Origin of the sequence: Polaromonas sp., from assembly GCF_039930745.1 — a bacterium.
Classification (GTDB): Bacteria; Pseudomonadota; Gammaproteobacteria; order Burkholderiales; family Burkholderiaceae_C; genus Polaromonas.
The window spans coordinates 1-56213 of record NZ_JBDTTH010000022.1 but is presented as its reverse complement, the minus strand read 5'-3'; the positions used below and the strand labels follow the sequence as shown (position 1 = coordinate 56213).

Sequence of the window (56213 nt, the reverse complement as noted above, 5' to 3'; positions counted from 1 at the left end):
CCCTTGAAATGCACACCATTCCCCCGGACGACAAACCGACCTACGACATGATCTGTGCGGCCGACACTGTGGGTGTGTTCCAGATCGAGAGCCGCGCGCAAATGTCCATGTTGCCGCGCCTGCAGCCGCGCAGCTATTACGACCTGGTGGTGGAAGTGGCCATCGTGCGGCCCGGGCCTATCCAGGGCGGCATGGTGCATCCGTACCTGAAAAACCGGGAACACCTCAGGAATGGCGGAGAGATCAAGCCTGAATACCCGGCGCTCAATCCCGCGCTGGAACGCACGCTCGGCATACCGATCTTCCAGGAGCAGGTGATGCAGATTGCCATGATCGCCGCGGACTTCACGCCAGGGGAGGCCGACGACCTGCGCCGTTCCATGGCGGCGTGGAAGCGCAAGGGCGGGGTGGAGCGTTTCCATGGCCGGCTGGTCAACGCCATGGTGAAAAACAAGTACAGCGCCGAATTTTCAGAACGCATCTTCAAGCAGATTCTGGGCTTTGGCGACTACGGTTTTCCCGAAAGCCACGCCGCCAGTTTTGCCAAGCTGGTGTATGTGAGCAGCTGGCTCAAGCGCCACGAGCCGGCCTGTTTCCTGGCGGCCATGGTCAACTCGCAGCCCATGGGTTTTTACACGCCGTCGCAACTGGTGCAGGACGCACGCAAGCACGATGTCGAAGTACGCGCCGTGGACGTGACCTGCAGCGCATGGGATTGCACGCTGGAGCCTGCGAACGAGGAAGCCCGGTTGCCCTCCGGTATTTACAAAGGCCAGCCCGCCGTTCGCCTGGGTTTACGTCTGGTGGGAGGTTTGCCTGAAGCGGCGGCGCTGCGCATCGAAGAAGCCCGCGCAGAAGCGCCTTTTACTTCGACCGAAGACCTGGTCTCGCGCGCCCGGCTGGGTACGCTGGAGATCAATGCGCTGGCCGCCGCCGACGCCTTGTTGCCACTGGCTGGCCACCGGCGCCAGCAGGTGTGGGAAGCATCGGCCATCAAGCCGGCGCCCGAACTGCTCAAGGCCGTGCCCACACACGAGACCGCCTTGCAACTGCCCGATACGCCTGAAGGCGAAAACATCCTGTTCGATTACCGGGCCACCGGCCTGACGTTGCGGCGCCATCCCGTGGCCCTGCTGCGGCCGCGGCTGGCCAGGCGCGGGCTGCTCAGCGCGGGTGAATTGAATGCCTTGCCCAATGGGCGGGAGGTGGCAGCCTGCGGCATCGTCACGGTGCGCCAGCAGCCGCAGACCGCCAAGGGCACCATCTTCATCACGCTGGAAGATGAGACCGGCCCGGTCAATGTGATTGTCTGGAAATCCCTGCGCGAAACCCAGCGCAGCGAGGTGCTGCATGCGCGGCTGCTGGCGGTGTACGGCGTTTGGCAGCGCAGCGAGGAAAGCGGCACCCGCGAAGGTTATGGCGCCGTGCGCAATCTGGTGGCGCAGCGGCTGGAAGACCTCACGCCGCTGCTCGGGCGGCTGGGCACCTCTAGCCGCGATTTCCATTAGAAGGCCTGGAGCCTTCCCTCACATGCCCGACGGGAAAGTCTCGGGCGCCTCGCCGGTGTGCCACACCGGGCCCTTGTCCAGGGGCTCCAGCGCATGGGTTTCGTCGATGTGGATCAGGGCATCAAACTGCGCACTCAGGTGGGTGTGGAAGTAGTGGCTCTGGCGTTCGGTGTCGGGCCGGTAGATCACGCCGATGGCGCGTTGCAGCCGCAGCGTCTGTGCCAGTGCACCGAGTTCGGTGTTGTCGCGCAGGTCCAGCCAGAAGCGGCTGTCTCCGGCGTGGTGCAGCAGATCCTCCCAGCTGCCGGGCAGGCCGGCGCGCACGCGTTTGCGCTGCGGCGGCTCGTCCCAGTTCGAGGCCGCCGTGACCCAGCCGTGGTGAGTGCTGAAGCCCACCAGCACCACGTCCCCGTCATGGCGGTCGCGCATGAGCTGGCCCAGGTTCCATTCGCCCCTGTCGCCCATTTCGGTGGCTGCCGCATCGCCCAGGTGCGAGTTGTGCGCCCACACGGCCATGCGCGGGAGTGTGCCGCCGGCGCCCAGATGGCGGTCCAGCGCCTGCAGGGTTTCTTCCATGTGGCTGTCGCGCAGATTCCAGGACGACACGCGGCCGTGAAACATGGTGCGGTAATACTCCTCGGCGTTGCGCACCAGGCGCGCATTCTGCTGGGCGTAAAACATCTCGTCGCGCTCCAGCCCGGGGGTAGGCGGCATGTCCCCGAAGCGCAGGTTCATGGTGCGCAGCTGCTGCACCACCTCGTCTTCGCAGCTCGGCGCCAGGCCGAAGCTGGCGGCATAACCGTAGGCCTGGCTGTCTTCCGCCGCGTGGTCAAAACAGGCATAACGCTCGCGGGCCCGTTCTGCCGCGGCGGGGTCGGTGCGGTCCAGGTAGGCCAGCACCTCCTGGGTGGAGGTGAACAGGCTGTACAGGTCCATGCCGTAAAAACCCACCTGCTGCGCGGGCGCGCGGCTGCTGTTGTGCTCGCGCAGCCACTCCACAAAATCGCGCACCACCGTGTTGCGCCACATCCAGGCGGGAAAACGTTCAAACCCCGACAGGGCGTCTGCGGCATTGAGGTCGTCGGACAGGCCGCGCACATAACGGTTGACACGCCAGGCATCGGGCCAGTCGGCCTCCACCGCGATGGCGGTGAAGCCTTTTTCGGTGATCAGGCGCTTGGTGATGTTCACGCGCTCCTGGTAGAACTCGCGCGTACCGTGGGAGGCCTCGCCGAGCAGGACAAAACGCGCCGGACCGATCAATTCAAGCAAGCCGTTGTAGTCGTGGGCATTACCGGTCAGCGGCTGCAGGTGCTTCTGCAGGCTCTCCAGCAGCGCTGTATCGATCTGTGAATGTGCGTGCTGCGGGGTCATGGGGAGTCCTCTTGAGCATGCAGGTGAACGGAGCGGGCATGGAGGCGGCGCGAATCTTCCAGCAGCGTGCGCACCTCGTCATCACCGGTCTGCGGAAACTCGCGGTACCACAGGCCGACCGCGCGAAACGGCTCGGGCGTGGCGGGGCAGACCACTTCATCGGCCAAGTCCTGCAGTTCCCGGCAACTCTCTGCGGCACCGACCGGCACGGCGACTACCAGCCGGACGGGTTGCTGCTGCCGGATGGCCAGCAGCGCGGCGCGCATGGTCGCACCAGTGGCCAGCCCGTCGTCAACCACGATCACCGTGCGGCCGCGCACCTCGATGGCCGGGCGCTGGCCACGGTACAGCTGTTCACGCCGCACCAGTTCGGCCTGCTCGCTTGCCACCACCTCTGCCAGCGCGCCGGGCGACACGGTCATGCCGGGCAGGGGGTTCATCACACGCACGCCGCCACTGGCAATTGCGCCTATGGCGTATTCCTTGTGGCCCGGAAAACCCAGCTTGCGCACCACAAGAATGTCCAGCGGCGCTTCCAGCGCCATGGCCACTTCAAAACCCACCGGCACACCACCCCGCGGCAGGGCCAGGACCAGCAGCTTGGGGCGTCCGCGGTAATGGGCCAGCACACCGGCCAGCGCGCGGCCGGCCTGGCGCCGGTTCTCATAGGGAAGGCGTGTGTCTGTCATGCTGGACTCCAGGGGAGCGGGTGGCGGCCAGGTGTGTGTTGAACCAGGTGGCCGCCAGGTCGGCCACCTGCTCCAGGGTGCCGTGTTCCTCGAACAGGTGGGTGGCGCCCGGCACAATCTCGAGCCGCTTTTCGCACTGCAAATGCGCGTAAGCCTGCTCGTTGAGCGAGATGACTTCCTCGTCGGCGCCGCCCACGATCAGCAGCGTGGGTGCGGTCACCGCCGCCAGTGCCACCGGGCCGGCAAGGTCGGGGCGGCCGCCGCGCGAGACCACGGCGGCAATGCGTTTGCCGAGCCGGGCCGCGTCAATCAGCGCCGCCGCGCTGCCCGTGCTGGCGCCGAAGTAGCCGATGGGTGCGTGCTGCAGGCCGGGCTGCGCGAGCGCCCATTCGGTGGCCTGCTGCATGCGGCCCGTCAGCAGGGCAAGGTCGAAGCGGTGTTCACGCGTGTGAATGTCTACCTGCTCTTCCTGCACGGTGAGCAGGTCGAACAGCAGCGTGGCGATGCCCGCATGCTGGAGCCTCTGCGCGACCTGCCGGTTGCGCGCGCTGTGCCGGCCGCTGCCGCTGCCGTGGGCAAACAGCACCACGCCCTGGGCGCCGGCCGGCAGGACCAGATCGCCATACAGCCAGGCTTCGCCGCAGGGAATGCGGGCTTCGCGGCTCTCGGGTGCATGGCTGGAGGCGGGCTGGTTCATGGGCGGATCCATTCAAAGGCCCACGGTAAGTCCGATCAGCAATTCACGCCATCAGACGAGTCCTACTTGGTGGTCAGACAGGCCTATGCCTTGATTCAAAGAAAAAACAGGCATCAGCCCAAGCAGGACGGGCACAAGCAGCTATGAAATCAGGAGCTGTTGGCGCGGCGGTAGAAGGCCAGTGAACCAGCCAGCGCGAGCAGGGCGCCGCCGCACAGGCGGTCCATCCAGCGCGTGGCCGAGGCTTTGAGCAGACGTATGGCCCGTGCGCCTATGAAGGCATAAGCCAGCATCACGCTGAAGTCCAGCCCGGCAAAAACAAGGGCGATCGCGATGTATTGCGGCGTTTGCGCGGCCGCGGGATCAATGAACTGCGGCAGCAGGGCCGAGCAGAACAGGTAGCCTTTGGGGTTGGTTACGGCCACCAGGAAAGACTTCATGAAGATCGCGCGGCTGCCGTGCTGCGTGCCGGCGGCGTCTTCCACCGGAACCTCAAACCCGCCGCGTGAGCGCAGCATGCGAATGCCCAGCCAGGCCAGGTAAATGGCGCCTGCCCATTTCAGCACCGAAAACCAGAACTCCGAAGCCGCGAGCAGGGCGCCCAACCCGAGCGCCACCGCGCCGACCAGCACAAAGTCCGACAGCACGGCGCCGAGCATGCCCGGCACCGAACGGCGTACACCGTAGTGCGAACCATTGGCCAGCGCCAGTAGCACGGTGGGGCCCGGTGTGGCAATGGCCACCAGCGCGACCACGGAAAAAAGCAGCAGGGTGGTGATGTTCATGCCGGGGCCTCACAACCTGCTGGTTTGAATACCCTTTCCGTCGACGCCGGGTACTTGAGAAGTTTTCCAGCGGGCCTGCGTGGCCGGGCCACGAGTTCTCCGCCGCAGTTGGGGCAGATCCCTTTGAGTTTGCCGCTGGCGCAATCGCTGCAGAACGTGCATTCAAAGGTGCAGATGCGAGCCCCTGATGACTCGTTGGGCAAGTCTTTGTTGCAGCATTCGCAGTTGGGGCGGAGTTGGAGCATGGTGTGTCCTGGTGGGTCCGGCTGGTGGCAGGACGCATTCTCGAACATTTCCCGCCCCGGGGGCAAGCTGCCATGGCGCCGCAGGAGGCCCTTATTTCAGCAGCGTGGCCGTCAATTCGATGTCAGGGACGCTGGCCAGCACCTTGGACAGAGGGCAATCGCGCTTGGAAGCCCTGGCGATCTGCTGGAACCTGGCTTCGTCGATGCCGGGGACTTTTGCCTTCAGCGTCAGCATGATGCGGTCGATCAGGAAGCCTTCACCCTGCGGTACCAGGCGCACGCTAGCCTGCGTGTCCATTTCTTCGGTGGCAAAACCGGCTTTCTCGCATGCAAACGAAAAAGCCATGGTGAAACAGGCCGCATGGGCCGCACCGAGCAGCTCTTCGGGGTTGGTCCCCTTGCGGTCGTCTTCAAAGCGGCTGCCGAAACCGTAGGGGTAGGCTTTGAGCGCGTCGGTTTCGGTGCTGATCTGGCCCTGGCCTTTTTTGCCCTGGCCTTCCCAATGGACGCTGGCGGATTTTTCAGTCATGGTGTTCTTTCATGGAGTGAGGGTGAGTGCGCGTTGTGCGTGTTAGCACGGCAAATTCCACTGTTACGCCAGAACTGGACGGGCTGCGTGAGACATTGCCTCAAGCCAGGCGCTACCGGCTCCTACAAACCGTCTTCAGCGGGATTTTTCGATAATCACTAATATCGGTTCATCAGCCCCGTTTAATTTCAGAGGGCTTTGTTTCTGGAAAGACCTATTCAATGAGCACCCCGACCCTCGTTCCCATGAAAATTGATTTCGTCTCTGATGTGTCCTGTCCCTGGTGCGTGATTGGCCTCAAATCGCTGGAAGAAGCGATGGGCCGCGTTGCCGGCGAGGTGCAGGCCGAGCTGCACTTTCAGCCTTTCGAGCTGAACCCGCAGATGCCGGCCGAAGGCCAGGACATAGGCGAACATCTGGCTGAAAAATACGGCTCCACGCCTGAACAACTGCAGCGCAATCGGGAGATGATCCGTGCGCGCGGGCAAGAAGTGGGCTTTACCTTCACCGTGGGTGCGCGTAATCGTGTCTACAACACCTTCGACGCCCACCGCCTGCTGCATTGGGCCGAGGAAGAGGGCCGGCAGCTGGCGCTCAAGGAAGCCCTGTTCAAGGCCTATTTCACCGATGGCGAAAACCCGGGCTCGCACGAAGTGCTGGCGCGAGTGGCTGGCGAGGTCGGGCTGGATGCGGCGCGTGCGGCAGAAATCCTGGCTTCTGGCGAATATGCTGACGCGGTACGGGAGCGCGAACAGTTCTATCTTAGGCAGGGCATTCATTCGGTTCCCGCCATCATCATCAACGACAAGCACTTGATTTCGGGCGGCCAGCCCGCTGAGGTCTTCGAGCAGGCCTTGCGGCAGATCGCTGCGGCAGCTTGAGTTTGCAGGTCTGTTGAGAAGTTGTGATTACCGCCGAAGGTGTTTTTCCACTTCAAGGCGGCTGCGATTGCCGCTTGGTTCGCTATCAGCTGGAATCTGGACCTCTTTTTGTGCACTGCTGCCATTGCCGCTGGTGCCAGCGTGAAAGCGGCGCGTCGTTTGCGCTGAACGCGATGATCGAAGCGGACCGGGTGAGGCTGCTGGGCGGTGAGCCCGAGATGGTGAACACGCCATCGGCCAGCGGCAAGGGCCAGAAAATTGCACGTTGTCCGCAATGCCGGGTGGCGCTGTGGAGCAACTATTCAGGCGCCGGGCCTTCGGTGCGTTTTTTGCGTGTCGGCACGCTGGACGAGCCCGATCACCTGCCGCCCGACATCCATATCTTCACTTCGTCCAAGCAACCCTGGGTGGTATTGCCCGAGGGTACACCGGCCGTGCCGGCGTATTACGACCGCAAGATTTACTGGTCGGCCGCCAGCCTTGCGCGGCGTGAAGCGCTGCTGGCGAAAATGGCTGCACAACAATAGTCCGGAGGTCTTCCATGAAAGAAACCCAAGCTAGCAAGGCGAAAAAGTTTCAGGCACTGCACCAGCGCTCCGGCGCTTTCGTGATTCCCAATCCCTGGGACGTGGGCACGGCGCGCATGCTGGCGGGGCTCGGATTCGAGGCCTTGGCCACAACAAGCGGCGGGCTGGCCATCTCGCTCGGTCTGCGGGATGGCGAAGGCGTTGTGACGCGTGACACGGCCCTGGCGCATGCCCGCGCCCTGGTGGACGCGAGCGACCTGCCGGTCTCGGCTGATCTGGAGAACGGCTACGGCGATGCGCCCGAGACCGTGGCCGAAACCGTCCGGCTGGCTGCCGCGGCCGGCCTTGTCGGCTGTTCGATCGAAGATGCCACCGGCGACCGCGCACGGCCCATCTATGACAAGTCGCTCGCCGTGGAGCGCGTGATTGCTGCCGTTGAAGCCGCCCGCTCGCTGCCATTTCCTTTTGTGCTGACGGCGCGGGCAGAAAATTTCCTGCGCGGCCGCCCTGTTCTCGACGACACGATAGAGCGTCTCCAGGCCTTCGAGGCAGCGGGCGCGGACGTGCTTTATGCGCCGAATCTGCCTGACATCGCCAGCATCCGCTCAGCCTGCGGTGCCGTGGCCAAGCCGGTCAATGTCATGGTCGGGGCGAAGGGCCAATGCTTTTCCGTCGCAGAGCTGACTGCGGTGGGGGTTCGCCGGGTCAGCCTCGGGCCGACATTTTTTCGCGCGGCCATGGGGGCATTCCTGCAGGCCGCGCGTGAAGTCAAGGCGCAGGGGACTTTCACGTTTGCCGAAGGTGCGGTCGGTTTCGGTGAACTGAATGCATTGATGGCTGGCAAGGGTGTGTAGATCACGCCACTGGCAGCGTGAACGCTTAGAGTCATTCACGTTTCGACAGCCTTCACCTTTCCTGTTTGCAAAACCTGCCGTGCAAGAAGAATTCACGATTGACTCCGCGCTCCATGTCCTGCCTTCGACACTGTGGGCATCGACTTCCATGAATTCAGTGAACTGGGAACTGTGGCCACTCGTCAGGATGACCGCCCCCCCCCCGGAGTGGCGGGACTACCCTCCGGAGCGATGGGAGACTGGTCGCCTCCTGTTCAGGAGCTGGGTGCTGCTGCTGGGTGTGCTGCCGGTCGACCTGCATTCGTTTCGCCTGAAACACATCGATGCCGGCGAAGGTTTCCGGGAAAGCTCTTCGTCGTGGCTGAACCGCGAATGGAACCATGAACGAAAGCTGCTTCCCGCAGAGGGAGGTTGCCGGGTGATTGACCGTATCTCGGTGGTGGGGCGCGTTCCGCTGCTGACGGCCTTGCTGATGCCCGTTTACAAATTTGTCTTCCGGCATCGCCATGCACGTTTGCGGAAAAAATACGGGCAGGCATCCACCTGACCGGCGCCCCGGGAAGCCGTAACATGCGATTGAAAACCTGCCCCCTTTAAGGAGAACATTTCCATGTCCCTGGAACTCTGGCTGGCCTTTGTCGCCGCGTCGGTGGTCCTGCTCATCATTCCGGGTCCCACCATACTCACCGTGATCAGCTATTCCATGGCGCATGGCCGGCGTGCCAATGTGCCGCTGGTGGCTGCGGTCGCGCTTGGTGATTCGACGGCCCTGTTGTTGTCTCTGCTGGGCCTGGGCGCGCTGCTGGCCACTTCGGCGCTCTGGTTCACCGTGGTCAAGTGGGCCGGCGGGCTGTACCTGCTTTACCTGGGTATCAAGCTGCTGCGCGCGGGTATCTCGCCCACAGAGCTGACCGCTCCGGCGGCGCCCGGCTCGCGCTGGAAACTGTTTGCACACACCTGGCTGGTCACGGCGCTTAACCCCAAGGGCATTGTTTTCTTCGTGGCCTTTTTGCCGCAGTTCATCACACCGGGCGCCGGGCTGACGCAGCAGCTGTGGGTTCTCGCCGTTACCTTCGTGCTGCTGGCCACACTCAATGCCACGCTGTACGCGGTGTTTGCCGGCTCGGCACGCAGGCTGCTGGCTTCGCCACGTGCGCAACGGCGTTTCAACATAGCAGGGGGCTCGCTGCTCACGGTCGCCGGTGTGTGGGCCTTGCTGGCTCGGCGCCCGGCCTGAGCTTGTTGCCGGTGGGGACCCTGAAACTGCCTTTTGTTGAACACGTGGGCATGCGCATTGAGGCGCAGGTTGAGGGGCGCAGCCGGTGCACGCTGGTGGTTGAGGACTTTCACCGCAACTCGACCGGCCGTGTGCATGGCGGCGTGGCTTTCACACTTGCTGATACCGGCATGGGCGCTGCGCTTTATTCCACGCTGGAGCCGGGTGAGCAGTGCGCGACGATTGAGATCAAGATCAACTACTTCAAACCTGTGCTGGGTGGCCGGATCGTGTGCATCAGCGAGGTCGTGAACAAGGGGCGGCGCGTCGCCAATATGGAGTCGTCGGTGTATGTCGATGACGTTCTGGTGGCCAAAGCCAATGGCAGCTTTGCAATTTTCAGACCGGTAAAAGAAGACGTTGACTGAAAAGCTGGGGTCTCCCGGACTCACCGATCACGTCGTCAACTCAGTTTTTTGACCAGCACCTGGCTTTTGCGGTTGAAGTTGTACTTGCGTTTGCGCGCCTCGGGCAGCCATTCCGGGTCCACCTGCACAAAGCCGCGCTTGATGAACCAGTGCATGGTGCGCGTGGTCAGCACAAAAATGCTTTCCAGGCCCATCAGCCTGGCGCGCTGCTCGATGCGCTTGAGGATACGTTCGCCGTCGCCTTGGCTCTGGCTTTGCGGTGACACGGTAAGTGCAGCCATTTCGGCGGTTTTGGCCTCGGGGTAGGGGTAAAGCGCAGCGCAGCCGAAGATGACGCCGTCATGTTCGATCACGGTGTAGAGATCGGCATCGCGCTCTATTTCGGTGCGGTCGCGCTTGACCAGCGTGCCGTCTTTTTCAAAAGGCTCGATCAGCTGCAGGATGCCGCCCACGTCGTCGGCGGTGGCTTCGCGCAGGCTTTCGAGTTTTTCGTCGATGACCATGGTGCCTATGCCGTCATGCACATAGATTTCGAGCAGCAGCGAACCGTCCACCGCAAACGGCAGGATGTGGCTGCGCTCCACGCCGGCCTTGCAGGCCTTGACGCAATGCTGCAGGTAAAAAGCGGTGTCAGTCGGCTGCGTCGGGTTGGGCAACTGCGCGAGCAGTTTTTCGGCGGCTGCCAGCGGCAGCTCGGTATCGATCGGGTTGTCTTCGCTTTCGGGCTCGCCGGGGTTGATGCGGACACCGGGGATTTCCGTCAGGAAGATCAGCTTGTCGGCCTGCAGCTCGATCGCCACGCTGGTGGCGACTTCTTCCATGGTCAGGTTGAAGGCTTCGCCGGTGGGTGAAAAACCGAAAGGCGAGAGCAGCACCATGGCACCGAAATCCAGCGTGCGCAGGATGCCTTTGGTGTCGACCTTGCGCACCAGGCCTGAATGCTTGAAGTCCACGCCATCCACAATGCCGACCGGCCGTGCAGTGATGAAGTTGCCCGAGATCACACGCACCGTGGAGCCGGCCATGGGGGTATTGGGCAGACCCTGGCTGAAGGCGGCCTCGATCTCGTAGCGCAGCTGGCCGGCGGCTTCCTGCGCGCAGTCGAGCGCCACCGAGTCGGTGATGCGCATGCCATGCGAGTACTTCGCCTCATGGCCCTTGGCGGCGAGCTGTTCGTTGACCTGCGGGCGGAAGCCGTGCACCAGCACGATTTTCACGCCCATGCTCTGGATCAGCGCCAGATCCTGCGCCAGGTGATGCAGCTTGCCGGCGGCAATGGCTTCACCGGCAATGCCGACCACAAAGGTCTTGCCGCGGTGCAGGTGGATATAGGGCGCCACCGAGCGGAACCACGGAACAAAGGTGAAATTGAAGACGGCGGACATGGGCGCGCTTTCGAGGGGATCGGACAGGGTCAACAAGGAGGCGACAGGGTGGACAAGCCGGGCAGAAGCCACCGCTTTCCGGACGATGGCAGTGAGTGTAAGGGACGGCGCTCTGCGGCGCAGGGCGCGGGCAAGATAGCCGGCAGGCGGCGGTTGGTGGTGGCCGTTCCGCCGGATAATGAGCATTCATGGACAAACTGGCGTTTGGCTTCTGGGGGTTTTATTTCGGCATGACGGCCCTGATGCTGGCCGGCGCTGCGCTAGCCTTCGCGCGCTCGCTGCACCGGATCTCCCTGAATGCCGGCTTGTCGGCCACCGCCTCGAGTTTTTTCGTGCTCGCCTTCCTGGGTGGGTTGCCGATTGAGGATAAAGACGCCCTGGCGCGCGTGCTGGCTCACATTGCCATGGCGGTGTCGGGCTTTCTGGCTTACCTGCTGTTTTCAATCCTGGGCCTGCTGGACCGGCGCAAGCTGCGGCATCGCACCCGGCTGGCGCTGGCGGTGCTGGCCCTGGGCGGCATGGCAGCGAGCTGGCTGCTGGCGCCGCAACAGGCGCTGATGCTGGGCCTGGGTAGCGCGTGGTTGCTGGGTGCCCTGGCTTTCGGCATCGCGGTGCGCAGCGCTTACCGTGGAGACCGGCTGGCCTGGACGGCGGTGCTTGGCGTGTTGTTCATGCTGCTTGCCATGCTCGGTCTGGGATGGATCGCACTGGCGCGCGGACAGGCGCCGTGGCAGGTGCACGCGGTCAGTGCACTTGCGGGAACAGCCTACCTGATCACCATGGCGGCGGCGCTGTGGACGCGTTACTCCTATTTGATCGAGTTGCATCAGGTGATGGCACTGGGCCCGAGCTACGACCCGGTGACGCGCATGCGCTCGCACACCGAAACCGGGCAAATGCTGGGGGATGTTTTCCGCAATCGCCGGGGCGAACCAGCGGCCCCCGGCTTTTCGCGGGCGCAGGACGATCCCGGCGCTGATGACGGACGCGAGGCGCCGCAGAGGCCGGGCAGGTTTGTCGGCGTCATGGTGGTGAGCATAGGCAACCTGTACGTGCTGGAGCGCCTGCATGGCGCCGCCGCTGTCAACCATGCACTATTTGTCTGCGCCGGACGCCTGCAGCGCAGCGTGCCGGGTTTTGTCGAGACCGGCCGGTTTTCCGCCGACGGTTTTGTCCTGCTTATCCGCAACTGCAGCGACAGCGGCCAACTGGTGCGGTTGGCGCATCGGCTTGGCGCGCGGCTGTCCAAGTCGGTCACGCTCAACACCAGCCTCGACGCGGCGCGGCGCGAAAGCGAGCAGACCCGCTGGCAGGCCGAAATAGGCATAGGCGTGTTGCTGGTGTCCGACCCGGCGGCCAAGGCCTCGGCTGTGCTGGGCACCTGCAAGGCCATGTCGCGCGCTGCCATGTCCTATGCCAGCCGGGTGGCCTGGTTCGACCAGGCCAGCGGCGAAGCGGTGGAGTTGCCAGTGCCGGAAACCACCTGAGCCTGGCGCCCGACCCTGCTGCCTGCTGATGCGCACGCAGCGTCGATAATGGAGAGTTTTGAAACCTCATCCCTTGTCTTCTTCTCCCTTGTCCGCGCCCCTGCACATCGAGTTTCCCGAATCGCTTCCCGTTTCCGGCAAGCGCGACGAGATCACCGCTGCCATCGAAGCGCATCAGGTTGTCATCGTCTGCGGTGAAACCGGATCGGGCAAAACCACCCAGTTGCCCAAGATTGCACTGGCCATGGGCCGCGGCAAGCTCAACTATCCGCAGGGCCAGGGCCGGCTGATTGGCCATACCCAGCCGCGGCGAATTGCCGCCTCCAGTGTGGCCAAGCGCATCGCCGAAGAACTGAAAACGCCGCTGGGCGATGTGGTCGGCTACAAGGTGCGTTTCCAGGACCGCCTGAGCCGCGACGCTTCGGTCAAGCTGATGACCGATGGCATTTTGCTGGCAGAAACGCAGACCGATCCGCTGCTGAAGGCTTACGACACCATCATCATCGACGAGGCCCATGAGCGCAGCCTGAACATCGACTTCCTGCTCGGCTATCTGCGCCAGCTGCTGCCGCGCCGTCCTGACTTGAAGGTGGTGATCACGTCGGCGACGATTGATGCGCAGCGTTTTGCGGATTACTTCGCTTCCGCCAAAGGGCCCGCGCCAGTAATCATGGTTTCGGGGCGCATGTTTCCTGTGGAGCAGCGTTACCGGCCCTATGAAGAATCGCGCGACTATGACCTGAACGACGCGATCGCCGACGGCGTCGATGAACTCTGGCGCAACCCGCACAGCGCCGGTGACATTCTGATCTTTCTGCCGGGTGAACGCGAAATTCGTGAGGCTGCTGACCACCTGCGCAAACATCTGGCGCACCAACCGTTGTTCCGCAATGCCGAGGTGCTGCCGCTGTTTGCGCGTTTGAGCCAGGCCGAGCAGGACCGCATTTTCGATGGCCACACCGGCCGGCGCATTGTGCTGGCCACCAACGTGGCCGAAACCTCGCTGACGGTGCCCGGCATCCGCTACGTGATCGACGCCGGCACGGCGCGTGTCAAGCGCTACAGTTTTCGCAACAAGGTCGAGCAGCTGATGGTCGAGCCGGTGTCGCAGGCCGCTGCCAACCAGCGCGCCGGGCGTTGCGGGCGCGTGGCCGATGGCATCTGCATACGCCTATACGACGAACAGGACTTTCTTGGCCGGCCCCGCTTCACAGATCCCGAAATCCTGCGCAGCTCGCTGGCCGCGGTGATTCTGCGCATGAAGGCGCTGCACTTGGGCACCATCGAAAGTTTTGCCTTCATTGAGCCGCCGCAGGGGCGAGCCATTGCCGACGGTTACCAGTTGCTGGCCGAACTCGGCGCGGTGGACGATGACAACGAGCTGACGCCGGTAGGACGCAACCTGGCCAGGCTGCCGCTGGACCCGCGCGTGGGCCGCATGATCCTGGAGGCCCGGGACCGGCAGGCGCTCGACGAGGTGCTGGTGATCGCCAGCGCGCTCAGTGTGCAGGACGTGCGTGATCGCCCCATGGACAAGCAGGCGCAGGCCGACCAGCAACATGCCAAGTTCGACGATGAGAAGAGCGAGTTCAGTGGCTACCTCAAGCTCTGGAAATGGCTGGGTGATGTACGTGGTGGACACGACGCGGTGCACAAGCTGACCAACCGGCAGTATGAAAACCTGCTGCGCGAGAACTACATCAACATCCGCCGTGTGCGGGAATGGCGTGACATCCATTCGCAGCTGCACAGCGTGGTGGGCGAACAGAAATGGGTGCTCAACGACAAACCTGCGAGTTACGAACAGCTGCATCTGTCCATGCTGTGCGGCCTGCTAGGCAACATCGGCATCAAGAGCGATGAAGATGACTGGTACCTGGGCGCGCGCGGCATCAAGTTTTACCGCCATCCCGGGGCACGCCTGAGCAAGAAGCCTGGCCGCTGGATTGTGGCCGCGGAACTGGTGGAAACCACGCGCCTGTTCGGCCGCGGCATCGCCAACATCGAGCCGCAATGGATAGAGCAGATTGCCGGCCACCTGCTCAAGAAGCAGTTGCTGGACCCGCACTGGGAAAAGAAAGCGGCGCAGGTCACTGCGCTGGAGCGCGCCACGTTGTATGGGCTGGTGATCTACAACGGCCGGCGCGTCAACTTCGGCCGGGTGGACCCAGTGACGGCGCGCGAAATTTTCATCCGCGAAGCCTTGGTAGCGGGCAATTGGGACACCAAGCTGCCATTTCTGCAAGCCAACCTCAAGCTGATCCAGCAGGTGCAGGACCTGGAGCACAAGGCGCGGCGCCAGGACGTGCTGGTGGATGAAGAGTTGATCTACGCGTTTTACGACCAGCAGTTGCCGGCCGATATCTGCACAGGTGCAGGCTGCGAGCATTGGTACAAGGACGAGGTCAAAAAGCAGCCGAAATTGCTGCTGCTGTCCCGCGAAGAATTGATGCGCCACGAGGCAGCCGGCATCACCACGCAGGCCTTCCCGAAAACGCTGCGTCTCGGCGGCGTTGATTGCCTGGCGACTTACCTGCACGAACCGGGTGACGCCAAGGACGGCGTCACGGTCGATGTGCCGCTGTTTGCCTTGAACCAGGTGAACGAAGAGCGTTGCGAATGGCTGGTGCCCGGCATGCTGAAAGACAAGGTCCAGGCGCTGATCAAGACCCTGCATCAGCGGCCGCGTTCCCGCCTGGTGCCGTTGCCGGATACCGCAGCGCGCATGGCAGCGAACCTGCTGCAACCCGAAAAGTTTGGTGCCGGCTCGCTGACCGATGCCGTGCTCAAGCTGGTGCGCGACGCCACCTCGCTGGACATCAAACGCGGCGACATGAAGCTGGACATGCTGCTGCCGCACCTGTTCATGAACTTCCGTGTGCTTGATGAACACGGCCGCCAGCTGGGCACAGGCCGCAACCTCGGTGCGCTCAAGGGCGAGCTGGGTTCGCAGGCGCGCGGCGCATTCCAGGCACTAGCCGGGCTGAAAACACGGGCGGAGCCTGAAAACACCATTTCGGAGTCAAATCGGCCTCCAGCCCTTTCTGGACGGGCGCAATTAGCTCCTGAAACAATAGCAAACCGGAGCGTCCAGCCGGTGCGCACACCCGAGCGCTACACCAGCTGGAGCTTTGGCGAGCTGCCCGAACTGATGGAAATCAGCAAGGGCAAGCAGACCTTGATCGGATTTCCGGCGTTGATTGACCTGGGAACCGAGGGCGGTGGGGCGGTGACCATTGAAGTGTTCGACGAACCCGAGGTGGCCGCCGCCAAACACCGCGCTGGACTGCGGCGACTCTTTGCGTTGCAAATCAAGGATGCGCTCAAGTACCTCGAAAAGAACCTGCCCGACCTGCAAAAGATGGCGACAGCCTACATGCTGATCGGCCGCGCCGCCGACAACTCGGGCGGCGGAACGCTGGAAGAGCTGCGCGAGCAGATCATCGAGGTGGCGCTGGACCGGGCCTTCCTGCTGGAGCCGTTGCCGACCAACGAAGCCGATTTTTTGAAACGCATCGCCGATGGACGCGGGCGCCTGACCCTGATCGCCAGCGAAGTTGCGCGGCTGGCGGCGGCCATACTGGTCGAGTTTGCCGCAGCCCAGCGCAAGATCAAGGACACGAAAAATGCCGCTGAAGCGGCAGCCGATGCGGCCCAGCAGCTTCAGCGCCTGGTGCCCAAACGTTTCCTGACAGCCACGCCTTACACGCAATTGCAGCACTTCCCGCGTTACCTCAAGGCCATCACCCTGCGGCTGGAGAAATGGCGCGCCGATCCTGCACGTGACGCGGCCCGCCTGGCCGAACTGCGGCCGCAAGAACAGCGTTACTGGCGCCTGGTGGCAGAACGCAAGGGCGCGATGGATACACGTCTGCAGGAGCTGCGCTGGCTGCTCGAAGAATTGCGCGTGAGTTTTTTTGCGCAGGAGCTGCGCACGCCGCAGCCGGTCAGCATCAAGCGGCTGGACAAGCTGTGGGCTCAGCTGAACAGTTGACTACCCGTCAAGGCGTTGGGCACAAAGAAAAAGGACTCAAACCCCAAGGGGCTGAGTCCTTTTTTTCAGACAGGTTGCCTGACGCGTCGGTGTTTTATATCCGGCCCATCAGCAGCAACACGACCAGGATGATGACGATCAGCCCCAAACCGCCGCTGGGACCGTAACCCCAACTCCGGCTGTGTCCCCAAGTGGGCAATGCGCCGACAAGAATGAGGATGAGGACGATGAGCAGGATCATGGATATGGACATGGAAGACTCCTTGTTATGTGTGCATTGATTCTTGGCCCTTGCCTGGCTGGCGCGGGCAGGAAGGCGCGCTGACCTGCCGTCAGGGAGTTCCTACAGTTCAGGTGCCGCGCTGCAAAGCCGCCAGGGTGGTGTTGGCCAGCCGCAGGCGTTCGGCCATGGTGCGCATCACAAAGGCATGTACCTGCATGGCGCTATCGGGCGCGCTGCGCTGCAGCGTGTCGAGCGCCTGGCGCGTCAGCGCCCAGACCACGGCATCGCATTCGGCCAGCACCGTGGCCGAGCGTTCCGCGCTGGAGTAAAGCCCCATTTCACCGGCGGTGGTGCCACCCATCAGGCTGGCCAGCCGCTGGCCGTTGTCCTGGCCGCGCAGGGTGACAGTCAGTCGCCCGCTTTCAATCAGGTACAGCGTGGCATCGGACATTTCCCCCTGGTGCATGAGCACCTGACCCGTTGCGAGTACGCGGCGCTCCAGCAGGGGCTGCAGCGCCGACCAGTGCCGCGCTTCCCCAAGTTCGCGCATCATCCACGTTGCCAGCGTCTCGTCTTCCGAGGCAGTGTCCTGGCCGTGGGCGGTGAGCAGGGTTTGTTCGGCAACCTCCAGGGCCTGGTCCAGTGTGTCGTGAATGCCCAGTGTGGCTGCGGCACTTCCTTGCGCCAGGGCCGCCTGCACGGCGGGCTTGAGGCCGCTGAGCGCCAACTGCACACCGGCTGCCTGGGCCAGCTGCGCGATCTTGGTGAAGGTCATGCCTGCCGATGAGTCGGCGCTGGCCACGTGGCTGAAGTCGAGCACCAGGATGCGCGCAGCCCCAGGGCCGGCCGACGTTGCGGCGAGAAAGCCGCGCACCCGCTCGAGCACGGCGTGGGCGCTGCCGAAAAAAATCATGCCGCGCAGCATCAGCACCCGCAGCTGGCCGCCATGCCGGTTCAGCAGCTGGCGCTGCGCTGCGGGGCGCACCACATTGCTGTGCAGGGTGATGCCGTCCAGGTCGTGCTGGACGACGCCGACACGGCTGTAATTGAGTGCAAAGTTCAGGCAGGCGGCTACCATGCCCACCAGCACGGCAATGGTGAAGCCCACGCTGGCGGTGATGGCCAGGATGGCCAGCACCAGCGCCCAGTCTGCGCGGTTCAGCCTGATCCGCGGATCGAACACCCATTCGCGCAGAATCGCCAGCCCGATGTACAGCAGGAAGGCGGCCGGCACGATTTTCGGGATCCAGCCCAGCACAAAGCCGGCGCCCAGCGCAGCCAGGCCGCAGACTGCGGCAGCCAGCATGCCGGCTGCGCGCGTCCTGGCGCCGCTTTCCAGCATCACCGCGCTGCGGCTGACCGACACCAGGCTGATGCAGCCACCGCTGCAGGCGGCCAGCAGGTTGAGCCAGCCGTGCGTGCGCAGTTCGTGGTCCAGCGAAATGTCGCGCTTCGACATGATCTCCAGCCCGCTGGCGCCCAGCAGCACGGTGATGGCGGCAACAAACGCCACGGCCAGCATGTCGAGCGATTGCCCCGCGAGCCAGGACCCGTCGAAGCCGGCAACGCGGGTGTCCAGCAGCGTCCAGGGCGCCATCCACCGCGCGCCTTCCATGCTGCCCAGCAGCCAGCCTTGCTGGCGGGCCGTTTCCATCGAGCTGCCGGAGAGCAGCAGCGCGATGAAGAATGCGGCGCAGGCGCCGAGCAAGACCAGCGGCAGCAGCACGGGGGACTGCTCCTTGCGGAAGACGAAGAGGAACGCCGCTGCGAGGGCGATGGTGGCAAGCAGCCGCGGATCGGCCAGGTAGCGTGGCCATTGCGTGAGAAGATCCCAGCCCCAGGGAAGGTCCACTGCCACCTTGAGCGCCCCGGCCGCGATCAGCCAGCCGGTGGAGGCAAGGAAACCGCCAATCACCGGAAAGGGCACATAACGTACCCAGGCCCCCAGCCGGCCAAAGCCCAGCAACAGGAACAGCAACGCGCACAGTAGTGTGGTGACGAACAGGAGCAGCAGCACGTGTTCGAGCGGGCCCTTGAGCGCAACCGCATCCACTCCTGCACCCTTGACCGTCACCGTGGCTGCCATGGCCGCGAGGATGGACAAGGTGCTTCCGTCAGGCCCGGCAATCGCGAAGGGAAGTTCACTGCGCCAGGCCAGCCAGAACGCACCCAGCACGGCACTGACCAGGCACAGGCCGATGCCCAGGGGCAGCCACTGTTTCAACGGACCGGAAAACAGCAGCGCTGCATACGAGATGGCATAAACCACGGCGACCATGCCAGTGATCAGCCCGCCTGACAGCTCGCGTAGGCAGTCGGTGTGCGCAGGAAGCACTGCGCTGCGCTGGTTCATGCCGGTTCGGGGGAGCGCGTCATGCGTTGCCGGTGGGAGTGGGAGGTGGGGAGATTATGCAGAACAGTCTGTGCTTCGAAGCCTTCTTGCTTCTGCTGTTTGTTGTTTGCTAGCAAGCCGGGGGTTGCCCGGCCTGCTGGCGCACCACAAACCGGTGATAAAAATCCGCACCAGCCGACGGCTAGAATTAAAAAGTAAAACTGGCCTCTAGCCCTTATACAGCGGGCGCCACCAGCTATCAATGCAATAGCATGCTACAGCTTGGATAGACGCTCCAGCGCCATGTTGAGCGTCTCGTCTTTCTTCGCAAAACAGAAGCGCACCACGCGCTGGTCGAAACCATTGCCGTAAAACGCCGACAGCGGAATGGCGGCGACGCCAATTTCGGTGGTGAGCCACTTGCAGAAGTCGGCTTCGTTCAGCTCGCTCACTTCCGAGATGTCCACACACTGGAAGTAGCTGCCCTCACTGGGCAGGAGCTTGAAGCGGGTTTTTGCCAGGCCGGCGCGGAACAGGTCGCGCTTGCGCTGGTAAAACGCCGGCAGGTCCAGGTAGGGCCGTGCATCAAGCATGTAGCTGGCCAGTCCGTACTGCACCGGTGTGTTGACAGTGAACACATTGAACTGGTGCACCTTGCGGAACTCGGCCGTCAGGGAAGCGGGCGCGGCCACATAACCGACCTTCCAGCCGGTCACATGGTAGGTTTTTCCGAAGCTGCTGACGATGAAGGCACGCGCGGCCAGGCCGGGGAAACGCGCGGCACTTTCGTGCACGCGGCCCTGCGCGGCGTCGAACACCATGTGTTCATACACCTCATCGCTGATCAGCAGCACGTCGGTGGGCGCGAGGATTTCCTGTAGGCGCAGCATGTCTTCGCGGGTCCAGACGGTGGCGCTGGGGTTGTGTGGCGAGTTGATGATGATCGCGCGTGTCCCGGGGGTGATGGCGGCGGAGATCTTGTCGAAGTCGGGGCGGAAGGTACCGGGGGTCAGGGGAACGCGCACCGCGACGCCGCCGGCCAGCTCGATGTTGGGCACGTAGCTGTCGTAACACGGCTCAAGCACGATGACCTCGTCACCGGGGTGCACCACGGCCAGGATGGCGGTGATGATGGCCTGGGTAGCCCCGGCGGTGATGGTGATTTCGGTGTTGGGGTTGTAGCTGCGGCCGTGCAGTTGCTCCAGCTTGGCGGCAATCGCCTCGCGCAGCACCGGCACGCCGGGCATGGGCGGGTATTGGTTCAGGCCACGAGTCATGGCGTCGGTGACGGCGCCGACCAGCTGCGGGTCGCAGTCAAAGTCCGGGAAGCCCTGTCCGAGGTTGACCGCGTTTTTTTCCGCGGCCAGCGCCGACATCACGGTGAAGATGGTGGTGCCCACGGCGGGCAGCTTGGTTTGCAGTTCAGGGGTGCGTACGATGGCGGGGGTCGTGGTCGTCATGGTGTGCGGTGTGAAAAGTGCTTACAGTTCAAAATCGCCGTGGCGGCTGCTCATGGCCCGCACGATCTGGGTGCGGTCGAGTTTGTCGCTCAGCAGTTCGGCAAACTTGTAGACGAAGTTGCGCAGGTAGGCGCTGCGTTTGAAAGCCACACGCGCCACGTTCACACCGAACAGCTGGCCGGCGGGCAGGGCGACCAGGTCGGCGTTGGTGCCATCGTCCTTGAGCGCCATCTCGGCCACAATGCCGACGCCCAGACCCAGGCGCACATAGGTCTTGATCACATCCGAGTCAATGGCTTCGAGGGCGATGCGCGGCTGCAGGCGTTTGGCCGCAAAAGCCTGGTCGATCTTGGTGCGGCCGGTGAACGAGGGGTGGTAGGTGATCAGCGGTTGTTCAGCCAGGTCTTCGAGCGTGATGGTTTCATGTTTGGCGAGCGGGTGATCCAGCGGCAAAACCAGCATGTGTTGCCACTCATAACAAGGCAGCGTGACCAGTTCTTCATAGTGCGTCAGTGATTCGGTGGCAATGCCGATTTCGGCCACCTCGTCGATCAGCATGCGCGCGACCTGGTCGGGCGAACCCTGGTGCAGGCTGACGTTGACCTTGGGAAAGGCTTCGCGCAATTTCGCGACCGGCACCGGCAGCACATAGCGCGCCTGGGTGTGGGTGGTGGCAATCGACAGGGTGCCGCTGTCCTGCGCAGAGAATTGCTCGCCGATGCGCCGCAGGTTGCCGACCTCGCGCATGATGATCTCTATGCTTTTGAGCACATGTTCGCCGGGCTCGGTCACGCGCTTGAGGCGTTTGCCGTGACGCGCAAAAATCTCGACCCCGAGTTCTTCTTCCAGCTCGATGATGGCTTTGGACACCCCGGGCTGCGAGGTATGCAGGATGCGTGCGGTTTCGGTGAGGTTCAGGTTGCGCCGGACGGCTTCCTGGACAAAGCGGAATTGATGAAGGTTCATACCTGATTATCGCTAATTATTCGCTTTATTATGCCTGCTTGGTACTAAGCAAATCAGGCGAAAACCGAAAAAATAAACGACGGAGCCACGATTTCAGGAGAGGGCGATGTCGGCCATCAGTGCGGCCAGCCGCGGGTGTTCACCGGCTGTTGGCAGCAATTCCACCGGCACGCCGGGGTGTTGTGCCCGGACCTGCGCGACCAGCAAAGGCAAGTCTTCCCGGGCATGTTTGCCGACACCCAGAAATAGCGGGAAAACCCTGATCTGCCGGGCGCCAGCAGCTATCGAATCGGTAGCAGCCTGGGTCAGATCCGGGCTGCACAGCTCCAGGTAGGCGCAGCAGACCAGCGCTTCGGGGTCGCGCGCGCGGATGGCATCGGCCACCGCTTCGATGGGCAACCGCCACAGCGGATCGCGCGAGCCATGGGCAAGCAGGACAATGCCACGCCTCACCGTCAACGCCTCAAGACCAGCCAGCCGAAGGCGCCCAGCGAGATGGCCGTGTACAGCAGGCCCGGCGCGGCGGCGGCCAGCCAGGGTTGCCAGTTCTGCAGGTTGCCGATGTAGCCAAACACGTTGTTGAGCAGGAAGAAGCTGATGCCGATCATCACGCCGCCGAACACATAACCGGCAATGCCGCCGCTGCGAAAGTGCAGGTAGGCAAAGGGCAGGGCCAGGACCACCATCACCAGACAGCTCAGCGGATAGAACACCTTTTTCCAGAATTCAATTTCGTAGCGCTGGGCGGTCTGGCCGTTGGCATTCAAATGGCGGATGTAGGTGAACAGGTCGATGGTACTCATGCGCTCCGGCTTGAGCACGGCCACCGAAACCATTTCCGCGCTGATGTCCGTGGGCCAGCGGAACTGTGCGATCTTGTTGATGGTGATTTTCGCGGAATCGCGGCCGGCCACGGTGCCAGAGGCCTGGCCCGGCTGCACGGTGAAGTCGGTGCGGGTGACGTTTTCCAGCCGCCAGGAGTCGTCGGATGCAAAGCGGGCGATGGCTGACTGCGTGATGGACACCAGCAAGCCCTTGTTGTTGAACTCGAAGACTCGCACGCCCTGCATCTCGTTGTCGGCGGACAAGGCCCCGACATTGACCACGTAGCTGTTATAGGCCTGTTTTTCCTTGAGCCAAGCCCCCGTCTGGCCGACGGTGATGCGGCCCTGGTAGCGGGCCTTGAGCAGCCGGGCGCTGCGGTCAGCGGCCGGCGCCACGTAGTCGCCAATGGCAAAACACAGCACGACAAAAACCACGCCCAGCGTCAGGAGCAGCCGCAGGGCGCGCCAGGGCTCCAGGCCGCTGGTACGCAAGATGGTGTATTCCGAACTCTGTGCCAGCCGGGCCATCACAAAGATGGTGCCGATCAACACAGAGATGGGAACCAGCTCATACAGGTGGCTCGGAATCAGCAGTGCTACATAAAGCAGCGCATGGCGGATCTGGTAGATGTTGGCATCGACGCCTGTGCCTCCTGCAGCGTTTTTGCCCAGGTACTGCAGCTCGTCCACCAGGTCAAAAAAGAAGAACAGCGCCAGAAAGCCTGCAGCCACAAAAGCGATGGAGGCCAGGACCTCGCCGTAAATCAGGCGGCGAATGGTTTTCATACGGCCACCTTGCCGGCCTGCCGGTGGGCGTGCAGCTTGCGTTGTCGGCTGACGGCCCCCTTGATGGTCCAGTTCAGGTGGCGCTTGGACAGCCAGCCCAGCGCCACCAGCAGGGCGCCGCCGTGCAGGGCCAGCACAAAACCGGCGAAATTGGCTGCGCCCACGGTGATCCAGCTCTGGCCCAGGTTCAGGAGATTGTGATAGACCACAAAAGTGAAGAGTACAAAGATCAGGTTGCCGCTGCGTCCCGCGCGCGGGTTCACACTGGCCAGCGCGAGCGCAATCACGACAAAGTTGATGGCTGCCAGTGCCATGCCCAGGCGCCAGGCAAGCTCGCCCCGGTTGCCGGGGGTGGGCGAACGCAGGAGTTCGCGGGTGGATTTGGATTTTTCGGGAGTGGTCCCGTTGATCAGCGGGCTGTCGCCGGCCCGGCTGCCGTATTCCGCAAATTCGGTGATCTTCAGCGCCGACCGGCCGATTTCACTTTCAAGCCGCTGGCCATTGTCGAGCAGCAGCATCTGGGCATTGCCCACGGTCTGGATGCGGCCGGAACTCGCGGTGGTGACGGAGTTCTTGCCTTTTTCGGTCGATGCAATAAACACGTTGTTGCTGGCTTTTTCCTGCGTGACGTCGCGGTCGATGAAAAAGACGCGGTTACCGCTGGACGATTCCTGGAATTGCCCGGGCGAGACCCGCTCGAGATCGCCGCGCTGCTCGTAGCGGTCCTTCATGTCCTGGGCCTGCTGGTTGGACCAGGGCCAGACAAAGATCGACATCAGCGTGATGACCAACAGCACCGGCCACGCAAAGCGAAACAGCGGAACCAGGAAAAAAGCCAGGCCGCGGCCGCTGACAAACCACACGACCATCTCGCTGTCCCGGTACATGCGCGACAACGTGCTGACCATGGCAACAAACAGCGAGAGCGTCAGGATGATGGGCAGGCGCCCCAGCGCCGAATAACCCATGACCATCATCACGTCCTGGGGGTTGACACTGCCGCGGGAAGCCTGACCCAGGGTCCGGATCAGGATGATGGTGATCACGATGGTCATCAAAACCACAAGGGTGGCCCCAAAACTGCGCGCCAACTCTTTGCGGATCGAAGATTGGAATAACATTACCTGAAACTTTGCCTCATTTGCTTAACAACACCAACGCCTGACCCCCGCGCTTGCGACGCCCAATCCCCAATTATGGACTTTGAACTCAAAACCCTGACCCCCGCCCGAATTTGCACTGAAAAATGTGATGCCCTGATCGTCCTGCTCGCCGGTGAGACCCCCACCGGAAGCGACGCAGTGTCGAAAATGGCGGCGTTGGCGATCGGGGCTGGCGACTTTGAGAACCGGGCAGGCAAGCTCCTCAGCGCTTATCGCGTCCAGGGCATAGCCGCCACCCGGGTGCTGCTTGCCGGGGCCGGCGATGGCAGCGCCAAAAGCGTGCGGTCTGCCGTGCACGCAGCGATGGTCGCCCTGAAAAATACCAACGCGCGGCGTGTGCTGCTCAGTTTTTGCGCGCTGCCGCAGGCCGGACAGGAGGCGGTAAGGGCCGCCGTGCTGGCCTGCGCCGATGCTGCTTACCTTTACAGCACCACCAAATCGAAGCCAGCCGAACAAAAGCTCAAGCAGGTGGTGGTGGCCGTGTCTTCGCTGGCGGCCAGCCGCGCGGGGTTTGACAAGGGCGTGGGTCTGGCCAAGGGTCTGGCACTGACCAGGGAATGGGCGAACCGGCCGGCCAACCATGCGACGCCGACTCTGCTGGCGCAGGCCGCCAGGGAACTGGGCAAGCTGCGCAAAATCAAGGTCGAGGTGCTCGGGCCACGGGAAGTCGCCAAACTCGGCATGGGTTCGTTCATGGCCGTCGCCCAGGGCTCGGAAGAACCACTGCGCTTCATCGTGCTGCGTTATGACGGCGCCGCCAAGGCAGAAGCACCCGTGGTGCTGATTGGCAAGGGCATCACCTTTGACACCGGCGGCATCTCCATCAAACCCGCCGCTGAGATGGACGAAATGAAATTCGACATGGGCGGCGCAGCCAGTGTGCTGGGCACCTTCCGGGCGCTGGCGGAGCTGCAGCCAGCGCTCAATGTGGTGGGTCTGATCCCGGCATGCGAAAACATGCCCGATGGCCGCGCCATCAAGCCCGGTGATGTGGTGACCAGCATGAGTGGGCAGACCATCGAAATCCTCAACACCGACGCCGAAGGCCGGCTGGTGCTGTGTGACGCGCTGACCTATGCCGAGCGGTTCAAGCCACGCGCCGTGGTGGACATCGCCACCCTGACCGGCGCCTGCGTGATCGCGCTGGGCGGTGTGCGCAGCGGCATGTTTTCCAGTGATGATGCGCTGGCGCAGTCGCTGGCCGCCGCCGGCGACAGCTCGCTGGACCTGTGCTGGCGCATGCCGCTGGATGACGAATATGCCGATGGCCTGAAGACCCATTTTGCCGACGTGGCCAACGTTGCCGGGCGTGCCGGCGGCGCCATCACTGCGGCCAAGTTCCTGCAGCGCTTTGCCGGCAAGTTTGCCTGGGCTCACCTCGATATTGCCGGCACGGCCTGGAAAAGTGGTGCCGCCAAAGGCGCGACCGGACGGCCCGTGCCCTTGCTGGTCGATTTCCTCTTGGGCCAGGTGCAAGCTACCCGGTCGACGGCCAAAGTGCCCGCAAACAAACGACCGGCCAAACCGGCGTCCAGAACCCGCGCATGACCGAAGTCGCCTTCCATTTCAATGTGCCGGACAAGCTGGTCTACAGCTGCCGGCTGCTGCGCAAGGCCTGGAGCAGCGGCGCACGCGTGGTGGTGACCGCTGAGCCGGACACCTTGAGTCGTCTGGACCAGATGCTCTGGACGTTTTCGGCCCTGGAATTCGTGCCGCATTGCCGTCTGACGGCAGCGCCGGTCACCGTTGCGGCCACGCCGGTGGTTCTCGCCGGCTCGCTTCAGGCCTGCCCGCACCACGACGTGCTGGTCAACCTGGGGCCGCAGGTCCCCGAAGGGTTTGAGCGTTTCGAGCGCTTTATTGAACTGGTCACGCTGGACGACGATGATCGTGCGGCGGCACGCAGCCGCTGGAAACATTACACCGACCGCGGCTATGCGATGAAGCGGCATGACTTGGCCAGCGCAGGAACGCCATGAGCCGTCCGCCGCCTCGCTTTGTGCCCACGCTGACGGAGGTGGTTGCGTCTCCGGCTTCGGCTACCAGGAGCCCGCCAGGGCCTTCTACCGTGGACCAGCAGCGCGTGCAGGAGCAAATGGTGCACCGCGTGATGCAGCGTGTCGATTTGACGCTGGACCGGCTGCTCCGCGAGACAGTGGGCCGACTGGTCCTGGAGCACACCCAGGCCCTGGCGCCCAGCCTGCGCGACGAAATCGAGATCGTTGTACGGCAGTCGGTCAACCAGGCCTTTGAGCAGGAGCTGGCCAGCCAGTTGCTGGACAAATCCTGAAGTGGGCTGCCCGGTGGCGGCCGCATCATCCTGAGGAGTGGCCGTCTGGCCTGCTCATGATTCACACAGAAGAGGCGTGCCGACGCGGCACATTGCCGGCATTGAATTGAGCTGTTCGCACCTTGAAAAATCAGCCTTGACGGCATCACGGTTTGCCCCTGATTCGCCTTGCTTTGAGCTTTATTAGCGATGCTAATACTCGATCACTTTCGTTTCTTTCTCTGCCTCGGCAGCGCAACACTAGGGCTCCTTGCTATGGTGCGGGCGCGGAAATTGCGTTATGTTCGTGGCTGTTGAGTAAAAAAATCAGTTCTCAACCATTAACGGTAATTTCCTAATTGGAGTGTATTTATGCAAATGAAATGGACTGCGGTCGCTTTGGCCGCCATGTTGGTTGTGGCTTGCGGCAAAAAAGAAGAAGCTGCACCTGCCGCTACCGCACCTGCACCTGCTGCCCCGGTTGCTGCAGCTCCCGCACCGGCTGGTGATACGCTCGTCGTCAAGATTGGTCACGTGGCACCTGTGTCCGGTGCCCAGGCCCATTACGGAAAAGACAATGAAAATGGCGTGCGCATGGCCATTGAGGACCTGAACAAGCAGGGCGTCATGATTGGCGGCAAAAAAGCCACCTTCGAGATCGTCGCCGAAGACGATGCAGCCGATCCGAAACAGGGCACCGCTGCTGCACAGAAACTGTGCGACTCCAAAGTCGCTGGCGTCGTCGGTCACCTCAACTCCGGCACCACCATTCCTGCTTCCAAGGTTTACAACGACTGCGGCATTCCTCACGTTACGGGCGCTGCCACCAACCCTGACCTGACCAAGCCCGGCTACAAGACCACCTATCGCATCATCGCCAATGACCTGGCCTTGGGTGCTGGCCTGGCGTTTTACGCCGCCGACAAGCTCAAGCTGAAGAAGGTTGCCATCATTGATGACCGTTCCGCTTACGGCCAGGGCGTTGCCGATATCTTCAAGAAAACAGCCAAGGAAAAGGGCATGACCGTGGTTGACGAGCAGTTCACCACCGACAAAGCCACTGACTTCATGGCTATCCTGACCGCCATCAAGGCCAAAGGCCCTGACGCCATTTTCTACGGCGGCATGGATCCACAAGCCGGCCCGATGCTGCGCCAGATGGAGCAACTCGGCATGAGCAAGGTCAAATACTTCGGTGGTGACGGCATCTGCACCTCCGAGATTGCCAAACTCGCTGCTGGCGCGAAGACCCTCGATAACGTGATCTGCGCTGAAGGCGGCGCATCGCTGGCCAAGATGCCTGGCGGCACCGAGTGGAAAAAGCGTTACGACGAGAAGTACCCTGGCCAGTTTCAGGTTTACAGCCCGTACACCTATGACGCGACCTTCGTTCTTGTTGACGCCATGAAACGTGCCAATTCCATCGACCCGGCTGTCTACACCCCCGAGCTGATCAAGACCAGCTTCAAGGGCGTGACAACCACCATCGAATTCCTGCCGAATGGCGAGTTGAAGAACCCGGCCATTACCTTGTACAACTACAAGGAAGGCAAGAAAACCGCTTTGGAATAAATTTCCCGGCTCAGCAGAAAAGCCGCCGCAAGGCGGCTTTTTTACGTGCTCTTCATTCCCGGATTTCAAGGAGATTCATGTCAAACGTTGTTTCGCCCAAGCAAATCGCTGCCGGGCTGACCGAACTCTGGTCGCCCCGCGTTGTCGGCGAAGTGGATGACGCCTACATCAAGGTTGCCAAAGTTCATGGCTCGCTTGCATGGCACAGCCACGAGAACGAAGACGAGCTGTTTTTCATTCTCAAGGGCCGCTTGCGCATTGAGATGGAAAGCGGGCCGGTCGAGCTCAATGAAGGAGAGATGTTCGTTGTACCGAAGGGCGTGCGCCACAATCCCATTGCCGAAGAGGAGTGCCATCTCATGCTCATCGAGCGCAAGTCCACGCTCCACACAGGTGATGTCGCGACCGGAAAGACGCGCTCGCTTGCCGAACAGCTGCGGCCGGTCTGAGTGGTCGCCAATAAAAAACGGACCCGAAGGTCCGTTTTTTGCTGACTGTCTGGCGGAAAGGGCGTCCCCCGGGAACTTTGTTCATCCCGCACCATGCCACCCCAAATTTGACACTTTTCAGAAGAGGAGATTGAAATGAGTTGCGCCAACTCGTTTCAACCCATATCATCCACTAACTAATTCTTTGTGGGAACTTTAGTGAGAACTGAAAAGTTATATGCCAAAAAAAGCGCTTGAGCTCGGCGCCCTTCAGGTCAGCAGGCTGACCGCTGAGGGGCGCTACGCCGTCGGTGGGGTGGCCGGCCTACACCTGTGGGTGAAGGACACGGGAATGCGTTCCTGGGTACTTCGCCTCACAGTTGGCGACGTGCGCAAGGACATGGGAATGGGCGGCTATCCTGATGTCACCCTTGCAGGTGCACGGGAGGCGGCCCGCCGCGCCCGTGATCTGGTGGTGCAGGGCATTGATCCCGTGCAGCAGCGCCGGGATGCTCGGGCGCTTTTGATGGCAGACAGCGCGAAGGCAAAGACCTTTGCCGAATGCACTGCGGCCTACATCGAGGCCAAAGGCGAAGAGTGGCGCAACGCCAAGCACCGCCAGCAGTGGGCCAACACGCTGGCCACCTATGCCGATCCTGTCATCGGCCGGCTGAGGGTGCGCGACATCACCCTTGCTCACATCCTCGACGTCCTGCAACCGATCTGGAAAACGAAGACCGAGACAGCCGTGCGAGTGCGAGGCCGCATGGAAACCGTGCTCGACTGGGCTGCCGTGCGGGGCTACCGCGACGGCGAGAATCCCGCCCGCTGGAAAGGCCACCTCGAGCAGATGCTGCCCAAGCCGTCCAAAGTTTCCAAGGTCGTACACCATGGCGCCGTCCCGGTTGACGGCCTGAGCGAGTTTATGACCGCGCTGCGCGCCATGCCAGGCACCGGCGCCCGCGCGCTTGAATTCGCGGTCCTCACCGCGGCCAGGTCAGGGGAGGTGCGCGGCGCCACCTGGTGGGAGTTCGATATCCCCGGCAAAAGCTGGACCATCCCCGGCGAGCGCATGAAGGCCGGCAAGGAGCACCGCGTCCCACTGTCCAAACAGGCTTTGCAGCTGCTGGCCAGCCTGCCGCGCATCGAGGGCACCGAGTTTGTATTTCCAGGCGTCAAAGGGCAGCCGCTGAGCGACATGACCCTCAGCGCAGTGATGCGCCGCATGGAGGTGGACGCTGTGCCTCACGGCTTCCGATCAACGTTCCGGGACTGGGCGGCAGAGCGCACAAACTTCCCGCGCGAGCTGGCCGAAATGGCGCTTGCGCATGCCATCGAAAACAAGGTGGAGGCCGCCTATCGGCGCGGCGACCTGCTGGCCAAGCGCATGCAGATGATGCAGGCATGGGCTGATTTTTCCGATACGCCTCTCAAAAAGGGCAACGTAACCCCGATTGGAAAGAACCGCGCATAAGCGCACCCGGCGCCGCAGCGGCCCTGCGGTAAGGCGCCAGCCAAGGTGATACACCACCAAGGCTGGCTGACCACAACGAAAGAAGGACTTTCACCATGGCTACCGCTACTGTACAACGGACCCCCGCTGCACTTGCCATCATGGAGGGCAAGTGATCATGAAAGCTTTTCAAGACTGCACCTGCGAGACGTTCTTGCTTGACGACGCCGAGATCGAGAGGAGACATAACAAGGGCTGGCCCTACACGAGAGAGAGCTTTCTCTACACAGTCACAGGCCACTGGGACGCCCTTAGTCGGCTCGGCATCACAAAAGGTGTAGAGCGTCCTAAGGGCCGAAAGCGGGTAAATGACGGTAGCTTCGGCGAGCGCGAGATGTGGAAAATCCGTGCTGCGAAGTATGGCCAATGGTCACTGACACTCTCGCTCGATAAACCAATCGATGCGATAGATACACTGATCCTGGACAACCAAGCAGCATCGCGGCCTCCGCTTGGTGACGTTGCAGTAATTGAGGCGGAAAGGCGAGAGGCTTCGGCAATATTGGAAGTTGGAACGGAGGTCGATCTTTGGTTCGATAACGAAGGCCCTCCCCGCCGCGCGACTATCTCGAGGCCTTACGGCCCCATGGTTGTCCGATCACCAGATGCTGGCCAATATGTGAACAAAGGCGATAGGGTTGAGTACCGCTGTGGCTATGCTACGAAAAACGACAAGGGCGAGGAAGTCTTTCTCCCCGCCCATATGGTGACACCCGTGGGCGAGAGCTATGGGCACTTGCGGCTTGTACGCTGATGGCCTCCACGAGCGCGAAAACAAGGGCTGATGCCGTGGTGAAGAAGACGCAGGAAACACTGCTTGACCCGTTCACGGCAGAGGCAGAACAACATTACAACGCGGCCGAGCAGGTGCTGGCACGAGTTGAGCCAGCCTGGGCCAAGGCCGCGTTGTATTTCCGAACCCACGAGCATTTCGGACACCAACCAGGTACTAGACGGATGCAAAGTCTGGTGCGAATTCACGAGCGGTTGGAGGTATACCGAAAGCGGTTGGCATCGGGTGACACGATGGCAATATTGCAGGCGGTTCACTCTTGTGCGAATGAAAATTTACCATTGCCGACATGGCTTGCAATTGCCTTCAGTGAAGGATTGAAGGGCTTTCTAAGCGTCGGTGGGGCGCCCTCATTGGATGAGGTTTTTAAGAGCCCACGTTTATCAACTGACACAGCCAAGAAAGCAGCAATTGATCGCCAAGACTGGCAGCTTGGGGGCACTATTTGGCGTGATGTTTGGAAGATAGTGCGGCGCGACGAATCGATCCTAAGCGTTGACGCCGCATTTAAGGCAGCACTTGCTGCCGAAGATTACGGCGTGAAGAAGACGAAGGCGAAATCACTAGTCGCCATGGTGGAAAAAAACCAGCTTGAACACCTCGGCCACAACAATACGCTTTCGCGGTTTTTGGAGAAACGGCGAAAAGCATTCCCCAAAAGCTAGTGCGTAAATAAAGTTCACCTCACACAAGCACAGCGCATCCCGCGCTAACTGGTAGTGAGGTGAAAAATGACCATCGCAAGCTCCCCCGCAGTTCGCGTTCAACAGGCCGGCGTCTTGATGGGCGTGTCGGCGAATACCATCTGGCGCTGGGCAAAAACCCGGCCTGACTTTCCCCGTCCAATCAAGCTCAGCCCTCAGACAACGGTCTGGAAGGAAGCCGACCTGATCGCCTGGCGCGACAAGCAGGCGGCTAAATGACCGCCCCGCGCCAATCAATTCTGCAAATGGCCAAGCAGATGGCAGGGGACATGCCGACGCTGAACTTCCCGCCGAACTTGCTCGCGCAGATCGATGCCGGCCGCCATCTGGCGCGGGATGTCATTGCGTCGATCAAGGAGGGCGGCCAGTCGCCCGAATTGCTGGTCTGTTTCACAACATTGGCGCTGAAGGCCCCTGGCGAAATCGGCCGCGGCTACATGCGCGAGCTGAGTCTGGCGCTGGGGAGGTCGTAATGGACGCCACATACCGCCCAGAAAAGCGCTATGCCACCATGCAGGCCCGTGCTGCGCTGGCCGGCGTGACGCTGCAGCGCATCGAGGACGACCGCGGGCGCGAAGTGTTCATCGTCTCACGCTGGGCGATGACCCGCGAGATTGCCACTCTGGACGACGTTGAAGCCTGGCTGGCCCGCATCGAAGGGCGGTGCGCATGAATTCAGTCCAACAGGAAACCCCGGCCGAGATCAAGGCGAAGGCCGAGGCCTGGTTTCTGCGCCAGTGCGCGATCAGTGCGCAGGCGCTGGGCTCGAGCTGGCCCAGGCATAGGGAATGGGTGGAGGCGCACCTGAAACAGGAAATCAGGGAGCGGCTGATTGCCCGTGGGTGGAGGCCGAAAAAATGACCAAAGCCGCCGAGGTTTTCGCCGAGCTTGAGCCCGGACCAATTCCACCCCAACGACGCAAGCCCAAGCAGCCGGCGCCGTTGATCTACCAACCCCCGCCACCAACCCGAATCCGCGACATCACGGAGCTGCTTATGTCTGAGCTTACCCCTGTTCAATACGTCATCCCCGGCTGGCTGCCGGAAGGGCTGACGATGCTGGTCGCGAGCCCAAAGATCGGGAAAAGCACGCTGATGCTGCAGATCGAAGTCGCGCTGGCCACCGGCGGGACGTTCTGGGGCGAGGATGTACCCGCCGGCCGCGTGTTGATGATCGACCTGGAGACCAACGAGCGCCGGCTGCGCCGCAAGCTGGTAGAGGCCGGCATTGTGGACCTGCCGGAAGGCATGCTTCGATACGCCACCGACTGGCCCAAGGGTTTGTTGGGCGTGGAGCAGATCGCCCAATGCCTGGAGGAAGACCCGAGCATTCGCTTGGTGGTCATTGACACCCTGCAGCGTTTTCGTGATTCCGGGACGGGCAAACAGAACGCCTACGCCGCCGACTATGAGGCGCTGGCCCCCTTGCAGCAGCTGTGCCGCGATACCCCGGGCCTGGCCATCGTGTGCGTTCATCACAAGCGCAAGGCCGCCAGCGACGATCCTATCGACAGCATCAACGGATCGGCTGCTATCGCAGGCGCCGCTGATGGCATCTGGATCATGAGCCGCAAAGGCAGCGAGTACACCCTGCACATTCAGGCCCGCGACTGGGAGAAAGACGAGGACGAGTTCAGCATCGTGCGTGAGGCTGGAAAGTGGCAGCTTGTTGACGGACCGCGCTTCACAGAGAACGAGCGCGAGGTCTTGGGATACCTGGACGTTGCAGGCGGCATGACGGGCCCGCAACTTGGCGAGGCACTTAAGGTCAGCAGGCAGGCCGCGCTTTCTCGACTGAACCGGATGCGTGACCGCGGCGCCGTGGTCTTCCGTGAGGGCTCATGGCATGTTGCTTAACAAACTTACGTTGTCTTATATGTCTATGTTGTCTGTGTTGCATAGGTTGTCTGATGTTGTCGGGGTTGTCGAGAGCGACAAGGGTGGACAACATGGACAACACGACAACCCGGGGCCATCACTTCTTTGCAAGATGGTGTTTCCGGACACCACTCAGTCCCTCATTCCGGGATTATTTCGCCCGTATGAATCAACAAAATGCCTCGAGAAGTGAGCATTCATGCGGCCTGTTTGATTTATTTGAATTTTTTAAACCCTAACACATTGACATCATGACCACCCCCATCGAAATCCATTTAGAAGCATTTTTCACCAGCGCGGAAGCCATCATCGACGACGGCCTGCACCACGCCCGCCAGGACGACCCGCACCGCTTCCATACCGTCGGGCGAGAGTTCGACGGTGGGAAAGCCCGGCGCCAACTCACCGTTGACTATTTGCCCGAGGGGCGCATGCGCCTAGCTCTGGTGTTTATCGGCACACGTGCTGGCGAGGACAGGGCAGTCGAGATGTTCGCCACCACGGTACAAGGCCCGCAGCCAGGAGCCTTGCAATGACCGCCTGGCTTCGCCGGATCTTTGAGCCACGTGCCCTGCGCCTGGCCCGTGACAAGCGCCGTCTGGGTGAAGCTGCGCGCCTGGCCGGCTGCTCGCGCAAGCAATCAAAAACCCTGGTATCGATTTATTTCGGTAACCACGTGGAGATTGATTAATGTGGCACAATAACGATGTGCCGGTTGGGTGGGATGCCCAATTGGACCTTCAAAAAGCCAGTTGTGGGATGCAGCTTGCGAGAAGCGGACGTGTCGTCAGACGCGTGGTGTGCCTTCCGTGAGCGATGCAATGACGCAGCCTGGCGACCCAGCAGCAGAACCGCTGCGGTCCCCTCCAGAAAAGTCAAAACCGCGCACGAGTCGCGAGTTCGAGCGTTCCCTGCGCGAGATGGGGTTCAGTAAGAGCGAATCGCGGTCTATCGCAAACCACGGGTTTAAGGCCCTCGGGAACGGGGCGCCTGCAGATGATGTGTCCGAACAATTGGCCGCGCTCACTGAGCGCATCAACACAATTTTCGAAAGACTCATATGACCTCATTTGATGAAATCACAAAACTTATCAACGACCTGGGCGACCGCTCCGATGCCTGGCGCAAAACCCGCGGCGCAGAGATCGACGAACTGAAGTCCGAGCTCATGGACATGCAGAAAAAAGCCGGCCGGCCGAACCTGGGCGGCGGCTCCGACACGAAGGCGCACGAAATTTGGATTGACACCAAGTCGCAAAAGGCGGTTCCGGTGCTGTCGCATGGCCAGGCGCTGAAATCGCTGGAGGGCAGGAGCGACACGCCGAACATGGGGCGCGTCCTGCGCGGGCTGCTGCTGGGCGGCCGGGCGCACGACGCCCGGGAGCTGGAGGATGAGCGTAAGGCGATGAGCATCGGCACCGACCCGGCCGGCGGCTATACCGTGGCCGGCGTGCTTGCCAATGAATGGATCGACCTCCTGCGCGCGGACATGGTCCTATCCAAAGCCGGTGCCCGCACTGTGCCGATGGAAAGCGGGGACCTGTCGCTGGCGTGTGTGACTGGCGACCCGGTCATCTCCTGGCACGGCGAGAACGCGAACATCAACGACGCTGCCCCGACGCTGGGATCGGTCAACATGAGGGCGAAAACCGTTGTTTGCCTGGTGAAGCTGTCGCTGGAACTGTCGCAGGACAGCTCCAACATCGAGCAAATCCTGCAAGGCACTATCACGCGGGCTATGGCGAACGCGATTGATTCCGCCGGCATCAACGGCGTGAGCACTGACGCAGCCGTGGCGCCGCGCGGCATCATCGACCTGTCCGGCCGCAACACCGTGACGAGCATCGGCGCCCCGACGACCTGGGATTTCCTGGTCGATGGCATGTACGAGCTGGCTGCTGATAACGTCCCTCTGGACCGCATCGGTGCCCTGGTCGCACACCCTGCCGTGTGGAAGAAGATGCGCAAGCTCAAGACCGGCATCACGAACGACAACACGCCACTTACGATGCCGGCCGAGATCGCTGCGCTGCCCAAGCTCTGGACCACGGCTGCACCGCTGGTCAGCGGGACCACCGCAACCGGAATCATTGCGGACTGGCGCGATCTGCTGTTCGGCGTGCGCAAGGAAATCACCGTGCGAGTGCTGCAGGAAACCTTCATGGGCTCGAACCTGCAAATCGCCGTGCTGGCCTATGCGCGGGTTGACTTCGCGGCCACTCGCGCCGCCAGCTTCTGCACACTCGAAGGCATCACGGTCTAACAACACGGGCGCCCTGGCCTCGGCTGGGGCACCTTCGACCTTTGGAGGGCGCGTGTCATAGACCGACCTGTCCAGTTTGATTTAACGCTAACGCACAACTCGTCTCGTGCGCGCGCGCGAGGGGCGGTCTCAACCTCTACTTCTTCCGCGCTCTAGACCGTTCTGTCCTGTCTTTGCGCACACCCGCGAAATGAGAAACTTTTTTAAGGCCAAAAATCATGTCAAATATCGGCGAAGGCGTCATTCAATTATCTGCCGACGCTTCAAAGCTGAAGGCGGGTATTGCGGATGCCAAGCGTTCAATCAAGAGCCTTGGCACAGCCACGACCGAAACCAACAAAAATGCTTCGGCCTCGATTGACCGCTACGTCAAGAAGTTGGAATCTCAAGCCGCCGTGCTGGGCAAGTCCACGCGCGAGGCCGAGCTTTACAAGCTGGCAATCCGCGGGGCGAACAAGGACCAGCTGGCCGCCGCCGATTCCGCGCTCAAGATGGCTGATGCCTTTGCCAAGGGTGAGCGCATTGGCGGCCAGGTCCGGGCCGGGTTTCTGGCCGTAGGCGCTGCGGCCGCCACGGGCTTCATCGCCGCCGCAGTTGCCTTCGACCAGCTGACCAAAAAAGCCGGCGACTTCCAGGACATGGGCGAGAAGATCGGGGATACCGGCGAAAACATTGCGTCTCTTGCGGTTGCAGCTGGTACGGCCGGCACCAGCATGGATACGGTTGTCAGCGCTTCCCAGCGGCTGACAAAAGGGCTGACTGGTGTAGACGATGAATCCAAGGCGGCCGGCGCCGCCGTCGGCGCCCTTGGCCTGAACCTGAAAGAGTTCAAGGCGCTGGCGCCGGCTGACCAGTTCGAGCAGGTTGCCAAATCGCTGGCTGGCTTTGAGGACGGCGCGCAGAAAACCGCTGTAGCCATGGCCCTGTTTGGCAAGACCGGCGCGGAACTGCTGCCCTTCCTGAAAGAGCTGGGGCAGGAGGGTGGCCGCCAGGTCATCCTGACGCAAAAGCAGATCGAGCAGGCCGACCAGTACGCTGACGCGCAGGCCAAGCTGGTTGCCCAGATCAGCCTGCATGCCCAAGCTATCGCGTCCGACATGGTGCCTGCGGTCAATGAATTTACAAGCCTGCTCGCCGATCTTGCCAAGGATCAGGATTTTGCGGCCACGGCGTCTGCGATTCTCAAGGGTGCGCTTTCTGGGGCAATCTCCGTTTTTCAGGCAGTCGCCATCGTTGCGTCTGATGTGGGTTTTGTTTTCCAAACGTTGACGCGGGAAGTTGTTGCACTTGTCCTGCAAATTGGTAACTTGCGCCGCTTCAACTTCACCGGTTTTACCGCCATCAGCGAGGCAGTAAAAGAGGACACCACTCGCGCGCGGGCCGAGTTGGACAAGTTCCAAAAACGCATCTTGTCCATTGGCCAGCCTCAGGCTCCGCTAGACGACGAGGCACGCCGCCGGCAAGGGCGCGGCACGACGACCGCCAAGCCGAAACTCTCATTCGACGGCGCAGACAAGAAGGGCAAGGACACCGCAGCGCAAGAGGCAAAGGCGCGTCTGGCGCTTGAGTTGGAAGACATCCGCAAAAGCAGTGATGCGCTGGTGAACACGTTCAGCAACGCCGAAAAGATCATGGAGGCCCGCCGCGCTGCAAGCCTCATCGAAGAGCGTGATTACTACGCCTCAAAACTTGGCTTCATTAACCTGAACACCCGCGCACAGGAAGATGCCCTGCAAAAAGAACTCGCCAGGCTGCAGTCCGAAAAGCTGGCCGGCAAAGACAAGATCGAGAACGACAGGAAGATCCTCGATGTCGAAGCAAAAATTGCGGCAGTGCGGGCAAATTCAGTGGCAAATGTCGAAGTGCTCGGCATTCGAGAAGCTGCTGCCGCCAAGAAACTCGAGCAGGCCTTTGCCGATGCAAAAACGTCGGCTCAGGCTTACCTCGACACCGTCAACCAACAGAACGCCCGCGAGATCGAAGGCATCGGACGTGGCACCAAATTCCGCGAGCTGCAGGCCGGCCGCAATCAGATCGAGGACAAGTTCACCAGTCAACGCCAAGGCCTCGAGCGGGATCTGCGACGAGGCGACGTCAGCCGGCAGGATTACGACACTTACCTTGATATCGCGACCAAAACCTACGCTGAGGAAGTCAGGCTGTACGAAGCCCGGACCAAGGCAATGGATGAAGCGCAAAGCAACTGGGCAAACGGCGCGACCGAAGCGCTGAGAAACTACCAGAGCGAGGCCGCCAACATCGCTGGCCAGACGGAAAACCTTTTTACAAACGCGTTCCAAGGCATGGAGGACGCCCTTGTTGATTTCGTCAAAACCGGCAAGCTGGACTTCAAGAGTTTTGCCCAATCGATCCTTCTTGACCTGGCCCGCATTCAGGCCAAGAAGGCGATTGCCGGAATTGCCGGGTCGCTGTTTGGTGCAGGTGGTGGCGGTTTCGGCTCTGGCTCTGCTTTCGGGAGTCAAGACCTCGGGCTTAGCTTTGATGGCGGCGGCTTCACCGGCAGCGGTTCCCGCACTGGTGGGGTTGACGGCAGAGGCGGATTTCCGGCCATCCTGCACCCGAACGAAACCGTCATTGATCACACAAGAGGCCAGTCTGGCGGCGGTGGTGACGTCTATGTGACTGTCAGTGTCGATGCCAGTGGTTCCAGCGTCGAGAGCAATGACCAGGATTCCAGAGAGCTGGGCCAGCGGCTGGGCAGTGTGGTGCGCGGTGTATTGATTCAGGAGAAGCGGCCCGGCGGGCTGTTGGCGGTATGAGGGTGCTTTTGTGGGAACGGAAAGCAAAACGGGGCACTAGGCCCCGTAAATACTGACTGTCTGGCGGAAAGGGCGGGATTCGAACCCGCGGTGGGTATAACCCCACGCACGCTTTCCAGGCGTGTGACTTAAACCGCTCATCCACCTTTCCGCGAAGCCTCACATTGTAGCAGTGCAGGGCGCTGGAAATTGTCCAGACTAGTGAAGCGCGCTGTGAAACCGGTGTTTTTCAAGCTGCGCGCGAGTCACGAACTCCAGGGCCTTGAGGTGGGTGGACTCCAGGACCACGGGCGGCGCGAAACCGGCCTCCAGCGCCTCGCGCCAGCGGTTGGCACACAGGCACCAGCGGTCGCCGGGTTTGAGCCCGGCAAAGCGGTGTTCCGGCCGCGGGGTGGTGAGGTCGTTGCCTTTTGCCGCCGAAAATGCCAGGAAATCGCTGTTGACTCGCACGCAGACCAGGTGCGAACCGAGATCGGACTCGTCGGTGTTGCAGCAACCGTCGCGGAAATAACCGGTAAGCGGGTCATAGGAGCAGGGGACCAGTTCGGTGCCCAGCACGTTCCTGGCGGTCATGCTTGCCTTCTTCTCTTACTGGCCAATCAGGCCGCTTTTGTGGACTGCACCATGGTCATGGCCGAGGTGATCAGTGCAGACACTTCGGTCATGTTGCTGGGAACAATCAGCGTGGTCTTGGCATCGGCCGCAACATGGGAGTAAGCCTCCATCGCTTTCTCGGCAACCTTGAGCTGAACCGCCATTTCGCCGCCAGGCTGGCGGATGGCCGCCGCAACGACTTCGATCGCGCGCGCATTGGCTTCGGCCACGGCGGTGATGGCGGCGGCTTCACCTTGCGCGTTGTTGATGGCAGCGAGTTTTTCGCCCTCGGAGCGGGCAATGAAAGCTTCGCGCTCGCCAGTAGCGATGTTGATCTGCTCCTGGCGACGGCCTTCGGAAGCGGCAATCAAGGCTCGCTTTTCGCGCTCGGCGGTAATCTGCGACTGCATGGCGTGCAGGATTTCTTTCGGCGGTGTCAGGTCCTTGATCTCGTAGCGCAGTACCTTGACGCCCCAGTTCAGCGCGGCCTCGTCAATCGCGGCAACCACCTGGGCATTGATGATGTCGCGTTCTTCGAAGGTTTTGTCGAGCTCCAGCTTGCCGATCACGCTGCGCAGGGAAGTCTGTGCCAGCTGAGTGACTGCAACGATGTAGTTGGATGAGCCGTAGCTGGCGCGCATCGGGTCGGTGACCTGGAAATACAGGATGCCATCCACCTGCAATTGGGTGTTGTCGCGCGTAATGCAGACTTGGCTAGGCACGTCCAGCGGAATTTCCTTGAGCGAGTGTTTGTAGGCCACGCGGTCGATGAAGGGAATCAGGATGTTCAGGCCGGGTGTCAGGCTGCCGTGGTACTTGCCCAAGCGCTCTACAACCCAGGCATTTTGCTGGGGAACAACCTTCATGGCGCGTATGACAAAAATAACGGCAATCACCAGGATGACAAGTGCAATTTCCATTTTCATTAGGTTCTCCGGTAAATCAAAAAAAGAGGCCGGTATCGTCGCGGCAGGACACCGTGGACTGTCTCACAGTTTTCCCACCACCAGCCGGTTGCCATCCAGTTGCTTGACCTTGAACTGGCCTGGCTGCGGCGCAGCGTCTTTGTCGGCGAGTACCACGGCCCACTGCGCACCGCGGTATTTGACACTGGCTGTGGCGTCGGCATTCCACTGCTCCACATGCACGGTCTCACCAATATCCATTTGCAGGTCGCGATTGGCTTGCGGTTCTGCCGGTTTCGGGCTTTGGCCGCGCTTCCAGTGCCAGAGCACTACCGCGCCACCGCCAACCACAGCCGCTACGAGGATTTGGGCCGTGGTGCCCAGGCCCAGATGTGCCGCCAGAGCCGCGGCGGCCAGACCCACCGCAAGCATCAGGAGGTAGAAGGTGCCTGTCACCAGCTCTACCGCCACAGCGCCACCCGCCAGCAACCACCAGATCGTTGATTCCGCCATGTTCAAGTCCTCGCGTTTCGTAAAAGCCACATTTTGGGCCCGAAGGCCAATTTGGCAAGCTTAACCGGCCTTCCGGCGGGCGGCGCTGATTCGGACTTCATCAAATATCTCTACACTTCGGCCCTGATTCGTTTTTTTTGGCAGATCCAGGCAAAGGCCTTTTGATGAAATTCCGCTTCCCCATCGTCATCATCGACGAAGACTTCCGCTCCGAAAACACCTCCGGCCTGGGCATCCGTGCGCTGGCGCAAGCCATAGAAACGGAGGGTTTTGAGGTTCTGGGCGTCACCAGCTACGGTGACCTGTCGCAGTTTGCCCAGCAGCAGAGCCGCGCCAGTGCCTTCATCCTGTCCATCGACGACGAAGAGTTCACGCCCGGCCCGGATCTGGATCCCGCTGTGCTGAACCTGCGCCACTTCATCGAGGAGGTGCGGCGCAAGAACCTGGATGTGCCAATTTACGTCTACGGCGAAACCAAGACCTCGCGCCACATCCCCAACGACATTCTGCGCGAGCTGCATGGCTTCATCCACATGTTTGAAGACACGCCCGAGTTTGTGGCGCGCCACATCATCCGCGAAGCCAAGAGCTACCTCGAAGGCGTGCAGCCGCCGTTTTTCAAGGCCTTGCTGGACTACGCCGAAGACGGTTCCTACTCCTGGCACTGCCCGGGGCATTCGGGTGGCGTCGCTTTCCTGAAGAGCCCGGTGGGGCAGATGTTTCACCAGTTTTTTGGCGAGAACATGTTGCGTGCCGACGTTTGCAATGCCGTCGAGGAACTCGGCCAGCTGCTGGACCACGACGGCCCGGTCGGCGCCTCCGAGCGCAACGCGGCGCGCATCTTCAATGCTGATCATTGCTTTTTCGTCACCAACGGCACTTCTACCTCCAACAAGATGGTCTGGCACCACACGGTGGCGCCGGGCGACGTGGTGGTGGTGGACCGCAATTGCCACAAATCCATCCTGCACGCCATCATCATGACCGGGGCGATCCCGGTGTTTCTGAAACCGACACGCAATCACTTCGGCATCATCGGCCCGATCCCGCAGGAAGAATTCGAGCAGGCATCCATCCAGGCCAAGATCCGGGCCAACCCGCTGCTCAAGGGCGTGGACGCGAAGAAGGTCAAGCCGCGTGTGCTGACTCTCACCCAGTCTACCTACGACGGCGTGCTCTACAACACCGAAACCATCAAGGGCATGCTCGACGGCTACGTCGAGAACCTGCATTTCGACGAGGCCTGGCTACCGCACGCGGCGTTTCACCCGTTTTACGGCAGCTACCACGCGATGGGCAAGAAACGCGCGCGGCCCAAGCAGGCCATGGTCTATGCGACGCAGTCCATCCACAAGCTGCTGGCCGGCATCAGCCAGGCCAGCCATGTGCTGGTGCAGGACTCGCAGACCGTCAAGCTGGACCGGCACCTCTTCAACGAGGCCTTCCTGATGCACACCTCGACCTCGCCGCAGTACAGCATCATTGCGAGTTGCGATGTGGCGGCGGCCATGATGGAGCCGCCCGGCGGCACCGCGCTGGTGGAAGAAAGCATCCTGGAGGCGCTGGACTTCCGGCGCGCCATGCGCAAGGTCGCCGAGGAATACGGCGACGACTGGTGGTTCAAGGTCTGGGGTCCGGACAAGCTGGTGGACGAGGGCATAGGCCGCTCGGAAGACTGGATCATCAAAGGCGAATCCAAAAATGCGAAAGCCGGCGTCAACTGGCACGGCTTCGGCAAGATGGCCACCGGCTTCAATATGCTGGACCCGATCAAGTCCACCATCGTCACGCCGGGCATGGATCTGAACGGCAAGTTCGCCAAGACCGGCATCCCGGCCAGCATCGTGACCAAGTTCCTGGCCGAGCATGGCGTGGTGGTGGAAAAAACCGGCCTCTACAGCTTTTTCATCATGTTCACCATCGGCATCACCAAAGGCCGCTGGAACAGCATGCTGACCGCGCTGCAGCAGTTCAAGGACGACTACGCCAAGAACCAGCCGATGTGGCGCATCCTGCCCGAGTTCTGCCAGAAGTTCCCGCGCTACGAGAAGATGGGCCTGGCCGACCTGTGCCACCACATCCACAACCTGTACGCCAAGTACGACATTGCGCGCCTGACCACCGACATGTACCTGAGCGACCTGACGCCGGCGATGAAGCCCAGTGACGCCTACGCGCACATCGCGCTGCACAAGACCGAGCGCGTGGAAATCGACAAGCTCGAAGGCCGCATCACCGTCGGGCTGGTCACACCATACCCGCCGGGCATTCCGCTCCTGATCCCCGGTGAGGTGTTCAACAAAAAGATCGTGGATTACCTGAAGTTCTCGCGCGAGTTCAACGCGCAATGCCCGGGTTTTGAGACCGACATCCACGGCCTGGTGGAAGAAGAGGATGCCAGCGGCAAGAAGCACTATTACGCCGACTGCGTGAAAGGGTAAGCAGTCCTTTGGCCGGTTGCCGGCGGGCCGTGCTTCAGGGACGTATGGGTGCCGCGTCCTCGCGGATACGCATGAAACTCGCAAAACGCGGAATGCCACTGTCGTTCAGGCCCCGAAAACGGTAGGTGACGGTGCTGCCTTCGGGTGGCGGGTGGCGCCGCTGCCCGTCGCTGAAACCGGTCCCCAGCTTGAAGCGCTGTCCCGGTTTGCCGGCCTCGCCTGGCATTTCCACGAGCAGAGCGCCCATCACCCCGGCATGTTTGCCTTTTCCGGGAAGGTGGGCAACCACACGGGCCTCTGCGTCTTCATGGGTCTTGACCTTGAGCAGGTCGTCGCTGCGCTGGCCCTTGTAAAGCGAGGTGCCGCGATGCAGCATCAGGCCTTCGCCGCCTTGCCGGACGGTTTTGGCCAGCAGGCGCTGCAGGTCCGCATGGCTGGCCACCTTGGACTGCGCAACCGCCTGTACCCAGGGCTGGTCAATGCGGGTGACCAGGCCGTTCAGCACCGGAATCCGCTCCGTGAAGGTGCCGGCCTGTGCGGGCAGGTCGAACACCATGAAACGCAGGCTGCGCCAGCCAGCCTCGTCAGGGGTTTGCTGGCGCACGACGGACACGGCCCTGGAAAACTGGCCGTGGCCGGCCCAGAGTTCGCCGTCCATGGGCAGCCGGGGCCAGCCCGCGGTGAACCAGGCAGGCGCTGCAATGCGTTCACCGCCACGCGTCAGCAGCTTCTCGCCGTCCCAGTAGCCGCGCACGCCATCCAGTTTTTCGCTGACCCAGTAATCCTGAAGCGCAATGCCCGGGCGGTAGACGTTGGCCAGCATCAAGGCCGGGCTGGTACCGGCACCTGCCGCGGGAAGGGCGGGCACCAGCCAGCACGCCGCCGCCAGCAACCAGGGCAAGATGCGGGTGCGAAAGAAAGTGCCGGTAGTCCGGGCCGTGGCCGATGGTTGATAAGCAGTCATGTGTTTCAATTCAATGCATGATTCATGCCGCCAGCCCACGGACGACGGGCGCAGGCAGCTATCAAAATAGTAGTATCTGGATTTCCCGGCAGGCGCCTGCGCATTGTGCGGGTGGTTCCCGGGCACCGCAAGTTTTTCACCGATACAAGAGCCATGACCGATGCCGATGTTGCTTCCATAGAACGCGCCACCCTGGCCGCCGTGGCTCCCGAAACCCAGGAGGAGCGGGAGGGTTGGCTCCTGCCGGTGGATCGTGGCACCGTGGGCCGCGCGAAAAGCGCGGTGCCGCTGCAGCACACCAGCGCAGACCTGGGCGTGATTGGCCGGATCGAAGCCCATTACGCAGCGCTGGGTTTACCGGCTGTGTTTCGCCTGGCGACGGTTCCCTGCTTTGAAGGTCTGCGCCAAGAGTTGCGCCGGCGCGGCTACAGCGCCGACAAACCCACGCTGGTGCAAGTGGGCACGGTAAGCGTGATGCGCGAGGTGTCGTCCCAGCCGCCGGCCGGGACGGCCGATGCGCCCGACGCAGCCTGGACCGCCCTCTTTCTGGGTGAGGGCTTTGATCCCGTGGACGGTGCCAGCCGTGTCCGGACGCTGAGCCGGGCACCGGACTCGGTCTACGCCAGCGTCTGCGAGCAGGGACAGGTCCTCGCGGTGGGCGTGGCTGCGTTTGGGCATGGCTGGGCCAGCGTGCATGGCATGCGCACGGTACCGGGGTGCCGCGGCCAGGGCCTGGCCGGGCGGGTGTTGGCCGGGCTGGCCGATGCCGCGCTTCAGCGGCGCACGGAGCGTGTCTTTTTGCAGGTAGAGGCAGGCAACACCGCTGCCCAGGCGCTTTACCGACGCGCGGGGTGCACCACCGCGTGGAGTTATGAATACTGGTGGCTGGCCTGAGCAGCGGGCCGGGGCACAGCCACCAGGTGAAGGGGGCATTTTTAAGTGATTTTGGCTGCCAGCCCAATGAGGATGGTCGCCAAATGCTATCTATCCGATAGCAAACGGTCAGCGATCAACCTCCGGCGAGCTCCGCATCGCGGCCTATGCCGGCTGTGTGGCTGAAGCCGCCGTCCACATAGGTGATTTCGGCGGTAACGCCGGAAGCCAGGTCCGACAGCAGGAAGGCCGCCACATTGCCGACGTCTTCAATCGTCACGTTGCGCCGCAGCGGCGAAGCTGCAGCCACCATGCCCAGCAGCTTGCCGAAATCCTTGATGCCGCTGGCGGCCAGCGTTTTGATCGGGCCGGCGCTGATGCCGTTCACGCGCATGTTTTTGGGCCCCAGGGATTCGGCGAGGTAACGCACGCTGGCTTCCAGGCTGGCCTTGGCCAGGCCCATGGTGTTGTAGTTGGGAATGGTGCGCAGCGCGCCCAGGTAGGTCAGGGTCAGCAAGGCTGACTTGGGCTTGAGGTAGGGCAGGGCGGCCTTGGCCATGGCCGGAAAGCTGTAGGCGCTGATGTCGTGGGCAATCTTGAAACCTTCGCGCGACAGGCCTTCCAGGAAGTCCCCGGCAATTGCCTCGCGCGGCGCGAAACCAATGCTGTGCACAAAGCCGTCGAAGGTCGGCCAGATTTTGGACAGATCCGAAAACAGCTTGTCGATCTGGGCATCGTCGCCGACATCGCAATCAAAAATCAGGCTGGAGTCGAAGTCGGCGGCAAATTCGGTGATGCGGTCCTTGAAGCGCTCGCCGACATAACTGAACGCCAGCTCGGCGCCCTGCGCATGGCAGGCCTTGGCAATGCCGTAGGCGATCGAGCGGTTGGACAACACGCCCGTGATCAGCAGTTTTTTGCCAGTAAGAAAACCCATCTTGTGCTCCAGTGTTTGCAAATGAACCGGCAAATGATGCCGCGGCGCCTTGGCCAATAGGGCCGGAAATTCTGCCGGCCCAAGTAGTGCAGAATTGTCGCATGAGGATTCTGCTTCGGTCGCTGTGTCTGGTGTGTGCTGTTCTGGGTGCCGCACCGTCCTGGGCTGCGCATGGGTATGCGTTGTGGCGCGACCTCAAGTACCCGGCAGGCTTTGACCACTTCGACTATGTCAACCCTGCCGCGCCCAAAGGCGGCGAACTCCGGCTGGTCAGCAACATCCGGACGTCCACCTTCGACAAGTACAACCCGTTCACGATCAAGGGCAGTGCGCCGGCCTACCTGCTGGGCCTGATGTTCGACTCGCTGCTTACGGGTTCGCTCGATGAAACCGGTTCGGGTTATGGCCTGCTGGCCGAAGACGTGGAGGTGCCGGCCGACGGCATGAGCGTGACATTCCGCCTGCGGCCGCAGGCCCGGTTCCACAATGGCGACCCGGTGCTGGCTGCCGACGTGAAGCATAGCTATGACACGCTCGTCGGGCCCCACACCTCGCCCGCTTACAAGACCTCGCTGGATGACGTGGCCGGGCTGGACGTGCTGGATGAGCGCACGGTGCGTTACCGCTTCAGGAAACCCAACCGCGAACTGCCGCTGACCGTGGGAGGCCTGCCGGTATTCAGCCGCAAGTGGGGCATGGAAAACGGCAAGACCAAACCCTTCGATCAGGTGGTGACGGATGTCCCAGTGACCAGCGGCCCCTACAAGATCGGGCCGGTGAATTTCGGCAAGGACATCACCTATGTACGTGACCCGTCCTATTGGGCCAAAGACCTGAACGTCAAGCGCGGCACCGACAACTTCGACCGTATCACCGTCAAGATCTACAAGGACAACACCGCGCGCCTGGAGGCGCTGAAAGCCGGAGAGTTCGACCTGATGACTTTTTATTCGGCTGGCGACTGGGCACGCCGTGTCAAGGGAAAACGTTTCGACACCGGGGAGCTGGTCAAGGGAGAGTTCAGGCACCGCCTGCCTTCGGGCTTCCAGAGTTACGTGCTCAACACCCGCCGCGAAAAACTCAAGGACCCACGCGTTCGGCAGGCGCTGGGCCTGGCGGTGGACTTTGAGTGGATGAGCCGGCAGATGTTTTACGGCTCTTACCAGCGCGTCAACGGCCTGTTCGGCAACACCGACTGCGCGGCAAGCGGCCTGCCTTCACCGGAAGAAGTGGCGCTGCTCACGCCCTGGCGCGGCAAGATTCCCGACGCCACCTTCGGCCCCATGACCGTGCCGCCGCGCACCGACGGGGACTCTTCGCTGCGTGCCAATCTGCGCAAGGCCCAGGCACTGCTCAAGGAAGCCGGCTGGGAGGTGCGGGACGGTGCGCTGCGCAATGCCCAAGGCGAGGCCATGGTGCTGGAATACCTGGACAGCAGCGAGGGCGGTGTGCGTGGCCTCTCGCCCTGGATACGTGCGCTGGAAAAACTGGGCATTGCGCTGAACTTCCGCATGGTCGATTTTGCGCTGTACCAGCAGCGGCTCGACCAGTTCGATTTCGACATCATGAGCATCAATTTCCAGGGCACTCACAACCCGGGCCAGGAGTTTGCGGATCTGTTCGGCAGCAAGGCGGCCAAAATGGAAAACTCGGGCAATTTCGCCGGCGTCAGCAACCCGGCGGTCGACGCGCTGGTCACGAAGATGACTTCCGCCAAATCGAAAGCCGAATTGCTGCCCGCGTGCCGCGCCCTGGAGCGCGTCATCAGCCACAGCTATTACCTGATCCCGCAATGGACGTCGGGCACACACCGCATGGCCTACAACGCCTGGCGACTGGCCAGACCAGAAAATATTCCGCCCTATACCCGGGGTGAGGCCTGGGCCATCAGCACCTGGTGGAGAAAATGATCCCCACGCTTGTCATTTCGTGTACTGCGCTGCCCCCAGAGGGGGCCGCTGCGCCAGCGGCCCGGCGGAGCCGGTTCCGCGGCCCCTGCTGGACTAAAGAGCTCCGCGCGGCTGTTCACTGGAGTAGTTGACGATGGCTAGTTACATCCTCAAACGCCTGCTGCTGATGCTGCCCACGCTGTTCGGGGTGATGCTCATCACCTTCATGGTGATGCAGTTCGTGCCTGGTGGCCCGGTGGAGCAATACATCGCAGAAACCAAGGCGGCTACGGGCGGCAGTGCAGAGGGCGGTGGCCTGAGTTACCGGGGCGGGCAGGGGGTGGACCCCAAACGGATCGAGCAGATCAAGGCACTTTACGGCTTCGACAAGCCGCCGCACGAGCGCTTCTGGCAAATGCTCAAGCAGTTTGCCCGTTTTGATCTTGGTAAAAGTTTTTTCCAGAACAAGGATGTCTGGCAGTTGCTGAAAGAGAAGCTTCCCGTCTCGATCAGCCTCGGGCTATGGACTTTTTTCATCAGCTACCTGGTCGCCGTGCCACTCGGCGTGGCCAAGGCGGTGCGGGCCGGCTCGCGCTTCGACATGGTCACCACGCTGCTGGTGCTGGTGGGTTATGCGATTCCCGGGTTCGTGCTTGGTGTGGCGCTGCTGGTGGTCTTCGGTGGGCAGTTGCAGTGGTTTCCACTGCGGGGCTTGACCTCGTCGAACTGGGAAGAGCTTGGCTGGGGTGCGCGCATTGTTGACTATCTGTGGCATATCGCCATGCCCATCACGGCCATGGTGCTGGGCAGCTTCGCCGTCACGGCCATGCTGACTAAAAATGCCTTTTTGGAGGAAATCCGCAAACAGTACGTGCTGACGGCGCGTGCCAAAGGCCTGAGCGAGCGGCAGGTGCTCTGGAAGCATATTTTTCGCAACGCCCTGATTCCCATCATCACCGGTTTTCCTTCGGCGTTTATCGGCGCATTCTTCACCGGCTCATTGCTGATCGAAACCCTGTTCTCGCTGGATGGCCTGGGCTTGCTCAGTTACGAAAGTGTGATCCGGCGTGACTACCCGGTGGTGCTTGGCACCTTGTACCTGTTCACGCTGATCGGCCTGGTGACCAAGCTGATTTCCGATCTTTGTTATGTGTGGGTGGATCCGCGTGTCAAGTTTGACTGAGCCCCTTGAAGTGGCCGGGCAAAGCCCGCTCCATGGCGCCCCTGAAAAGGAGGTGTCGCCGGTGTCCACGTCTCCTTCCCGACGTGCCTGGCAGCGCTTCCGGCGTAACCGCCAGGGTTTCTGGAGCTTGGTGATTTTCTGCACGATAGTCATCTTGAGCCTGTTTGCAGAAGTGCTGTCCAACGACAGGCCTCTGGTCGTTCGCTACAACGGCAATTTTTACTTCCCCATCACGACCGACTATCCGGAAACAGTGTTCGGCGGCGACTTCCAGACCACCACCGATTACCTCGATCCCTTCATCAGGCAGAAACTGAAGGAGGGCAGCAACTGGGCCGTGTACCCGCTCAATCCCTACGGCGCGAAAACACTGAACTATTTCGCGAAAGAACCGAACCCCTCGCGCCCGACGCGCGACAACCTGCTGGGCACGGACGACCGTGGGCGGGACCTGCTGGCCCAGCTGATTTACGGCTTCCGCCTGAATGTGCTGTTCGGGCTGGCGCTGACTGTGATCGGCCTGTTGATTGGCGTGGCCACCGGCGCCTTGCAGGGTTATTTAGGCGGCAAAACGGACCTGGCCTTCCAGCGGTTCATCGAGATCTGGGGTTCCATGCCCGAGCTCTACCTGCTGATCATTTTCAGCGCCATTTTTGCGCCCAGCGTGGCACTGCTGCTGATCCTGCTGAGCATGTTCGGCTGGATGAGCCTGTCGGACTACGTGCGTGCCGAGTTCCTGCGCAACCGGCAGATGGACTATGTCAAGGCCGCTCGCGCGCTCGGCGTGGGCAACATCCGCATCATGTGGCGGCATATCCTGCCCAATAGCATGACGCCGGTGGTGACCTTCTTGCCATTCCGCATGAGTGCGGCCATCCTGGCGCTGACCTCGCTCGATTTTCTGGGCCTGGGCGTGCCGCCGGGCACGCCTTCCCTGGGAGAGCTGCTGAGCCAGGGCAAAAACAGCATCGACGCCTGGTGGATTTCACTCTCCACCTTTGCCGTGCTGGTGATCACGCTGCTGCTCCTGACTTTCATGGGCGACGCGCTGCGTGATGCGCTGGACCCGCGAAAGGCAGACAAATGATGCCCCCCACGCTCGGCACTGGCGTGTCCTCGCTGCCTCCCGAGGGTGCTGCCGCGCGGCCCTTGCTGGATGTGAAGAATCTGCGCGTTGCCTTCCAGGGCAAGGAAGTCGTGCATGGCATCGACCTGACCATCGCACCAGGTGAAAAGCTGGCGCTGGTCGGCGAGTCAGGTTCGGGCAAAACTGTCACGGCGCTGAGCCTGCTGCGCCTGGTGCAAAACGCCGACGTCAGCGGCCAGGCTGCGTTTGCCGCACGCGAAGGGCAGGTTGACCTGCTGGCCATGGCCGAGCGACAACTGCGCGGCATCCGCGGCCAGGACATTGCGATGATTTTTCAGGAGCCGATGACGGCCCTGAACCCGCTGTTCACCGTGGGTGACCAAATTGCCGAAGTTTTGGAGCTAAAACAGGGTCTGGCCCGCAGGGATGCTGCGCAGGCAGCTATCAAACTGCTAGCAGACACTGGCATTCCAGAGGCCGCACGGCGGGCCAACGCTTTCCCGCACCAGCTGTCCGGCGGGCAGCGCCAGCGCGCCATGATTGCCATGGCGCTGGCTTGCCAGCCCAAACTGCTGCTGGCGGATGAGCCGACCACGGCGCTGGACGTGACCCTGCGTGTGCAGATCCTGGATCTGCTGACGGCGCTGCAGCAGCGCAATGGCATGGCCGTGCTGCTGATCACCCATGACTTGAACCTCGTGCGCCGCTTTGCCGACCGCATTGCAGTGATGGAAGACGGGCACATCGTTGAAACCGGGCCTGTCGCGCAGGTGTTTGCCGACCCGCAACACGCCTACACCCGCAAGTTGATCGCCAGCCGGCCGGTGCGCGACGTGGCAGAACGCGCGGCGGACCCGGCGGCGGAACAAGTGATGCAAGCCTCCGGCCTGCGCGTCACCTACCCGGTCCGCCGGCCGGGCGCGGCCGGCTGGTTCAAGGCGGGCGAGTTTGTGGCCGTGAAATCCGCCAGTTTCAGCATTCCGCCTGGCCAGACCCTGGGCGTGGTGGGAGAGTCAGGTTCAGGCAAATCAACGCTGGCCTTGGCCGCGCTGGGCTTGCATCCGCACAGCGGGGATTTGATGGCAGCCGGCAAACGCTGGAGCCGCGACGCGGCCAGCAACAAAAGCATACGCCGTGCTGTCCAGGTGGTGTTCCAGGACCCCTTTTCTTCGCTGTCGCCCCGCATGACGGTGGAAGAAATTGTGGGTGAGGGCCTGCGCGTCCATCAGCCCGGCCTGTCCGGTGCGCAGCGGCGCACGCAGGTGCTGCAGTCCCTGGCCGAGGTGGGCATGGGCGAGCTGCAGTTTCCCGGTCTGTTGCAGCGCTATCCCCACGAATTTTCCGGCGGCCAGCGCCAGCGTCTGGCCATTGCCCGGGCATTGATTGTTGAGCCGCAATTGCTGGTCCTGGACGAGCCGACCAGTGCTCTGGATGTGACCATCCAGAAACAGGTGTTGCAGTTGCTGCAGAAACTCCAGCGCGAGCGCGGCCTGAGCTACCTGCTGATCACGCACGATGTGGACGTGATTCGCGCCATGGCGCACCAGGTCATGGTTATGAAGGACGGCGAGGTGCTGGAGGCGGGCCCGGTCGGCCAGGTGCTGGATCGGCCGGAACACCCCTACACCCGGATACTGGTTGCCGAACAGACATGACCCGGCGGTCCAGGGCGTTAAGTCAAAGTCATTAATTCCGCACTTGACGATGCCGGCGGCCTCATGTTCGGGCACGCAAACTGCTTGCGCGGGCGCCGCCAGCAGGCTACAATATGCGCTTCACGACCAAATGGGCGGGTTTTCACCGCCCATTTTTTTTGGGCGTTTGTTTTTGCAAACCAGGTGTTTGAGAAGCTGCTTTTAGAACTGAATGGCATTACACGAGACGATTGAGCAAACAGTCACGGGACTGGGTTACGAACTGGTGGACATAGAGCGCACCACAGGTGGCTTGCTGCGCGTCACGATCGACCAGCCGTATGTCCGGGAAGCCGAGCAGTTCATCAACGCCGAAGACTGCGAAAAGGTCACGCGTCAGCTGCAGTTTGTATTGGAAGTGGAAGGCACGGCGTATTCCCGGCTCGAGGTGAGTTCGCCGGGCATAGACAGGCCCTTGCGCGGTGAAAAAGATTTTGAACGGTTCGCCGGCGAGCTGGTGGACATCACGCTGAAAGCGCCCATCGGGGCAGCGGCTGCCGCCGGCTCGGGCGTGGCGGCAAGTCGCAAAAAATTTCGCGGCACGCTGGAGCGTGCCGCTACCGGGTGGCAGGTTGTGTGGCGCGACGAGCCCGAGGCCAAGCCCGGTGTCAAGGTAAGCAAGAACAGGGTTCCCGCGCCGCTGCAGGCGCTGGGTTTCATGCTCGATGAGATTGCACAGGCGCGGCTTGCGCCTGTGGTTGACTTCAAGGGGCGCCGGCCGAAAAGCCCGCCCGCAACAGAGATATAAAAAGGAAAGGCAGGCTTGTGAAATGAATCGCGAACTGTTGATGTTGGTGGATGCCATCTCGCGTGAGAAAAATGTGGAACGGGACGTCGTTTTTGGCGCGGTCGAGCTTGCGCTCGCCTCTGCGACCAAGAAGGTGTACGCCGAAGGCACGGATATCCGTGTCGTCGTGGACCGTGACAGCGGCAACTATGAAACCTTTCGCCGCTGGCTGGTGGTTCCTGACGAAGCCGGCCTGCAGAATCCCGAAGCCGAAGAGCTGGTCAGCGATGCGCGCGATGAAATCGCCGACATCGAAGAGGGCGACTACATCGAGAAGCCGGTCGAAAGCCTGCCCATCGGCCGTATCGGCGCCCAGGCGGCCAAGCAGGTCATCCTGCAGAAAATCCGTGATGCCGAGCGCGAGATGCTGCTCAACGACTTCATGTCGCGCGGCGACAAGATTTTTGTCGGCACTGTCAAGCGCATGGACAAGGGCGACATCATCGTCGAGTCCGGCCGGGTTGAAGGTCGCCTGCGCCGCGGCGACATGATTCCGAAAGAAAACCTGCGCTCCGGCGACCGTGTCCGCGCCATGATCATGGAAGTCGACACCACGTTGCGCGGCGCGCCCATCATCTTGTCGCGCACCGCGCCCGAGTTCATGATCGAGCTGTTCCGCCAGGAAGTACCTGAGATCGAACAGGGCTTGCTGGAGATCAAATCCTGTGCTCGTGACGCTGGTTCGCGCGCCAAGATCGCCGTGCTGTCGCACGACAAGCGCGTGGACCCGATCGGTACCTGTGTCGGCGTGCGCGGCACCCGTGTCAACGGCGTGACCAACGAACTCGCTGGCGAGCGTGTCGATATCGTGCTGTGGAGCGAAGACCCGGCCCAGTTCGTGATCGGCGCACTGGCGCCTGCCAATGTGTCGTCCATCGTGGTCGATGAAGAGCGTCATGCCATGGATGTGGTGGTCGATGAAGAAAATCTGGCGATCTCCATCGGCCGCGGCGGCCAGAACGTGCGACTTGCCGCCGAACTGACCGGCTGGAAGATCAACATCATGACGGCTGACGAGTCCGCTGAAAAGCAGGCCACCGAAACCGACACCAGCCGCAAGCTCTTCATGGAAAAGCTCGATGTGGACGAGGAAATCGCCGACATCCTGATTTCCGAAGGTTTTACCAGCCTGGAAGAAGTGGCCTATGTGCCGCTGCAGGAAATGCTGGAGATCGAGTCCTTCGACGAAGACACCGTCAATGAGTTGCGCACGCGCGCCAAGGATGCGCTGTTGACCATGGAAATCGCCAGGGAAGAAAGTGCCGAAGGCGTTTCGCAGAACCTGCGCGATGTCGAAGGCCTGACGCCTGAACTGATCGCCAAACTGACTGAGGCGGGTGTGAGCACCCGCGACGACCTGGCTGATCTGGCCGTCGACGAATTAACCGATATCACCGGCCAGTCTGCGGACGACGCCAAGGCCCTGATCATGACCGCGCGCGCGCATTGGTTTACCGATGAGGCTGCAGAGCCCGCAGCGCCGGCCGCGGCCCAAGAGCAATGATCATGGAGGCCAGCAGGAAAAAAACATATGTCCAGTACCACTACCGTCGCTGAATTCGCAGCTGAACTGAATAAACCCACCGCCACCCTGATCGAGCAATTGACCAGCGCCGGCGTTGCCAAGGCGCAGGCCACGGATGCGCTGTCGGAGGCCGACAAGCAGAAGCTGCTGAGCTATCTGCAGGCTGCCCACGGCACCGCCAGCGCAGAGCGCAAGAAAATCACGCTGGTCAAGAAATCGACCACCGAAATCAAGCAGGCCGATGCGACCGGGCGTGCCCGGACCATCCAGGTCGAGGTTCGCAAAAAGCGCACCTTCATCAAACGCGACGAAGGCTCAGAGCCGGTCGTGGAAGAGGTGCCCGCGCCTGCGGCCGCACCCCAGGCCCCCGTGATCGACGACGCCGAACTGATTCGCCGCGAAGAAGAGGCCAGCCGCCACGCCGAGTTGCTGCGCCGCCAGGAAGAAGAACTGACGGAAAAACGCCGCCTGCGCGAAGAGCAGGACGCGAAGGAAGAGGCTCGCGAACAGCAGGAACGCCAAGCCGCCGAACAGACCGCACAAGCCGAAGCCCAGGCGGCCGAAGCTGCCGCCAAACAGGCCAAGCCTGCGGGCAAGGCAACTGCTGCCAAAAAAGTGGCGGCCGAAACCGCTGTGGCCGAAGATCCCGCGGTGGCTGAAAAAGCCGCTGCCAGGGTCGCTGAGGCCAGTGCCGCCCAGGTGGCCGCCAAGGCCAAGGCCACAGCCGAATTCCAGGCTGATGCCGTGAAGGCGCAAGACCTGCAGGATCGCCGCAAGAAGGCCGAGGCGGAAGCCGCCGGCATTCGCGCCATGATGAACGCGCCCAAACGCGTGCTGGTTCCCCATGTTGACCCCAAAGCTGTGATCAAGGGCACCTTGCACAAGCCCGCTGTAGTGCCTGGTGCAGCTAAACCTGCGGCCGCTGGTGTTGCTGGCGCGGCCGGCAAGAAGGAAGTCAAGTCGGAGAACCTGTCCTCGACCTGGAAAGACGACGCAGCCAAGAAAAAAGGCGAGATCAAGACCCGCGGCGCGACTGCCGTGCCGGGGCGCGGCAACTTCCGTGGTGGCCCGCGTGGCCGCCGCACGCCAGACCGTGACTCACGCTCCGAGTCCACCTTTGTGGCGCCGACCGAGTTCAAGGTCATTGAAGTGCATGTGCCCGAGACCATCACCGTGGCCGAGCTGGCGCACAAGATGAGTGTGAAGTCGTCCGAGGTCATCAAGCACCTGATGAAGCTGGGCCAGATGGTCACCATCAACCAGCCGCTGGACCAGGACACCGCAATGATCGTCGTGGAAGAGATGGGCCACAAGGCGGTGACCGCTTCGCTGGACGATCCGGAAGCTTTTGCCGACGAGGATGTGCAGGGCCAGCAGGCCGAGTTGCTGCCGCGCGCACCGGTCGTGACCGTCATGGGTCACGTTGACCACGGCAAGACCTCGCTGCTCGACTACATCCGCACCGCGAAAGTGGCCTCCGGCGAAGCCGGCGGCATTACCCAGCACATTGGCGCTTACCACGTGGAAACCCCGCGCGGCATGGTCTCCTTCCTGGATACACCGGGCCACGAGGCGTTCACCGCCATGCGTGCCCGCGGCGCACAGGCGACCGACATCGTGATTCTGGTGGTGGCCGCCGACGACGGCGTGATGCCGCAAACCCGGGAGGCCATCAAGCATGCGAAGGCCGCCGGTGTGCCCATCGTGGTGGCGATCAACAAGATCGACAAGCCAAGCATCAACATGGAGCGCGTCAAGGGCGAGCTGGTCACCGAAGAGGTGATTCCCGAAGAGTTCGGCGGCGACGTGCCTTTTGTCGGCGTGTCGGCCCATACCGGTGCCGGCATCGATGCCTTACTTGAGCAGGTGCTGTTGCAGGCCGAAGTGCTTGAACTGAAGGCGCCGGTCGATGCACTGGCCAAGGGCCTGGTGATTGAGGCACGCCTCGACAAGGGCCGCGGCCCGGTAGCGACCGTCCTGGTGCAAGCCGGTACGCTGAAGGCCGGCGATGTGGTGCTGGCCGGTTCAACCTTTGGCCGCGTGCGTGCCATGCTGGACGAAAACGGCAAACCGATCAAGACCGCAGGCCCGTCGATCCCAGTGGAAATCCAGGGTCTGACGGAAGTGCCGCAAGCCGGTGACGAGTTCATGGTCATGCTCGACGAACGTCGCGCCCGTGAAATTGCCACCTACCGTGCCGGCAAGTTCCGCAACACCAAGCTGGCCAAGCAGCAGGCGTCCAAGCTGGAGAACATGTTCTCCGACATCA

General features: G+C 62.0%; 54 protein-coding genes and 1 tRNA gene. 35 read left to right on the top strand and 20 right to left on the bottom strand.

Going from position 1 to position 56213, the window contains the following annotated elements:
- The coding region (locus ABI660_RS09710) for an OB-fold nucleic acid binding domain-containing protein (protein ID WP_348067334.1) at window positions 1–1508 on the top strand (1508 nt) is incomplete at its 5' end.
- Between the two features lie 18 nt (window positions 1509–1526).
- Here the strand turns inward: ABI660_RS09710 and ABI660_RS09705 are convergent.
- From ABI660_RS09705 to ABI660_RS09680, 6 genes are all read right to left on the bottom strand, one after another.
- Window positions 1527–2882 (bottom strand): erythromycin esterase family protein, encoded by a 1356-nt coding sequence (locus ABI660_RS09705; RefSeq protein WP_348067332.1) that lies wholly within the window; start codon window positions 2880–2882, stop codon window positions 1527–1529.
- Window positions 2879–3571 (bottom strand): phosphoribosyltransferase, encoded by a 693-nt coding sequence (locus tag ABI660_RS09700; protein ID WP_348067330.1) that lies wholly within the window; start codon window positions 3569–3571, stop codon window positions 2879–2881. The genes ABI660_RS09705 and ABI660_RS09700 overlap by 4 nt, the downstream gene beginning before the upstream one ends.
- Entirely contained in the window at window positions 3546–4268 is a 723-nt protein-coding gene (locus ABI660_RS09695) for an alpha/beta family hydrolase (RefSeq protein ID WP_348067328.1), read from the bottom strand. Before ABI660_RS09695 ends, ABI660_RS09700 begins: the two co-directional genes overlap by 26 nt.
- 149 nt (window positions 4269–4417) lie before the next feature.
- On the bottom strand, window positions 4418–5053 hold the full coding sequence (locus ABI660_RS09690; protein WP_348067326.1) for a LysE family translocator: 636 nt from the start codon (window positions 5051–5053) through the stop codon (window positions 4418–4420).
- Window positions 5050–5298, bottom strand: coding sequence for a DUF1272 domain-containing protein (locus ABI660_RS09685; protein ID WP_348067324.1), 249 nt, complete (start codon window positions 5296–5298; stop codon window positions 5050–5052). Before ABI660_RS09685 ends, ABI660_RS09690 begins: the two co-directional genes overlap by 4 nt.
- 91 nt (window positions 5299–5389) lie before the next feature.
- The gene (locus ABI660_RS09680; protein ID WP_348067322.1) at window positions 5390–5827 is read right to left on the bottom strand and encodes an OsmC family protein; all 438 of its coding nucleotides are present in this window, start codon (window positions 5825–5827) and stop codon (window positions 5390–5392) included.
- Between the two features lie 221 nt (window positions 5828–6048).
- On the opposite strand from ABI660_RS09680, the gene ABI660_RS09675 reads away from it, so the two are divergent.
- The 6 genes from ABI660_RS09675 to ABI660_RS09650 all read left to right on the top strand — a co-directional run bounded on the left by ABI660_RS09675 (window position 6049) and on the right by ABI660_RS09650 (window position 9733).
- Entirely contained in the window at window positions 6049–6708 is a 660-nt protein-coding gene (locus ABI660_RS09675) for a DsbA family oxidoreductase (RefSeq protein ID WP_348067320.1), read from the top strand.
- A gap of 74 nt (window positions 6709–6782) precedes the next feature.
- Window positions 6783–7235, top strand: coding sequence for a GFA family protein (locus tag ABI660_RS09670; RefSeq protein WP_348067318.1), 453 nt, complete (start codon window positions 6783–6785; stop codon window positions 7233–7235).
- A gap of 14 nt (window positions 7236–7249) precedes the next feature.
- On the top strand, window positions 7250–8089 hold the full coding sequence (locus tag ABI660_RS09665; protein WP_348067316.1) for an isocitrate lyase/phosphoenolpyruvate mutase family protein: 840 nt from the start codon (window positions 7250–7252) through the stop codon (window positions 8087–8089).
- A 187-nt stretch (window positions 8090–8276) separates the two neighbouring features.
- Window positions 8277–8636, top strand: a complete 360-nt coding sequence (locus ABI660_RS09660) for a hypothetical protein (RefSeq protein ID WP_348067314.1) — start codon at window positions 8277–8279, stop codon at window positions 8634–8636.
- A 63-nt stretch (window positions 8637–8699) separates the two neighbouring features.
- Window positions 8700–9326 (top strand): LysE family translocator, encoded by a 627-nt coding sequence (locus tag ABI660_RS09655; RefSeq protein ID WP_348067312.1) that lies wholly within the window; start codon window positions 8700–8702, stop codon window positions 9324–9326.
- An 11-nt stretch (window positions 9327–9337) separates the two neighbouring features.
- Window positions 9338–9733 carry a PaaI family thioesterase gene (locus ABI660_RS09650; RefSeq protein ID WP_348067310.1) on the top strand — a complete coding sequence of 132 codons (396 nt, stop codon included), beginning with the start codon at window positions 9338–9340 and terminating at the stop codon, window positions 9731–9733.
- A gap of 35 nt (window positions 9734–9768) precedes the next feature.
- Here ABI660_RS09650 and argA read toward each other — a convergent pair whose 3' ends face one another.
- Entirely contained in the window at window positions 9769–11118 is a 1350-nt protein-coding gene (gene argA / locus ABI660_RS09645; protein ID WP_348067308.1) for an amino-acid N-acetyltransferase, read from the bottom strand.
- 188 nt (window positions 11119–11306) lie between these two features.
- Here argA and ABI660_RS09640 point away from each other — a divergent pair, with 188 nt between their 5' ends.
- Both ABI660_RS09640 and hrpA read left to right on the top strand, forming a co-directional pair.
- Complete coding sequence (locus ABI660_RS09640; protein WP_348067306.1) at window positions 11307–12605, top strand: GGDEF domain-containing protein; 1299 nt, start codon at window positions 11307–11309, stop codon at window positions 12603–12605.
- Between the two features lie 73 nt (window positions 12606–12678).
- On the top strand, window positions 12679–16599 hold the full coding sequence (gene hrpA, locus ABI660_RS09635) for an ATP-dependent RNA helicase HrpA (protein ID WP_348067303.1): 3921 nt from the start codon (window positions 12679–12681) through the stop codon (window positions 16597–16599).
- 94 nt (window positions 16600–16693) lie between these two features.
- On the opposite strand, the gene ABI660_RS09630 is transcribed toward hrpA, so the two are convergent.
- From ABI660_RS09630 to lptF, 7 genes are all read right to left on the bottom strand, one after another.
- A complete protein-coding gene (locus ABI660_RS09630; protein WP_348067301.1) occupies window positions 16694–16852 on the bottom strand; it encodes a DUF3309 family protein in 159 nt (52 codons plus the stop codon).
- A 97-nt stretch (window positions 16853–16949) separates the two neighbouring features.
- Entirely contained in the window at window positions 16950–19175 is a 2226-nt protein-coding gene (locus tag ABI660_RS09625) for a SulP family inorganic anion transporter (RefSeq protein WP_348067299.1), read from the bottom strand.
- 254 nt (window positions 19176–19429) lie between these two features.
- The gene (locus ABI660_RS09620; protein ID WP_348067297.1) at window positions 19430–20614 is read right to left on the bottom strand and encodes a pyridoxal phosphate-dependent aminotransferase; all 1185 of its coding nucleotides are present in this window, start codon (window positions 20612–20614) and stop codon (window positions 19430–19432) included.
- Window positions 20615–20635: 21 nt separating this feature from the next.
- Window positions 20636–21580: a CysB family HTH-type transcriptional regulator gene (locus tag ABI660_RS09615; RefSeq protein ID WP_348067295.1), complete on the bottom strand. Its 945-nt coding sequence runs from the start codon at window positions 21578–21580 to the stop codon at window positions 20636–20638.
- A gap of 93 nt (window positions 21581–21673) precedes the next feature.
- Window positions 21674–22033, bottom strand: coding sequence for a CbiX/SirB N-terminal domain-containing protein (locus ABI660_RS09610; protein ID WP_348067293.1), 360 nt, complete (start codon window positions 22031–22033; stop codon window positions 21674–21676).
- A gap of 2 nt (window positions 22034–22035) precedes the next feature.
- Window positions 22036–23190 (bottom strand): LPS export ABC transporter permease LptG, encoded by a 1155-nt coding sequence (gene lptG / locus ABI660_RS09605; RefSeq protein WP_348067291.1) that lies wholly within the window; start codon window positions 23188–23190, stop codon window positions 22036–22038.
- The gene (lptF, locus tag ABI660_RS09600) at window positions 23187–24311 is read right to left on the bottom strand and encodes an LPS export ABC transporter permease LptF (protein WP_348067289.1); all 1125 of its coding nucleotides are present in this window, start codon (window positions 24309–24311) and stop codon (window positions 23187–23189) included. The genes lptG and lptF overlap by 4 nt, the downstream gene beginning before the upstream one ends.
- A gap of 75 nt (window positions 24312–24386) precedes the next feature.
- On the opposite strand from lptF, the gene ABI660_RS09595 reads away from it, so the two are divergent.
- From ABI660_RS09595 to ABI660_RS09515, 17 genes are all read left to right on the top strand, one after another.
- A complete protein-coding gene (locus ABI660_RS09595; protein ID WP_348067287.1) occupies window positions 24387–25901 on the top strand; it encodes a leucyl aminopeptidase in 1515 nt (504 codons plus the stop codon).
- A complete protein-coding gene (locus ABI660_RS09590; RefSeq protein ID WP_348067285.1) occupies window positions 25898–26332 on the top strand; it encodes a DNA polymerase III subunit chi in 435 nt (144 codons plus the stop codon). Before ABI660_RS09595 ends, ABI660_RS09590 begins: the two co-directional genes overlap by 4 nt.
- Entirely contained in the window at window positions 26329–26643 is a 315-nt protein-coding gene (locus tag ABI660_RS09585) for a hypothetical protein (RefSeq protein ID WP_348067283.1), read from the top strand. Before ABI660_RS09590 ends, ABI660_RS09585 begins: the two co-directional genes overlap by 4 nt.
- A gap of 351 nt (window positions 26644–26994) precedes the next feature.
- Window positions 26995–28194: a branched-chain amino acid ABC transporter substrate-binding protein gene (locus ABI660_RS09580; RefSeq protein ID WP_348067281.1), complete on the top strand. Its 1200-nt coding sequence runs from the start codon at window positions 26995–26997 to the stop codon at window positions 28192–28194.
- Between the two features lie 77 nt (window positions 28195–28271).
- A complete protein-coding gene (locus ABI660_RS09575) occupies window positions 28272–28643 on the top strand; it encodes a cupin domain-containing protein (protein WP_348067279.1) in 372 nt (123 codons plus the stop codon).
- A 217-nt stretch (window positions 28644–28860) separates the two neighbouring features.
- Window positions 28861–30096: an integrase arm-type DNA-binding domain-containing protein gene (locus ABI660_RS09570; protein ID WP_348067278.1), complete on the top strand. Its 1236-nt coding sequence runs from the start codon at window positions 28861–28863 to the stop codon at window positions 30094–30096.
- Window positions 30097–30253: 157 nt separating this feature from the next.
- Entirely contained in the window at window positions 30254–30889 is a 636-nt protein-coding gene (locus tag ABI660_RS09565) for a hypothetical protein (protein WP_348067277.1), read from the top strand.
- Window positions 30889–31593 (top strand): hypothetical protein, encoded by a 705-nt coding sequence (locus tag ABI660_RS09560; protein WP_348067275.1) that lies wholly within the window; start codon window positions 30889–30891, stop codon window positions 31591–31593. Before ABI660_RS09565 ends, ABI660_RS09560 begins: the two co-directional genes overlap by 1 nt.
- A 66-nt stretch (window positions 31594–31659) precedes the next feature.
- Complete coding sequence (locus ABI660_RS09555) at window positions 31660–31851, top strand: AlpA family phage regulatory protein (RefSeq protein WP_348067273.1); 192 nt, start codon at window positions 31660–31662, stop codon at window positions 31849–31851.
- Window positions 31848–32105, top strand: a complete 258-nt coding sequence (locus tag ABI660_RS09550; RefSeq protein WP_348067271.1) for a hypothetical protein — start codon at window positions 31848–31850, stop codon at window positions 32103–32105. Before ABI660_RS09555 ends, ABI660_RS09550 begins: the two co-directional genes overlap by 4 nt.
- The gene (locus tag ABI660_RS09545) at window positions 32105–32305 is read left to right on the top strand and encodes a hypothetical protein (protein ID WP_348067269.1); all 201 of its coding nucleotides are present in this window, start codon (window positions 32105–32107) and stop codon (window positions 32303–32305) included. The genes ABI660_RS09550 and ABI660_RS09545 overlap by 1 nt, the downstream gene beginning before the upstream one ends.
- A complete protein-coding gene (locus tag ABI660_RS09540; RefSeq protein WP_348067267.1) occupies window positions 32302–32493 on the top strand; it encodes a hypothetical protein in 192 nt (63 codons plus the stop codon). Before ABI660_RS09545 ends, ABI660_RS09540 begins: the two co-directional genes overlap by 4 nt.
- Window positions 32490–33488 (top strand): AAA family ATPase, encoded by a 999-nt coding sequence (locus ABI660_RS09535; protein WP_348067265.1) that lies wholly within the window; start codon window positions 32490–32492, stop codon window positions 33486–33488. The genes ABI660_RS09540 and ABI660_RS09535 overlap by 4 nt, the downstream gene beginning before the upstream one ends.
- Window positions 33489–33760: 272 nt before the next feature.
- On the top strand, window positions 33761–34045 hold the full coding sequence (locus ABI660_RS09530) for a hypothetical protein (protein WP_348067263.1): 285 nt from the start codon (window positions 33761–33763) through the stop codon (window positions 34043–34045).
- Complete coding sequence (locus ABI660_RS09525; protein ID WP_348067261.1) at window positions 34042–34200, top strand: hypothetical protein; 159 nt, start codon at window positions 34042–34044, stop codon at window positions 34198–34200. Before ABI660_RS09530 ends, ABI660_RS09525 begins: the two co-directional genes overlap by 4 nt.
- A gap of 369 nt (window positions 34201–34569) precedes the next feature.
- Complete coding sequence (locus ABI660_RS09520) at window positions 34570–35772, top strand: phage major capsid protein (RefSeq protein ID WP_348067259.1); 1203 nt, start codon at window positions 34570–34572, stop codon at window positions 35770–35772.
- 218 nt (window positions 35773–35990) lie between these two features.
- A complete protein-coding gene (locus tag ABI660_RS09515) occupies window positions 35991–38552 on the top strand; it encodes a phage tail tape measure protein (RefSeq protein WP_348067257.1) in 2562 nt (853 codons plus the stop codon).
- 61 nt (window positions 38553–38613) lie between these two features.
- Here the strand turns inward: ABI660_RS09515 and ABI660_RS09510 are convergent.
- The 4 genes from ABI660_RS09510 to ABI660_RS09495 all read right to left on the bottom strand — a co-directional run bounded on the left by ABI660_RS09510 (window position 38614) and on the right by ABI660_RS09495 (window position 40564).
- Window positions 38614–38703, bottom strand: a tRNA-Ser gene (locus tag ABI660_RS09510).
- Window positions 38704–38750: 47 nt separating this feature from the next.
- Window positions 38751–39125: a DUF2237 domain-containing protein gene (locus ABI660_RS09505; RefSeq protein ID WP_348067255.1), complete on the bottom strand. Its 375-nt coding sequence runs from the start codon at window positions 39123–39125 to the stop codon at window positions 38751–38753.
- A 26-nt stretch (window positions 39126–39151) separates the two neighbouring features.
- Window positions 39152–40066, bottom strand: a complete 915-nt coding sequence (locus ABI660_RS09500) for a stomatin-like protein (RefSeq protein WP_077594541.1) — start codon at window positions 40064–40066, stop codon at window positions 39152–39154.
- 69 nt (window positions 40067–40135) lie between these two features.
- Entirely contained in the window at window positions 40136–40564 is a 429-nt protein-coding gene (locus ABI660_RS09495) for an NfeD family protein (RefSeq protein WP_348067253.1), read from the bottom strand.
- A gap of 164 nt (window positions 40565–40728) precedes the next feature.
- Here ABI660_RS09495 and ABI660_RS09490 point away from each other — a divergent pair, with 164 nt between their 5' ends.
- Complete coding sequence (locus ABI660_RS09490) at window positions 40729–43005, top strand: arginine/lysine/ornithine decarboxylase (protein ID WP_348067252.1); 2277 nt, start codon at window positions 40729–40731, stop codon at window positions 43003–43005.
- Window positions 43006–43039: 34 nt separating this feature from the next.
- Here the strand turns inward: ABI660_RS09490 and ABI660_RS09485 are convergent, their stop codons facing one another.
- Entirely contained in the window at window positions 43040–43969 is a 930-nt protein-coding gene (locus ABI660_RS09485; RefSeq protein WP_348067250.1) for a DNA ligase, read from the bottom strand.
- 153 nt (window positions 43970–44122) lie between these two features.
- Between ABI660_RS09485 and ABI660_RS09480 the strand changes: the two genes are divergently transcribed.
- On the top strand, window positions 44123–44863 hold the full coding sequence (locus ABI660_RS09480; protein WP_348067249.1) for a GNAT family N-acetyltransferase: 741 nt from the start codon (window positions 44123–44125) through the stop codon (window positions 44861–44863).
- A gap of 115 nt (window positions 44864–44978) precedes the next feature.
- On the opposite strand, the gene fabI is transcribed toward ABI660_RS09480, so the two are convergent.
- Window positions 44979–45779 (bottom strand): enoyl-ACP reductase FabI, encoded by an 801-nt coding sequence (gene fabI, locus ABI660_RS09475; RefSeq protein ID WP_348067247.1) that lies wholly within the window; start codon window positions 45777–45779, stop codon window positions 44979–44981.
- Window positions 45780–45880: 101 nt separating this feature from the next.
- On the opposite strand from fabI, the gene ABI660_RS09470 reads away from it, so the two are divergent.
- From ABI660_RS09470 to infB, 7 genes are all read left to right on the top strand, one after another.
- Complete coding sequence (locus ABI660_RS09470) at window positions 45881–47689, top strand: extracellular solute-binding protein (protein ID WP_348067246.1); 1809 nt, start codon at window positions 45881–45883, stop codon at window positions 47687–47689.
- A gap of 133 nt (window positions 47690–47822) precedes the next feature.
- Entirely contained in the window at window positions 47823–48851 is a 1029-nt protein-coding gene (locus ABI660_RS09465) for an ABC transporter permease subunit (RefSeq protein ID WP_348067244.1), read from the top strand.
- The gene (locus ABI660_RS09460; protein WP_348067242.1) at window positions 48817–49938 is read left to right on the top strand and encodes an ABC transporter permease; all 1122 of its coding nucleotides are present in this window, start codon (window positions 48817–48819) and stop codon (window positions 49936–49938) included. Before ABI660_RS09465 ends, ABI660_RS09460 begins: the two co-directional genes overlap by 35 nt.
- Window positions 49938–51593, top strand: coding sequence for a dipeptide ABC transporter ATP-binding protein (locus ABI660_RS09455; protein ID WP_348067336.1), 1656 nt, complete (start codon window positions 49938–49940; stop codon window positions 51591–51593). Before ABI660_RS09460 ends, ABI660_RS09455 begins: the two co-directional genes overlap by 1 nt.
- 211 nt (window positions 51594–51804) lie before the next feature.
- Window positions 51805–52380, top strand: coding sequence for a ribosome maturation factor RimP (gene rimP / locus ABI660_RS09450; RefSeq protein ID WP_348067240.1), 576 nt, complete (start codon window positions 51805–51807; stop codon window positions 52378–52380).
- A gap of 22 nt (window positions 52381–52402) precedes the next feature.
- On the top strand, window positions 52403–53923 hold the full coding sequence (gene nusA / locus ABI660_RS09445) for a transcription termination factor NusA (protein WP_348067239.1): 1521 nt from the start codon (window positions 52403–52405) through the stop codon (window positions 53921–53923).
- A gap of 27 nt (window positions 53924–53950) precedes the next feature.
- Window positions 53951–56213 (top strand): translation initiation factor IF-2 (gene infB / locus ABI660_RS09440; protein ID WP_348067236.1); only part of this gene is annotated, 2263 nt, incomplete at its 3' end.

Coding starts and splice junctions, on each gene's coding strand:
- ABI660_RS09460 (WP_348067242.1), top strand. CDS start 48,817: ATGTGTGGGTGGATCCGCGTGTCAAGTTTGACTGAGCCCCTTGAAGTG.
- ABI660_RS09465 (WP_348067244.1), top strand. CDS start 47,823: ATGGCTAGTTACATCCTCAAACGCCTGCTGCTGATGCTGCCCACGCTG.
- ABI660_RS09525 (WP_348067261.1), top strand. CDS start 34,042: ATGACCGCCTGGCTTCGCCGGATCTTTGAGCCACGTGCCCTGCGCCTG.
- ABI660_RS09585 (WP_348067283.1), top strand. CDS start 26,329: ATGAGCCGTCCGCCGCCTCGCTTTGTGCCCACGCTGACGGAGGTGGTT.
- ABI660_RS09495 (WP_348067253.1), bottom strand. CDS start 40,564: ATGGCGGAATCAACGATCTGGTGGTTGCTGGCGGGTGGCGCTGTGGCG.
- lptF (WP_348067289.1), bottom strand. CDS start 24,311: ATGTTATTCCAATCTTCGATCCGCAAAGAGTTGGCGCGCAGTTTTGGG.
- ABI660_RS09565 (WP_348067277.1), top strand. CDS start 30,254: ATGAAAGCTTTTCAAGACTGCACCTGCGAGACGTTCTTGCTTGACGAC.
- ABI660_RS09705 (WP_348067332.1), bottom strand. CDS start 2,882: ATGACCCCGCAGCACGCACATTCACAGATCGATACAGCGCTGCTGGAG.
- ABI660_RS09485 (WP_348067250.1), bottom strand. CDS start 43,969: ATGACTGCTTATCAACCATCGGCCACGGCCCGGACTACCGGCACTTTC.
- ABI660_RS09470 (WP_348067246.1), top strand. CDS start 45,881: ATGAGGATTCTGCTTCGGTCGCTGTGTCTGGTGTGTGCTGTTCTGGGT.
- lptG (WP_348067291.1), bottom strand. CDS start 23,190: ATGAAAACCATTCGCCGCCTGATTTACGGCGAGGTCCTGGCCTCCATC.
- ABI660_RS09490 (WP_348067252.1), top strand. CDS start 40,729: ATGAAATTCCGCTTCCCCATCGTCATCATCGACGAAGACTTCCGCTCC.
- ABI660_RS09655 (WP_348067312.1), top strand. CDS start 8,700: ATGTCCCTGGAACTCTGGCTGGCCTTTGTCGCCGCGTCGGTGGTCCTG.
- ABI660_RS09580 (WP_348067281.1), top strand. CDS start 26,995: ATGCAAATGAAATGGACTGCGGTCGCTTTGGCCGCCATGTTGGTTGTG.
- ABI660_RS09695 (WP_348067328.1), bottom strand. CDS start 4,268: ATGAACCAGCCCGCCTCCAGCCATGCACCCGAGAGCCGCGAAGCCCGC.
- ABI660_RS09595 (WP_348067287.1), top strand. CDS start 24,387: ATGGACTTTGAACTCAAAACCCTGACCCCCGCCCGAATTTGCACTGAA.
- argA (WP_348067308.1), bottom strand. CDS start 11,118: ATGTCCGCCGTCTTCAATTTCACCTTTGTTCCGTGGTTCCGCTCGGTG.
- ABI660_RS09690 (WP_348067326.1), bottom strand. CDS start 5,053: ATGAACATCACCACCCTGCTGCTTTTTTCCGTGGTCGCGCTGGTGGCC.
- ABI660_RS09665 (WP_348067316.1), top strand. CDS start 7,250: ATGAAAGAAACCCAAGCTAGCAAGGCGAAAAAGTTTCAGGCACTGCAC.
- ABI660_RS09630 (WP_348067301.1), bottom strand. CDS start 16,852: ATGTCCATATCCATGATCCTGCTCATCGTCCTCATCCTCATTCTTGTC.
- ABI660_RS09505 (WP_348067255.1), bottom strand. CDS start 39,125: ATGACCGCCAGGAACGTGCTGGGCACCGAACTGGTCCCCTGCTCCTAT.
- ABI660_RS09545 (WP_348067269.1), top strand. CDS start 32,105: ATGGACGCCACATACCGCCCAGAAAAGCGCTATGCCACCATGCAGGCC.
- ABI660_RS09560 (WP_348067275.1), top strand. CDS start 30,889: ATGGCCTCCACGAGCGCGAAAACAAGGGCTGATGCCGTGGTGAAGAAG.
- ABI660_RS09620 (WP_348067297.1), bottom strand. CDS start 20,614: ATGACGACCACGACCCCCGCCATCGTACGCACCCCTGAACTGCAAACC.
- ABI660_RS09555 (WP_348067273.1), top strand. CDS start 31,660: ATGACCATCGCAAGCTCCCCCGCAGTTCGCGTTCAACAGGCCGGCGTC.
- ABI660_RS09625 (WP_348067299.1), bottom strand. CDS start 19,175: ATGAACCAGCGCAGCGCAGTGCTTCCTGCGCACACCGACTGCCTACGC.
- ABI660_RS09520 (WP_348067259.1), top strand. CDS start 34,570: ATGACCTCATTTGATGAAATCACAAAACTTATCAACGACCTGGGCGAC.
- ABI660_RS09540 (WP_348067267.1), top strand. CDS start 32,302: ATGAATTCAGTCCAACAGGAAACCCCGGCCGAGATCAAGGCGAAGGCC.
- fabI (WP_348067247.1), bottom strand. CDS start 45,779: ATGGGTTTTCTTACTGGCAAAAAACTGCTGATCACGGGCGTGTTGTCC.
- ABI660_RS09680 (WP_348067322.1), bottom strand. CDS start 5,827: ATGACTGAAAAATCCGCCAGCGTCCATTGGGAAGGCCAGGGCAAAAAA.
- ABI660_RS09640 (WP_348067306.1), top strand. CDS start 11,307: ATGGACAAACTGGCGTTTGGCTTCTGGGGGTTTTATTTCGGCATGACG.
- ABI660_RS09480 (WP_348067249.1), top strand. CDS start 44,123: ATGACCGATGCCGATGTTGCTTCCATAGAACGCGCCACCCTGGCCGCC.
- ABI660_RS09515 (WP_348067257.1), top strand. CDS start 35,991: ATGTCAAATATCGGCGAAGGCGTCATTCAATTATCTGCCGACGCTTCA.
- ABI660_RS09455 (WP_348067336.1), top strand. CDS start 49,938: ATGCCCCCCACGCTCGGCACTGGCGTGTCCTCGCTGCCTCCCGAGGGT.
- nusA (WP_348067239.1), top strand. CDS start 52,403: ATGAATCGCGAACTGTTGATGTTGGTGGATGCCATCTCGCGTGAGAAA.
- ABI660_RS09615 (WP_348067295.1), bottom strand. CDS start 21,580: ATGAACCTTCATCAATTCCGCTTTGTCCAGGAAGCCGTCCGGCGCAAC.
- ABI660_RS09575 (WP_348067279.1), top strand. CDS start 28,272: ATGTCAAACGTTGTTTCGCCCAAGCAAATCGCTGCCGGGCTGACCGAA.
- rimP (WP_348067240.1), top strand. CDS start 51,805: ATGGCATTACACGAGACGATTGAGCAAACAGTCACGGGACTGGGTTAC.
- ABI660_RS09570 (WP_348067278.1), top strand. CDS start 28,861: ATGCCAAAAAAAGCGCTTGAGCTCGGCGCCCTTCAGGTCAGCAGGCTG.
- ABI660_RS09500 (WP_077594541.1), bottom strand. CDS start 40,066: ATGGAAATTGCACTTGTCATCCTGGTGATTGCCGTTATTTTTGTCATA.
- ABI660_RS09660 (WP_348067314.1), top strand. CDS start 8,277: ATGACCGCCCCCCCCCCGGAGTGGCGGGACTACCCTCCGGAGCGATGG.
- ABI660_RS09530 (WP_348067263.1), top strand. CDS start 33,761: ATGACCACCCCCATCGAAATCCATTTAGAAGCATTTTTCACCAGCGCG.
- ABI660_RS09590 (WP_348067285.1), top strand. CDS start 25,898: ATGACCGAAGTCGCCTTCCATTTCAATGTGCCGGACAAGCTGGTCTAC.
- ABI660_RS09675 (WP_348067320.1), top strand. CDS start 6,049: ATGAGCACCCCGACCCTCGTTCCCATGAAAATTGATTTCGTCTCTGAT.
- ABI660_RS09550 (WP_348067271.1), top strand. CDS start 31,848: ATGACCGCCCCGCGCCAATCAATTCTGCAAATGGCCAAGCAGATGGCA.
- ABI660_RS09535 (WP_348067265.1), top strand. CDS start 32,490: ATGACCAAAGCCGCCGAGGTTTTCGCCGAGCTTGAGCCCGGACCAATT.
- ABI660_RS09700 (WP_348067330.1), bottom strand. CDS start 3,571: ATGACAGACACACGCCTTCCCTATGAGAACCGGCGCCAGGCCGGCCGC.
- ABI660_RS09685 (WP_348067324.1), bottom strand. CDS start 5,298: ATGCTCCAACTCCGCCCCAACTGCGAATGCTGCAACAAAGACTTGCCC.